36 protein-coding genes and 1 tRNA gene (1 of these 37 cut by a window edge) are annotated in these 50619 nt (G+C 61.2%); 15 read left to right on the top strand and 22 right to left on the bottom strand.

Features of this window, described 5'->3' with window-relative positions:
• A protein-coding gene (locus ADN01_RS08485) for an NAD-dependent epimerase/dehydratase family protein (protein WP_062418665.1) crosses the window boundary here: on the bottom strand, positions 1 to 990 show its 5' portion. 6 nt of this gene lie to the left of the window's left edge; only the first 990 of its 996 coding nucleotides appear in the window; the start codon lies at positions 988 to 990; its stop codon lies off the left edge, out of view.
• 252 nt (positions 991 to 1242) lie between these two features.
• Between ADN01_RS08485 and ADN01_RS08490 the strand changes: the two genes are divergently transcribed.
• The 5 genes from ADN01_RS08490 to ADN01_RS08510 all read left to right on the top strand — a co-directional run bounded on the left by ADN01_RS08490 (position 1243) and on the right by ADN01_RS08510 (position 13963).
• Positions 1243 to 2790, top strand: coding sequence for an acyl-CoA carboxylase subunit beta (locus tag ADN01_RS08490; protein WP_062418666.1), 1548 nt, complete (start codon positions 1243 to 1245; stop codon positions 2788 to 2790).
• 80 nt (positions 2791 to 2870) lie between these two features.
• On the top strand, positions 2871 to 4370 hold the full coding sequence (locus tag ADN01_RS08495; RefSeq protein ID WP_075071071.1) for an acetyl-CoA carboxylase biotin carboxylase subunit: 1500 nt from the start codon (positions 2871 to 2873) through the stop codon (positions 4368 to 4370).
• A 33-nt stretch (positions 4371 to 4403) separates the two neighbouring features.
• Complete coding sequence (locus ADN01_RS08500; protein ID WP_062418667.1) at positions 4404 to 4895, top strand: acetyl-CoA carboxylase biotin carboxyl carrier protein subunit; 492 nt, start codon at positions 4404 to 4406, stop codon at positions 4893 to 4895.
• An 87-nt stretch (positions 4896 to 4982) separates the two neighbouring features.
• Positions 4983 to 13214, top strand: a complete 8232-nt coding sequence (locus ADN01_RS08505) for a type I polyketide synthase (protein ID WP_075071072.1) — start codon at positions 4983 to 4985, stop codon at positions 13212 to 13214.
• The gene (locus ADN01_RS08510) at positions 13211 to 13963 is read left to right on the top strand and encodes a 4'-phosphopantetheinyl transferase family protein (protein ID WP_062418668.1); all 753 of its coding nucleotides are present in this window, start codon (positions 13211 to 13213) and stop codon (positions 13961 to 13963) included. Before ADN01_RS08505 ends, ADN01_RS08510 begins: the two co-directional genes overlap by 4 nt.
• On the opposite strand, the gene ADN01_RS08515 is transcribed toward ADN01_RS08510, so the two are convergent.
• Entirely contained in the window at positions 13960 to 15597 is a 1638-nt protein-coding gene (locus tag ADN01_RS08515) for a PfaD family polyunsaturated fatty acid/polyketide biosynthesis protein (protein ID WP_201778659.1), read from the bottom strand. The genes ADN01_RS08510 and ADN01_RS08515 overlap by 4 nt on opposite strands.
• Before the next feature lie 376 nt (positions 15598 to 15973).
• Here ADN01_RS08515 and ADN01_RS08520 point away from each other — a divergent pair, with 376 nt between their 5' ends.
• Positions 15974 to 17875, top strand: coding sequence for an aldehyde ferredoxin oxidoreductase family protein (locus ADN01_RS08520; RefSeq protein WP_062418670.1), 1902 nt, complete (start codon positions 15974 to 15976; stop codon positions 17873 to 17875).
• A gap of 71 nt (positions 17876 to 17946) precedes the next feature.
• Here the strand turns inward: ADN01_RS08520 and ADN01_RS08525 are convergent, their stop codons facing one another.
• On the bottom strand, positions 17947 to 18369 hold the full coding sequence (locus tag ADN01_RS08525) for a rhodanese-like domain-containing protein (protein ID WP_082142824.1): 423 nt from the start codon (positions 18367 to 18369) through the stop codon (positions 17947 to 17949).
• A 188-nt stretch (positions 18370 to 18557) separates the two neighbouring features.
• On the opposite strand from ADN01_RS08525, the gene ADN01_RS08530 reads away from it, so the two are divergent.
• Positions 18558 to 20687 (top strand): hypothetical protein, encoded by a 2130-nt coding sequence (locus ADN01_RS08530; RefSeq protein ID WP_075071073.1) that lies wholly within the window; start codon positions 18558 to 18560, stop codon positions 20685 to 20687.
• On the opposite strand, the gene ADN01_RS08535 is transcribed toward ADN01_RS08530, so the two are convergent.
• Positions 20688 to 21428: a DUF1638 domain-containing protein gene (locus ADN01_RS08535; protein WP_062418673.1), complete on the bottom strand. Its 741-nt coding sequence runs from the start codon at positions 21426 to 21428 to the stop codon at positions 20688 to 20690.
• A 110-nt stretch (positions 21429 to 21538) separates the two neighbouring features.
• Between ADN01_RS08535 and ADN01_RS08540 the strand changes: the two genes are divergently transcribed.
• Together ADN01_RS08540 and ADN01_RS08545 are read left to right on the top strand one after the other, a co-directional pair.
• Positions 21539 to 23629, top strand: coding sequence for an alpha-galactosidase (locus ADN01_RS08540; RefSeq protein ID WP_062418674.1), 2091 nt, complete (start codon positions 21539 to 21541; stop codon positions 23627 to 23629).
• A gap of 193 nt (positions 23630 to 23822) precedes the next feature.
• Positions 23823 to 25301 (top strand): B12-binding domain-containing radical SAM protein, encoded by a 1479-nt coding sequence (locus ADN01_RS08545; RefSeq protein WP_062418675.1) that lies wholly within the window; start codon positions 23823 to 23825, stop codon positions 25299 to 25301.
• A 75-nt stretch (positions 25302 to 25376) separates the two neighbouring features.
• On the opposite strand, the gene ADN01_RS08550 is transcribed toward ADN01_RS08545, so the two are convergent.
• From ADN01_RS08550 to ADN01_RS08560, 3 genes are read right to left on the bottom strand one after another with little or no spacing between them, the layout of a single operon-like run.
• Positions 25377 to 26150 (bottom strand): iron-sulfur cluster-binding protein, encoded by a 774-nt coding sequence (locus ADN01_RS08550; RefSeq protein WP_160318400.1) that lies wholly within the window; start codon positions 26148 to 26150, stop codon positions 25377 to 25379.
• 5 nt (positions 26151 to 26155) lie between these two features.
• Entirely contained in the window at positions 26156 to 27091 is a 936-nt protein-coding gene (locus tag ADN01_RS08555; RefSeq protein ID WP_062418677.1) for a dihydroorotate dehydrogenase, read from the bottom strand.
• 15 nt (positions 27092 to 27106) lie between these two features.
• On the bottom strand, positions 27107 to 28429 hold the full coding sequence (locus ADN01_RS08560; protein ID WP_147239067.1) for a beta propeller repeat protein: 1323 nt from the start codon (positions 28427 to 28429) through the stop codon (positions 27107 to 27109).
• Positions 28430 to 28619: 190 nt separating this feature from the next.
• Between ADN01_RS08560 and ADN01_RS08565 the strand changes: the two genes are divergently transcribed.
• Together ADN01_RS08565 and ADN01_RS08570 are read left to right on the top strand one after the other, a co-directional pair.
• Positions 28620 to 29627, top strand: a complete 1008-nt coding sequence (locus ADN01_RS08565) for a squalene/phytoene synthase family protein (protein WP_062418679.1) — start codon at positions 28620 to 28622, stop codon at positions 29625 to 29627.
• Between the two features lie 27 nt (positions 29628 to 29654).
• Entirely contained in the window at positions 29655 to 31667 is a 2013-nt protein-coding gene (locus ADN01_RS08570; RefSeq protein ID WP_062418680.1) for an alpha/beta fold hydrolase, read from the top strand.
• Between the two features lie 80 nt (positions 31668 to 31747).
• On the opposite strand, the gene ADN01_RS08575 is transcribed toward ADN01_RS08570, so the two are convergent.
• The 11 genes from ADN01_RS08575 to ADN01_RS08625 all read right to left on the bottom strand — a co-directional run bounded on the left by ADN01_RS08575 (position 31748) and on the right by ADN01_RS08625 (position 43269).
• Positions 31748 to 32110 (bottom strand): carboxymuconolactone decarboxylase family protein, encoded by a 363-nt coding sequence (locus tag ADN01_RS08575; protein ID WP_062418681.1) that lies wholly within the window; start codon positions 32108 to 32110, stop codon positions 31748 to 31750.
• 22 nt (positions 32111 to 32132) lie between these two features.
• On the bottom strand, positions 32133 to 33617 hold the full coding sequence (gene gltX, locus ADN01_RS08580; protein ID WP_062418682.1) for a glutamate--tRNA ligase: 1485 nt from the start codon (positions 33615 to 33617) through the stop codon (positions 32133 to 32135).
• Positions 33618 to 33630: 13 nt separating this feature from the next.
• On the bottom strand, positions 33631 to 34758 hold the full coding sequence (locus ADN01_RS08585; RefSeq protein WP_062418683.1) for an FtsW/RodA/SpoVE family cell cycle protein: 1128 nt from the start codon (positions 34756 to 34758) through the stop codon (positions 33631 to 33633).
• Between the two features lie 40 nt (positions 34759 to 34798).
• On the bottom strand, positions 34799 to 35065 hold the full coding sequence (gene minE / locus ADN01_RS08590) for a cell division topological specificity factor MinE (RefSeq protein WP_062418684.1): 267 nt from the start codon (positions 35063 to 35065) through the stop codon (positions 34799 to 34801).
• Positions 35066 to 35068: 3 nt separating this feature from the next.
• The gene (minD, locus tag ADN01_RS08595; protein WP_062418685.1) at positions 35069 to 35872 is read right to left on the bottom strand and encodes a septum site-determining protein MinD; all 804 of its coding nucleotides are present in this window, start codon (positions 35870 to 35872) and stop codon (positions 35069 to 35071) included.
• Between the two features lie 8 nt (positions 35873 to 35880).
• Complete coding sequence (gene minC / locus ADN01_RS08600; RefSeq protein WP_113918871.1) at positions 35881 to 36564, bottom strand: septum site-determining protein MinC; 684 nt, start codon at positions 36562 to 36564, stop codon at positions 35881 to 35883.
• Positions 36565 to 36590: 26 nt separating this feature from the next.
• Positions 36591 to 38672, bottom strand: coding sequence for a penicillin-binding protein 2 (mrdA, locus tag ADN01_RS08605; RefSeq protein ID WP_062418686.1), 2082 nt, complete (start codon positions 38670 to 38672; stop codon positions 36591 to 36593).
• Complete coding sequence (mreD, locus tag ADN01_RS08610; protein ID WP_062418687.1) at positions 38669 to 39169, bottom strand: rod shape-determining protein MreD; 501 nt, start codon at positions 39167 to 39169, stop codon at positions 38669 to 38671. The genes mrdA and mreD overlap by 4 nt, the downstream gene beginning before the upstream one ends.
• Before the next feature lie 2 nt (positions 39170 to 39171).
• A complete protein-coding gene (gene mreC, locus ADN01_RS08615; RefSeq protein WP_062418688.1) occupies positions 39172 to 40017 on the bottom strand; it encodes a rod shape-determining protein MreC in 846 nt (281 codons plus the stop codon).
• Between the two features lie 73 nt (positions 40018 to 40090).
• Positions 40091 to 41149 (bottom strand): rod shape-determining protein, encoded by a 1059-nt coding sequence (gene mreB / locus ADN01_RS08620; protein ID WP_062418689.1) that lies wholly within the window; start codon positions 41147 to 41149, stop codon positions 40091 to 40093.
• A 191-nt stretch (positions 41150 to 41340) separates the two neighbouring features.
• Entirely contained in the window at positions 41341 to 43269 is a 1929-nt protein-coding gene (locus ADN01_RS08625) for a formate--tetrahydrofolate ligase (RefSeq protein WP_075071074.1), read from the bottom strand.
• A 298-nt stretch (positions 43270 to 43567) separates the two neighbouring features.
• On the opposite strand from ADN01_RS08625, the gene ADN01_RS08630 reads away from it, so the two are divergent.
• The gene (locus ADN01_RS08630) at positions 43568 to 44428 is read left to right on the top strand and encodes a DMT family transporter (protein ID WP_062418691.1); all 861 of its coding nucleotides are present in this window, start codon (positions 43568 to 43570) and stop codon (positions 44426 to 44428) included.
• A 63-nt stretch (positions 44429 to 44491) separates the two neighbouring features.
• Here the strand turns inward: ADN01_RS08630 and ADN01_RS08635 are convergent.
• The 3 genes from ADN01_RS08635 to ADN01_RS08645 all read right to left on the bottom strand — a co-directional run bounded on the left by ADN01_RS08635 (position 44492) and on the right by ADN01_RS08645 (position 46205).
• Positions 44492 to 44575 (bottom strand) — tRNA-Leu (locus ADN01_RS08635).
• Between the two features lie 18 nt (positions 44576 to 44593).
• Entirely contained in the window at positions 44594 to 45271 is a 678-nt protein-coding gene (locus ADN01_RS08640; protein ID WP_062418692.1) for a PHP-associated domain-containing protein, read from the bottom strand.
• On the bottom strand, positions 45249 to 46205 hold the full coding sequence (locus tag ADN01_RS08645) for a lysylphosphatidylglycerol synthase transmembrane domain-containing protein (RefSeq protein WP_147239068.1): 957 nt from the start codon (positions 46203 to 46205) through the stop codon (positions 45249 to 45251). Before ADN01_RS08645 ends, ADN01_RS08640 begins: the two co-directional genes overlap by 23 nt.
• Positions 46206 to 46378: 173 nt before the next feature.
• On the opposite strand from ADN01_RS08645, the gene ADN01_RS08650 reads away from it, so the two are divergent.
• Complete coding sequence (locus tag ADN01_RS08650; protein WP_062418694.1) at positions 46379 to 47332, top strand: carbohydrate kinase family protein; 954 nt, start codon at positions 46379 to 46381, stop codon at positions 47330 to 47332.
• Complete coding sequence (locus tag ADN01_RS08655; RefSeq protein ID WP_113918872.1) at positions 47332 to 48270, top strand: pseudouridine-5'-phosphate glycosidase; 939 nt, start codon at positions 47332 to 47334, stop codon at positions 48268 to 48270. Before ADN01_RS08650 ends, ADN01_RS08655 begins: the two co-directional genes overlap by 1 nt.
• Positions 48271 to 48354: 84 nt before the next feature.
• Here the strand turns inward: ADN01_RS08655 and ADN01_RS08660 are convergent, their stop codons facing one another.
• Entirely contained in the window at positions 48355 to 49377 is a 1023-nt protein-coding gene (locus ADN01_RS08660; protein WP_062418695.1) for a hypothetical protein, read from the bottom strand.
• 161 nt (positions 49378 to 49538) lie between these two features.
• On the opposite strand from ADN01_RS08660, the gene ADN01_RS08665 reads away from it, so the two are divergent.
• The coding region (locus tag ADN01_RS08665; protein WP_236690997.1) for a serine/threonine protein kinase at positions 49539 to 50619 on the top strand (1081 nt) is incomplete at its 3' end.

Below are 50619 nucleotides of genomic sequence, written 5' to 3' on the forward strand. Positions count from 1 at the left end.
TCCGGCTGCCCAGCGTTCGCGGTACCACGTCACTGCCTCAGCCAACGCCTGACGAATGGGTGTGTAGCGCAGCCCCAATTCCCTTTCCGCGCGGCTGCCGTCAAAGGCAAAGCCGTTTTTCAGGGTCTTGGCCGCGTCAATGGATAATCCCCAATGCGGGGGCTGATGCGTCACCGCCGCCGCCCAGGTTTGTAAATAGGCTGCCGCCGTCACCACAAAATCGGGAAAAGGGATCAGCGGCAGACGCACATCCGCCGCCGCGCCGATCATGGCCGCATAATCTTTACCGTTCAAGATCGTCTTACCGATTAAATACTTGCGCCCCACGCTGGCTGGCGTCTCTGCCGCCCGTAAAACGGCTTCCACCACATCCCCCACATACACATAGGTTGCGTAGGAATGGTGGTAAATGGTGCTGGGAACCCGGCGGCGGATCACGTCCATAATATACTCCCCGCTGGCCTTGTCGTCCCCCGCTCCCAACACAATCCCCGGGTACAGCACCGTCAGCGGCAACCCGCGTTGGTGGTAATACTCCCAGGCGATCCGGTCACCTTCCGCTTTCGTCCGCGCGTAGGTGCTGAAAAACTTCGGCCCGGGGGTGCTGTCTTCATGGAACGGCTTTTCTTTCGGCTGCCCATAGACCGCCACCGTGCTGACGTACACCACCTTACTCACCCCGGCTTGTGCCGCGGCATCCATCAGGTTGCGCGTCCCCTCCACGTTCACTTTCCACATTTCTTCCGGTTTTGGCGTCCACATGGTATACACATTAGCCAAATGGATCACGCAGTCCATCCCCCGCAGGGCTTCGGTCAGGGTTTCCGGCTGGGTCACATCCCCCAGCGCCAGTTCCACCCCAAAGCCCGTCAGGCGCGCCCCCCGCTCTGGGCTGCGCACCAGGCAGCGCACGGTGTGGTCTGTGCGCGCCAGGCGTGCGACCAAATGTTTCCCAATAAAACCGCTCCCGCCCGTAACCAGAATCTTCATGCCCGCTCCTTATCCGTCTCATCAGCCCCCCTGCAAGAGGCAATCATAGCAAAACCCCCGCAAACCAACAAGATAACAATCTTCACCCGCACCGCCGTTATCCATCCCCCTTCTCAAAAATTCCCACAACCCGCGTAACTCTCCCGCACGGCTGGGGTTTCTTGCTTGTAGAACATTGCGCTGATCCCATCCCCGCCTACCTTCTGCCGCAGCGCCGTCTGTAAAAAATTCGCTCGAAACGGGAACCTGTGTATGAGCCATTCTGCGTTTGAACGCCTGCAGCAACTTCGCCGCGAAGCCGCCCAGGGCGGCGGCCCCCAACGCACCGCTGCCCAGCACGCTAAAGGAAAGCTGACCGCGCGGGAGCGGATCGAAACCTTGCTCGATCCGGGGACTTTTGTGGAAACCGGCATGTTCGTCACCCACCGCGCTGTGGGTCTGGGCATGGAGCAGTCTCACCCCCTGGGTGACGGTGTCGTCACCGGCAGCGGCAAGATCGACGGCCGCCCGGTGTATGTGTTCGCCCAGGATTTCACCGTCCTGGGAGGGTCGGTGGGCGAAGCCCACGCGCAAAAAATCGCCCGCCTGCAGGACCTGGCCTTCCAAAACGGCGCCCCCCTGATCGGCATCAACGATTCCGGCGGTGCCCGCATTCAGGAAGGCGTCGCCTCGCTGGCCGGGTACGGTGAAATTTTCTTCCGCAATGTACGCGCCTCCGGCGTCATCCCGCAAATCTCAGTGATCCTCGGCCCCTGCGCGGGCGGCGCGGTCTATTCACCTGCCATCACCGATTTTGTCTTTATGGTGGAAAACACCGCCAACATGTTCATCACAGGCCCGGAGGTCATCCGCGCAGTCACCCACCAAGACATCACCCCTGAAGATCTGGGCGGCGCCGCCGTCCACAGCACCCGCAGCGGCGTGGCGCACTTCACTGCCCCCGATGAAGACAGCCTCTTTCAGACCCTGCGCTGGCTGCTTTCTTACCTGCCTTCCAACAACCTCTCTTTGCCTGCCCCTATCCCCACCCAGGACCCGGCCGAGCGAGCCACGCCAGAACTGGCTGAAATCGTCCCCGCCGATCCCCAACGCCCCTACGATATTCACCGCGTCCTGGAAGTGCTGCTGGATGACGGCGTCTTTCTGGAAGTTCAGCCGGAATACGCCCGCAACATCGTCATCGGCCTGGGCCGCCTGAACGGCAGCGTGGTGGGCGTCATCGCCAACCAGCCCGACTTTTTGGCGGGCGTGCTGGATATTGATGCATCCGACAAGGCCGCCCGCTTCATTCGCTTCTGCGACGCCTTCCACATCCCCCTGCTCACGCTGGTGGACACCCCCGGCTTTCTCCCAGGGGCCGACCAGGAACACAACGGCATCATCCGCCACGGCGCAAAAATGATCTTTGCCTATGCTGAAGCCACCGTCCCCAAGCTGTCGGTCATTTTACGCAAAGCCTACGGCGGCGCCTACATCGTGATGAGCTCCAAACATCTCGGTGGGGACCTGAACCTGGCCTGGCCCAACGCGGAAATCGCCGTCATGGGGCCGGAGGGCGCGGTCAACATCGTCTTCCGCAAAGAGATTGAAGCCTCCTCCGACCCAGCCGCCCGCCGCTCTGAGCTGACCCAGCAGTACCGCCAGGAGTTGGCCAATCCCTTTGTGGCAGCCTCGCGCGGCTATCTGGATGACATCCTCCAGCCCGCCGAAACCCGCCAGCGTCTCATCACCGGGCTGGACTCCCTGCGCGAAAAAAGACAGCCCGCTCCCGCACGCAAACACGGCAATATCCCCTTGTAGAACGTTCCCATCCAGGTCTTTTGAGCGTGCTAGAGATTTTTATTATACTTTTTCTATCTTATTGATCAAGGATTGAACTCATGACCCATCTTCAGCCAAAAGTGTTGGTAGCCAACCGGGGAGAGATTGCCGTGCGCATCTTCCGCGCCTGCCGGGAGCTGGGCCTGCCGTCTGTTGCGGTCTACACGGATGTGGATCAAAACGCCCTGCATCTGCGCTACGCGGATGAAGTCGTGCCTCTGGGCGACCGCCAAAATTACCTCTCCATCCCCGCGGTGATGGCCGCAGCCCGCGCCGCCCATGCCGCGGCCGTACACCCAGGCTACGGTTTCCTGGCCGAGAACGCCGCCTTTGCCCAGGCCGTTGAAGATGCTGGCATGATCTTCATCGGCCCCCGCCCTCAGACCATCGCCCTCATGGGCGACAAGCTTGCCTCGCGCCAGGCTGCCCAGGCTGCAGGGCTGCCCATCCTCCCCGGCTCCGACCGCCCCCTGCCCCCCCAGGTTCCCCTGCACATGGCCGCTCAGGTGGCCTACCCCGTGCTGGTCAAAGCCGCCGCGGGCGGCGGTGGCCGCGGCATCCGCCTGGTGCGCTCCCCCGAAGAGCTGGAACCCATGATCGCTGCCGCCCGTCAGGAAGCCCTTTCGGCCTTTGGCGACGACACCGTTTATCTGGAATCGATGGTTCAGCAGGCCCGCCACATTGAAGTGCAGATTCTTGGCGAGGGCAGCGGCTGCGTCACTGTGCTGGGCGAACGCGAATGTTCCATCCAACGCCGCCGCCAAAAGCTGATCGAAGAAGCCCCCGCTCCCGGCCTGACCCCCGTCATGCTGGAACAAATCCACACCGCGGCCATGCGCCTCGGCTGTCACCTGCAATACCGCGGCCTGGGAACGGTGGAGTTCCTGCTGGATCCCCACGGTCACTTCCACTTCATCGAAGTTAACCCGCGTATCCAGGTCGAGCACCCCGTCACCGAGATGGTCACCGGCGTGGATCTGGTGCAGGCGCAGCTTCTCCTGGCCCTGAACCTGGGCCGCCCGCCAGCCCTGGATGCCTTCGAGCAGCGCGGCTGTGCCATCGAAGCCCGAATTCTGGCCGAAGACCCCGCCCTGGATTTCCTGCCCGCCGTGGGCGAAATCACCTATCTGAAAGAGCCGGGAGGTCCCGGCGTTCGCGTGGACAGCGCCCTCTTCCAGGGCATGCAGGTCACGGCAGATTACGACTCCCTCCTTGCCAAAGTCATTGCCTGGGGGCCAGACCGTCCTTCGGCCATCCGCCGCCTGCGCCGTGCCCTGGGTGAGCTGCAAATCGGCGGCTTGCCCACCTCCGCCGGGTGGATTCTGCAGATCTTAGACAGCCCCGCTTTTCAGGAAGGGCGCGTCACCACCACCTATCTGGACAGCTTCCAGCCCGCCCCCGCCGAACCCGAACCCACCCTGGAACGCGAACTGGCCCTGGCCGCCGCCCTCGTAGCCCACCGTGCCCGCGCCCCCCTCGCCGCAGGTGCGTCCACAGCCGCCGTAGGCCCTTCCCGCTGGCAGTTGGCCGCCTGGCAGGAACAAATGAGCCGCATCTGAGTTTTTTTGTTTTTTGGATCCCTGGAGGTAATTATGTCACTCTACAGCGTCACCATCAACGATCGCGAATACAACGTCCGCTTCAACGGCTCGCAAGCCTTTGTCAATGGGGAACCCGTGCAGCTCAACTGGACTCCGCTCAACACCAGCGGTCTGCACCTCTTACGCCGCGGCCGTCAGGCAGTGGAAGTGCACCTCTCTCAGCCCGAGCCGGAGACCCTCGAATTTCTCATCGGCAGCCGCCGCCTGCTGGCCCGCGTCGAAGCTCTCCACCAGCGTCTGCGCAAGCGCCCCGCCGCCTCCGCCCCGCAAATTGCCGCCCCCATGCCCGGTCTCATCGTCTCCATCCTGGTTCAGGAAGGCGATTCAGTCACAAAAGGCCAAACCGTGGCCGTGCTTGAATCCATGAAAATGCAGATGCAGCTGCGAGCCGCCCAAGACGCGCGGGTTGCCCGTGTCCTGGTTCAGCCCGGTCAGCAAGTGGACAAGAGCCAGGCCATCCTCAGCCTGTCGCCACTCACTTGATTTCAGTTCCCGTAATCCTCCATGCTCTCTTCCGCAGGCGCGTGATGTGCGCCGCCTGCCACCCTATTTTTTTGCGAGGCACTTTCCATGAACGAAATGAAACCCGTTGCCGTTGTCGGCCTGGGGGCAATTTTACCGGACGCTCACGACGTCCCCATCTTTTGGGAACGACTCAAGAGCGGCTATCACGCCGTCCGTCCCGTCCCTTTGGGGCGCTGGGACCCGGCCCTCTATTTTGACCCTGACCCATCCGTTCCCGATAAGACCTACACCAAAATCGGCGCATGGGTGCAGGGCTTCAGCTTCGAACCCCTCAAACTGGGCATTCCCATCCCGCTCAGCGTGCTCAATGCCATGGATGACGCCCAAAAATGGGCCATTGCCGCTGCCCGTCAGGCCCTGGATCATTACGGCTATCCCCAGCGCAGCCTGAACCCCGAACGGGTGGCCGTCATCCTGGGCAACGCCCTCGCCGGTGAATATCATTACCGCACCAGCCTGCGCATTCATCTGCCCGAATTCCTCTCCGCCCTCTCCGAAGTGGAGGATTTTCAAAATCTGCCGGCGTCCGTCCAGCAGGCCCTCCTCGGCGGCTTCAGCCGCAAGCTGCAAAGCGCCATCCCTGCCATCACCGAAGATACCATGCCGGGCGAGCTGTCCAACATCATCGCCGGCCGCGTCTCCAACGTTTTCAACTTCGCCGGCCCCAACTTCGTCACCGATGCCGCCTGCGCCTCCTCTCTGGCGGCCCTCCAATCCGCCGTGGAAGGCCTCAACGCCTACCATTTTGACGCCGTCCTCACCGGCGGTGTGGACCGCAACATGGGGGTTGAGTCGTTCGTCAAATTCAGCAAAATCGGCGCCCTCAGCCCCGACGGATCCCGTCCCTATGCGGCGGGGGCCAATGGTTTTGTCATGGGCGAAGGCGCAGCCCTCTTCCTGCTCAAACGCCTGGAGGACGCCGAAAAAGATGGCGATACCATCTACGCCGTGGTGCGCGGCATCGGCTCCAGTTCGGACGGCAAAGGCAAGGGCATCACCGCCCCCAACCCCGCCGGTCAGCAGCGTGCCATCCTGCGCGCCTGGCAGAACGCCGGCCTCGACCCCGCTACCATCGGCATGATCGAAGGTCACGGCACTTCCACCCGCGTCGGGGATGTGGTGGAAGTCGCCAGCCTTAACGATGCCCTGGGCGCCTCCAACCTGCCTGCTCAGTCCGTGGCCCTCGGCTCGGTGAAATCCAACATCGGCCATCTCAAAAGCGCCGCCGGGGCCGCCGGTCTGCTCAAGGTGGTGCTGTCCCTGCACCACCGTCAAATTCCGCCCTCGGTGAATTTTGAACAGCCCAACCCGCAAATCCCGTTCCATACCACGCCCTTCCGCGTGCCCACCCAGTTAACGGACTGGGAAAACCGCGGTGAGCACCCCCGCCGGGCTGCGCTCAGCTCCTTTGGCTTCGGCGGCACCAATTTCCACGTGGTCGTGGATGAATACGTGCCGGGTGTGGCCCTCTCAGCCTCTCGCCTGTACCCCGGTGCGGCCCTCAGCGCCGCCGAGGCCGCCCCCACCCCCGTCCTTACGCCGGCAGCCGCCGCCGCGCCCGCCGCGGAGGACGCTCAGGTGCTTCAATGGGTGACCGCCCTGGTCGCCGAAAAAACCGGCTATCCCCCCGAAATGCTCGATTCCAGCCTCGATCTGGAAGCTGACCTGGGGGTGGATACCGTCAAACAAGCCGAGCTGTTCGCCGCGGTTCGCAGCCATTACGACATCCCCCGCCGCGAAGACCTGCGCCTGTCGGATTACAATACCCTGGAAAAAGTGGCTGCTTTCGTCACCAGCAGCCGTCCTTCCCAGCCGGCTGCCGCGCCCATTCCCGCCCCAGCCGCACCCGTCCCAAGTGCGCAGTCCGCAGCCCAGCCTGCGCCCAGCGCCTCGCTGAGCCAGGACCTGCTCTTTTTGTCCGCGCCCACGGTTGAAGCCCTGAATGCGCAGGTCGAACACACCGCCGCGGCCTGGGCGGAAGGCCGTCCAGCCCAGCCTGCCCCCGCGGAACCTCCCCAGGCACACCGTCTGGCCCTCATCGGCGACCCTGCTAGCCCCGCCGAGACCGCCAAACGCCTGGAAAAGGCACAAAAAGCCCTGCAAACGTCCTCTGCTGCGGGTTGGGCCGCCCTGGCCACTCAGGGCATCTTCTACGCCGCCCACCAGCCGGGCAAGACCGCCTTCCTCTTCCCAGGGCAGGGGTCTCAGTACGCGGATATGCTCCGCGATCTGTGCCCCGTGGAGCCGGTCATCCAACGCACCTTCGAAGAGGCCGACGCGGTCATGACCCCCATTTTAGGGCGGCCCCTCACCGATTTCATCTTCACCCGCCCAGACGAGCCGGATACCAGCCGCGCCGAACAGGAACTGCGCAACACCGCCATCACCCAGCCCGCTGTCCTCACCGCCAATGTGGCCCTGCTGCGCCTCTTGCAGCAGTACGGCTTTTCCCCCGACTGGGTCATCGGCCACAGTCTGGGCGAATATGCCGCCCTGGTGGCCGCGGGTGTGCTCACCTTCGCCGAAGCCCTGGAAGTGGTCAGCGCGCGCGGGCGCGAGATGAGCAAAGTGGCCATGGCCGATAACGGCTGTATGGCTGCCGTTTCCGGCCCGATTGGCGAAGTGCAGCGTCTGCTCCAGCAGGTCCCCGGCTACGTGGTCATCGCCAACCTGAACAGCCCCGTCCAATCGGTCATCGCCGGGGAAACCGCCGCGGTGGAAGCCGCCATCGCCTTGTTCCAATCCGCCAACATCCAGGCGGTCAAAATCCCGGTTTCACACGCCTTCCATTCCAAAATCGTCGCCCCCGCCAGCGAACCCCTGCGCCAGGTGATCAGCCGCATGCAGATGCAATCCCCGCGCATCCCCGTCGTCGCTAACGTCACCGGCCAGGCCTACCCCGCCCAGCCCGCTGCCGTTCTGGATCTGCTGGCCCAGCAGGTAGCTGCACCGGTGCAGTTCATCCGCGGCGTCCAGACTCTGTGGAATGAGGGCGTGCGCACCTTCGTGGAGGTCGGCCCCAAGCGTGTCCTCACCGCTCTGCTCAGCGACATTCTCAAAGACCGGGGCGGTTGGCTGGCCCTTTCAACCAATCACCCCCGCAAGGGCGGGGTTCTCTCCTTCCAGGAAGCCCTCTGCGGTCTGTACGCCGCGGGTGCCCGCCCAGCCCAACCCTCCTCCCCGGCCTTGGTGCCGGCTCCCCAGCCGCAGGTCTCGGCGGCCCCATCCGCTCCCTCCTTCCCCCGCCCATCCGGTTCGGTGGTCATCTCCGGCGCGGGGCTGGGACTGCCCGGACGTCAGGTGGATATGTTCGCAGAAGATAATGTCGCCCGCATCCTCAGCGGAGACAGCCGCATTGAACCCCTGCCCGAAGAAACCCGTGCGGCCATGCTGCAAAGGCGCGTCACCCGTCTGGTGAAAAGTGAATCCGGCGCGGTCATGCAGACCATTGATGACCTGGAGCAAACGGTGAAACTGGCCGGACAGCGCGGCCATTTTGATTTGGAAGCCGATTTCGGCATTCCCGCCGACCGCACCGAAGCCACCGACATCAGCACTCAGCTGGCCATCGCCGCGGGCATCGAAGCCCTGCGCGACGCCGGCATTCCCCTGGTGATGGATTACCGTGAAACCAGCAAAGGCACCCTGCTGCCTCACCGCTGGATGCTGCCTGAGCCGCTGCGCGATGAAACCGGCGTGATCTTTGGCTCGGCCTTCCCTGGGCTCGACCGCATGGCCGAGGAAACCGAGCGTTTCTCCCAGCACCAGCAAATCCTCTCGCGCATGGCCGAGCTGCAGCAATTGGCCCAGGCCCTCAACGGTAGCGCATCCTCCCCGGTCGCAGCGGAAATTCAATCCCGACTGAAAGCCCTGCAAGCCCAACTGGACGCGCTGGATTATCATTTCGACCGGCGCTTCATCTTCCGCATCCTCTCCATGGGCCACGCTCAGTTTGCCGAAGCCATCGGCGCCCGCGGCCCCAATACCCACGTCAATGCTGCCTGCGCCACCACCACCCACGCCCTGGCCGTCGCCGAAGATTGGATCCGCGCCGGGCGTGCGCGGCGGGTGGTCATCATCTCCGGCGATGATGTCACCAGCGGCGCGCTTTCCCGCTGGGTGGGAACCGGCCTGCTGGCTTCCGGCGCCGCCACCACCGAAGGCGCCCTGCGCCTGGCCGCCCTGCCCTTTGACCGCCGCCGCAACGGCATGATCATGGGCGTGGCCGCTGCCGCCCTGGTGGTCGAAGCCCAGGATGCTCTGCTGGAACGCGGCATGACCGGCATTTGTGAACTGCTCGCCGCGCAGATTGGCAACTCCGCCTTCCACGGCACTCGCCTGGACGTGGATCACGTCAGCCGCGTGATGGAAACCCTCCTGCTGCAGGCTGAACAGCGCTTTGGCCTCTCGCGCAGCCAGATCGCCCCGCGCGCCCTGTTCATGTCGCACGAGACCTATACCCCTGCCCGCGGAGGCAGCGCCTCGGCCGAAATTCACGCCCTGCGCCGTACCTTCGGCGCCCAGGCCAACCAGATCCTCATCACCAATACAAAAGGCTTCACCGGCCACACCATGGGCGTCGGCGTCGAGGATGTCGTCGCTGCCAAAGCCCTGGAACTGGGACAGGTTCCTCCGATCGCCCATTACGACGAGGATTTTCAGCCGGACCCTGAGCTAGGCGACCTGAACCTCTCCAAAGGCGGCTCGGCTCCCGTGGAATATGCCCTGCGCCTGGGCGCTGGCTTTGGCTCGCAAATTGCTATGGCTCTCTTCCGCAAGATTCCCGCCCCCCACGGGCGAAAAGACCCCCGCCGCTATCAGGACTGGCTGAAAGCCGTTTCCGGCGCGGCCCAGCCGGAGACCGAGGTGGTGCAGCACACGCTGCGCATCCGCCATGCCGGTCCGCCCGCCCAAAAACCGCAGCCGTCCTCCTGGCGTCCCGGAGCCGTCCCCACGGCCTGGGCCGAAGCCCCCGCACCTGCTGCTGTCATGATAGAGGAACTCCCCGCACAACCAGAAATCAACGTGCAGCCCCTGCCCGTCCCCACAGCTCCAGCCCCAACCTCAACGCCGGATACAGCCGCCGTGCTTGCCTTCATCACCCAGCAGGTCAGCGAGAAAACCGGTTATCCGGCCGAAATGCTCGACCCCGATCTGGATCTGGAAGCTGATTTGGGCATTGACACCGTCAAGCAGGCTGAACTCTTCGCCGCCGTGCGCACCCATTACAATATCCCCCGCCGCGAGGATTTGCGCCTTTCGGATTACAACACCCTCGCGCGCGTGGCGGGTTTTGTCACCAGCGCCCTGGGGCAGCCCTCTCAGCCCTCCCAACCGGTATCTCCCCTGGAAACACCGCCCACGCAGGCAGAACCCCAGCCCTCCCCGGCCATATCCCCCCTGCAAACACCACCCACACAGGTAGAACCTCAGCCCTCCGCGCCGCAGGTGGATGCGGTCAAGGCTTTCATCACCCAACTGGTCAGCGAAAAGACCGGCTACCCGCCCGAAATGCTCGACCCCGATCTGGATCTGGAGACTGACCTGGGCATTGACACCGTCAAGCAGGCCGAGCTGTTCGCCGCCGTACGCACGCATTACAACATCCCCCGCCGTGAGGATCTGCGTCTCTCCGATTACAACACCCTGGAGAAAGTCCAGCGCTTTGTCCTCGACCAGCAGGCCGCCCCTGCCGCCGCGCAAGCTGAACCCGAGGCGGCGGCCGCGCCAATCGAGCCGGACAGCGCGCCCATTCTGCGCCGTGTGCCGCGGGCTGTGCTGCGCCCGCGCCTGGCCGTGTGCGCCCCCACCGGCGTCCCCTGGGGCGCGGGGGTGCGCGTGCTCATCTTGGGCGCGCCCAAAATCGCCGCAGCCCTCCAGCGCCGTCTGGAAGCCCAACAGCTCCAACCCATCCTTATCCCCAGCGGCCCCGCTGTCCAGGTACAGTCCGCCCTCACCCAGGCCCTCGAAAGCGGTCCCATTCAGGGCGTTTTCTGCCTCAGCGGGCTGGAGCCAGAGCCTGATGTGTTGGAATCGCCTTCCGGCGCATGGTACGTGGCGGTGGAAGAGCGCATCTTAGCCCTGGCCGCCGTCATGCGCACCCTGCCGCCCACAGCCTTCCTCCTCACCGCCACGCGCATGGGCAGCCTGGGCGGCTATGGGGCCTCCTCCCCTGCCGCTCCGGGCGGCGGCGCCTTGAGCGGCTTCACCAAGTCGCTGGCCTGGGAGCGGCCTACCGCCCTCATTAAGAATGTGGACTTCCCCAAAAACGCTCGCCCCGCCTGGATGGCCGAACGCCTCACCGGCGAATGTCTCTCCGACCCCGGCGCGGTGGAAATCGCCTGGCAGGACGGACAGCGCTTCACCTTCTCGTTGATCGAAGCCCCTGCCGCCAGCCCCACCCTCGATCTGGGGCCAGAACCCGTGTTCCTCATCAGCGGCGGAACCGCGGGCATCGTCCTGCCTATTCTGCGCGACCTGGCCAGCCGCGTCCGCGGGCGTTTCTATTTGGTGGGCAGCCGTCCTTTGCCCGCTGAAAACGACCCCGACCTGCTCCTGCTCCAGTCAGACCGCGGTCAGCTGCTGCGCCAATGGCACGCTCAGGCGGCCAGCCAGGGGCAGCGCTTGGCGCCCGCCGTCTTGGAGGCCCGCCTGGCCGCTCTGGAGCGCTCCGCGGCCGCCCTGCGGGAAATTCGCCAATGGCAGTCCCGCGGAGTGCAGGTCACCTACCTGTCCTGCGACCTCACCGATCCCGACCAAATCGCCGCGTTGGTTGAGCAGGTGCAGCAGCGCGAGGCGCAGGTAGATGTGTTCATCCACGCCGCCGGAACCGAGCGCAGCCGCAAGCTTGAATCCAAGCCCGACTCCGAAATTCAGCAGGTTCTGGCGGTCAAATTGGGCGGTTTCACCGGCCTGCTGCGCGCTCTGCAAGGCGCTAATCGCTGGCCCAAGGCGGTGGTCAGTTTCAGTTCCATCGCCGGGCGCTTTGGCAACGCCGGTCAAACCGACTATGCCGCCGCCAATGACGGCTTGGCCCGCCTCGGCGCCCACCTGCAAGGCCGCTTCCCCGCCGCCCGCTGGATCACCATGGATTGGGGGGCCTGGGCCGAGGTCGGCATGGCCAGCCGCGGCAATCTCCCCAAATTAATGGAAAAAGCCGGCATCGAAATGCTCCAGCCCGTTGCTGCCGCGCCCCTGGTCTATCGTGAGATCACCTCCGGAGGAGGCGAAGTCATCCTGGCGGGCGCCTTGGGCCACTTAGCCTCGCCGCGCGCCGCCCTGGAAAGCCTGGATTTGGAAAAAGCCAACCAGGCCCTCACGGCTGGGCAGCCCATCCACGTCATGCTCAGCCGTGCTGCTGGCATGGATCTGCACGAAGGGCTGCGCCTGGAAGCCGAGCTGGATCCCAATCAGGAACCCTTCCTGAAGGATCACGCCCTCAACGGTGTTCCCCTCCTCCCCGGCGTCATGGGCATCGAAGGGTTCGCCACCGCCGCCCGCCATGTGGCCACCTGCCTCGCCTCCGAGCAGGGAGAATTCCGCGTGACCGGCCTGGAGGACATCCAATTCCTCACCCCCCTCAAGTTCTACCGCGGTGAAAAACGGCGCATCACCTGGAAGGCCCAGGTCTTCCACGAGAAAGCCGGTCTAGAAGCCCGGGTCAGCCTGCATTCCACCTTAGCCCTTCGCAGTCGCCAACCGGAAGTCGTGCAGCATTTCAAAGCCCGCGTGCACTTGCAGCCGCTGGGGCAGTCCCTGGCCGCCCCCACCATCCAGCCGCCGCATTGGAACGGCGCGCCCAAGATTTGTGCGGATGATATCTACCGCCTGTATTTCCACGGCCCGGCCTTTCAGGTCCTGGATTGCGTGCAGTCCAGCGAGGGAGCCGTCCTGGGCCGCCTGCGCGCCGACCTGCCTGCCTTCACCTACGCGCAGCAGCCCCTGGAAACCGCCCCCATCTTGGTGGAGCTGTGTCTGCAAACCGCGGGCATCTACGAAGTGGGCCTCACCGGCAGCCTCAGCCTGCCCAGCGCCATCGGCCGGCTCAAGGTGTACCTTCAGCCCGAAGCGGCTGCAGAACCCCTGTTTGCGCGGGTGGTTCCCAGCCGCCTTCCCGACGGCGGCCTGTCGTTTCAGGCCTGGGTCACGGATTCGTCCGGGCGCGTCTTCCTGGAAATGGACGGCTACCGCACAGCAACCCTGCCCTATTCCGTATCCGCCGATCTGCTCGCCCCGCTGCAGGCCGTCATCCAGCCCCCCTCCGGGTCAGCCGCATGATCCCCTGGGTGTTTCTCAGAGCCGGAGAATACCCCTCCGGCTCTGAGCTTTTTTCGCTTGCCCCGTCTTTTCTCAGCCCAGCGGAGACGGCCTACCTGGGAACGCTGCGCTTTCCCCGCCGCCGGGACGATTGGCTGGCAGGGCGCTGGGCAGCAAAGCGCCTGCTGGCTGCCCTCCAGCCCGCTGGACAGCCTTTCATAGCCACCGAGTACGCTTTAATGCGCAGCCCTTCCGGCGCACCCATCCTACATCATCTAGGACGACCCCTACCTTACAGCCTTTCCCTCAGCCACCGCGCCGGGGCGGTGTTCTGCGCCTGCTGCCCTCTCCCAGGCGTTGCCTTGGGGGTGGATCTGGAATGGGTGGAAGAACGTCACCCCGCCTTTTACCAGGATTATTTCACCCTTGCTGAACAAGCCTTTGCCGCCAAGGCGGAACCGAACGCTCCGGCGGTCTGGTTCACCCTGCTGTGGAGTGCCAAAGAAGCGGTGCTCAAATCCCTGGGGCTGGGTCTGAGCGTGGATCCCCGCCGCATTGAAATCAGCGCTGATCCCCACGCCTGGCAGGCGCTGCACCGGCAGGCTTCGGCCTCTGTCTGGCAGATTGTTACCGTGCAAACCCGCGGCCTGCCCGTGGATGCACCGCTAAGTCTGTGGGCGCAGCGCCGCGGTGATTTCGTTCTCACCTGTGCCTTAAACGCAAAAGGGCCAGCAGAGCTGGCCCCAGATGAGCATCCAATCCAGCCCTAGGCGGGACTCAGCGGGAAATAGCGCCGCACCGCTTCCGGAAAGCGCACCCCCTGATTTTCCAGCGCCTGCAAGCGGCTCAAATAGGCCGCACCGATCAAGATGTGGCGGTTCACATCCACCACCCGCCGGTTTTCAGGCTGCTGCAAATAGCTGCCCTGCGTCCAGATGTTGAAAGCTCCCATCGCCGGACCGCACCAGATCTGGTAGTCCATCTCACGCCCCTTCTCGCCGCGGTTCGACCAGCGTGAAGATAATCCCAGATACCAGCGGAACACCAACGCCATCTTCTGATGAGGGTCAGCCTCGGCCCGCGCCAGCTCTTTGGGGTCGCGCTGCGCGAAGAATTGGCGCGTCTCCTCCCACACCGAATCCAGCGTGCGTTGAAAAATCTGCTTTTCCAGCTTTTCACGCTCCCCCGCGGGGATGCTCTCGATGGACGGATAGCGCGAGTACACCTCGTACAGCTTCGCCGCGCGCATGGGGAACAGCGTGCCGCGCTTCAGCACCTGCACCCGCACACCCATTTCAAACATGTCCGCCGCCGGGGCCATGGTCACATCCGCCAAACCCGCCTCAGCCAACAGCCGCCGCGTGTGCTCTGAAGCCCCCGATTCCACGCAGGCCTGGTTCACCGACCCCGTCACCAGATACTCCGCCCCCATCGCCAGGGCTGCCGCCGCCGCTTCGGGTGTGCTGATCCCTCCGGCCGCCCCCACCCGTACCCGCCAGGGTGATTTCCCTTCCGCGAGCATCTCATCCCGCAATTGGCGAATGGCGGGCAGCACGCACACCAACGGGCGGTTATCCGTGTGGCCGCCGGAATCCGCCTCCACGGTGATGTCGTCCGCCATCGGCGCCCGCCGCAGCAATTCTGCCTGCATGGGGGTGATTTTGCCCGCCGTCAGCAGGCTGTCCACCACGTCCGCCGGAGCCGGAGCCAAAAAGCGCTGTGCCACCTCTGGGCGCGACAACTTCACGATCAGTCGGTTGCTGGTTCGCACCTGTCCTTGTTCGTCCGCCTCCAGTCCGCTGGCGCGGTACAACACCAGCGGCGCGGTCACATCCACATAGGCCGAAGCCTCCACCACCCTCACCCCACGGGCTATGTAGAGTTCTGCTGTGCGCATCTCCATCGCTGGGTCGTGCAGGTTGAAAATCAAGTTGAAGGCGTAAGGTCCTTGCGGAAGCTGAGTTTGTAAGTTTTCCAAGGCAGCTTCCACCCGTTCCAGGCTTAAGCCCGCCGCCCCAAAGGAGCCCATCAAGCCCGCCTGCCCCAAAGCGGTCACCATCGCCTCCGAGGCAATCGCATTGGCCATCGCCCCGCCGTACAGCGCCGCGCGCGTGCCGTACGCCGCGCAAAATTCCTGGCTGCCCAGGCTGTCCAGCGGCCGCGGGGCTGCATACCCCACCCAAAGCCTCTCACTAGAACTGTGCCTCGCCCGGGGTTGTCCGTCCGAAACCAGGCGAATCTGCCCATCCTGCCAAACCGCTGCAGCGGGTTTCTCCAAATCCAACAGCACCTGCCGCACCCCTTCAGCGTCGTTAAGGCTCACCCCCTCTGGCCCCTCCCAGCCCAAATCTCCCCAACTTTGCGGGGTCATCGCATCGGTCATCATTCGGTTTTGAGGGTTCATCATCATCCTTCCTCACGTATAAATGGTGGTGCGCTTCCAGCCTGTGTGCTTAAACCCTCTCCCGACGTTCAGGTTGCGCCCCCATTCCCCCGTCTGGCGTACCAGAACTCCCACCCCAGATCGGCCCTTACGACTGTTCTACAGGAAAACGTGCCGCGTTCCTATTTTGCCGGATTTCCGCGAATCGTTTCGAAAAATTTCTATATAATCAAGGTAGGCAGTTATTCACGCAAAAACGCCTTCCTTTATCAAATCCACACCTTATCAATAGAATCGTCAGCCGACAGCGCTCGTCACAATAGATCGTTTGCAGACCATCACAACGATCTTCGTTTGTTACGAAAGAAATGCTCAAGAGGCCATTCAGGAGGAAACCATGCTCACCGGATACACAGGCAAGATTCTGCACGTTGATCTATCCCAGGGAAAAATTTGGGTGGAAACGCCCGACGAATCCTTCTACCGCACCTACATCGGCGGCTCTGCCATGGGCCTGGTCTATATTCTCAAGCATGTGCCCGCCGGCATTGACGGCCTGGATCCGGCCAATGTCCTCACCTGGATGCTCTCTGCCCCCACCGGTGCTCCCATCTCCGGGCAAAGCCGCATGTGCGTCAATGCTCGCTCCCCTCTGGTGGACGGCATCGGCGATTCCCAGTGCGGCGGCTTTTTCCCTGCGGAGCTGAAATTTGCCGGGTTTGACGGCATCGTCTTCACCGGCAAATCTCCCACCTACCAATACCTCTGGATTCACGATGGCGAAGCCGAGCTGCGCAACGCCTCGGCCCTGTGGGGCAAAACCACCTCCCAGGCAGAGGCGCTCATCAAGCAGGAGCTGGGGGATCCCAAAATTGAGATCGCCCAGTGCGGTCCCGCTGCCGAAAAAGGCACGCGCCTGGCGGCCATCATCAACATGAGCAACCGCGCCAACGGCCGCACCGGTATGGGGGCAGTCATGGCCTCCAAGAATTTGCGTGCGGTCGCAGTGCGCGGAAAAACCCACCGTTTGCCCCTTGCCAATGCACAAAGGCTCGGCCAGTTGGCCCGCTGGGGCGCGGGGGATATTGAAAATAACGGTGATGTCCTCGGCCTGCGTGAATACGGCACCCCCAGCGTGGTTGGCTTTCAAAACACCATCGGCAGTCTGCCCACCCTGAACTACACCCAGGGCCAATTCCCGCTGGCGGACCACATCAGCGGCGAGACCATGAAAGACACCATCCTCAAAGAAAACGACACCTGTTTCGCCTGCGCCGTCCGCTGCAAGCGCGTGGTGGAAACCGAATGGCAGGGGCGCCCCGTCGAAGGGCAGCACGGCGGGCCGGAATACGAAACCCTGGGCACCTTTGGCTCCTACTGCGGCGTGGATGACCTTCCGGCTGTCTGCCTGGCGAACAAAATCTGCAATGAAAACGGTCTGGACACCATCGGCACCGGCGCCACCATCGCCTGGGCGATGGAATGTTACCAGAACGGTCTGATCACCGCGGAGGATGTCGGCTACCCGCTGCCCTTCGGCGACGCTGCGGCCATGATCCGCCTGCTGGAACAAATGGTGGCTCGCGAAGGTTTTGGGGATGTGCTGGCCGACGGCTCTCGTCGAGCCGCCGATCGCCTGGGCAAGGGGCATGCCTATCTCATTACCGCCAAAGGCGCCGAAGCCCCCGCCCACATGCCTCAGGCCAAACGCAGCCTCGGCCTGATCTACGCCGTCAACCCCTTTGGGGCCGACCACCAATCTTCCGAACACGATCCCATGATCGAAGAGGGCGCCTCCGATTTTTATCTGAACCGCCTGGCCCTCCTTGGCCTTACTCAAGTTCTCGCCCCCGGTTCCCTCGACAGCGAAAAGGTGCGTTATGCCCTGAAGACGCAGTTGTTTTACTCCTTCCTGGATACTGCCTGTCTGTGTCAGTTCGTTTGGGGCCCCAGCTGGGAAATGTTTGGCCCGCAGGAAACCGTTCAGATGATGCAGGATGTCACTGGTTGGAGCGATTTCTCACTGGAAGAGCTGCTCAAGGTGGGCGAGCGCCGTCTGAACCTGATGCGCGCATTCAACGCTCGCGAAGGCCTCACCCGCGCTCAGGATCAGCTCCCTGCCAAATTCTTCCAGCCGCTTCAGGGTGAAGGCCCCACCGCGGGCGTGGCCCTCGACCCGGCCGTGATTGAGCGCGCCAAAGAAGAATATTACGCCATGCTCGGTTGGGATCCGACCACCGGACAGCCCATTCCTCAGGGTCTGGCCGCGTTGGGTTTGGCCTGGGTCAACAATCCATAATCTGTTTCGCCTGTACGAAAAAGCCCAGGGCGCGCGCCCTGGGCTTTTTTTGACATACGTGCAAACGTTTCCTACGGGCCGGTCACCATCGGCAGACCTTTGGCCGCCCACGAATTCATCCCCCCGCCCATGCTGGTCACGCTTTTAAAACCCGCCTCCAGCAAAATATCCCGTCCCGCCGCGCTGCGGTTGCCAGAGCGGCACACCACCACCACGGTTTGGTCCTTGGGCACTTCATTAACCCGGCTGGGCAATTGATCCAACGGGATCAAGGTGGCATCGGGAATGTGCCCCGCGTTCCACTCCTCCGGCTGGCGTACATCCAGGATAAACGCGCCCCCATCCCGCAGTTCGGCCGCCTTGGCCACGGTCACTTCCTTCGGCAGGGCGGCTGTCGCCGAAGTGTTGGGATTGGCCAAAAAGACCGCGCTCAACACAATCACCGCAATCACCGCTAATCCAACCCAGATTCCATTTTTTCGCAACCATTTCATGGTTCATTTTCTCCTTTGAGCATATTCCCAAGTTATACCTTATTCTATCGGATGGTTTTCAAAAGAGAAAGTGACATTGCCTCGCAAGGTTGCACAAAAGTAGGCCGTTTTCCTTCAGCGCCAACAGGTTGCGCCCCTGGCAGGGTTGTGATACCATGCAGCCATTCTGCAACTGACCCGAGGTCCTCATGCAGCCTCTTGCTGTGAAATCGTCTACCTGCCTGCTCGCCCTGCTCTCCATCCTGCTCCTCCTCACCGCTTGCCAGCCGCAGCCAGCCGCCGCCCCAACCCTCCCCGCTGTGGAACAACCCGACGCTCCCACCCTGCCCTCAGCCCCTTCCGCTGCGCCGGAGCAGCCCGCGGCAGAACCGAACGCAGATTCCGCCCCACCAGAGGCCACCCCCTCGCCAGTCAGCCCGGCTTCGGTGCCCAGCGCGCCCGCCAACCCCGGCGAAACCCTGCCCCCCGAAGATTGGAAGAACTGGCCGGTGGTACCCCAGGTATCTGACCGCGCCCGCGAGATCTACCAGCAAGGGCTGCAGCGCGGCACCAATCCGCAGGCATTTTCCGTCGTTGGCGACTGCCAATCCATCCCTGGGGTATTCATGGGCGTCTTTGGCCACCCTTTGGGATACAGCCTGAAACCCGAAGAACAATACTTGCAGGAGACCATTGATCATTTCTCCGGCTCCTTCGACCGCGACGGCATTGCCGTGCGCGGCGGATTCACGGCTGCCTCCCTTCTATCCCCCCTGCAGGCCGACCCCAGCGCCTGTAAACCCGGTGAATCGCCCCTGTCCTGCGAATTTCGCGTACATAACCCCAGTATCGTCATCATTTCGTTGGAAACCTGGCGCACCCCCGCCACCATTGACCGCTACGAGGTGTATTTACGCCAGATCATCGAGGCCAGCATCCAGCAGGGCGTCCTGCCCATCCTCGCCACCAAGGCCGACATGGCCGAAACCGGTAAAGAACATGTCATCAATCCGGCGGTCGCCCGCCTGGCCAGCGAATATCAACTCCCCATGATGAATTTCTGGCGCGCAGTGCAGGGCATTGAGCATAAAGGCATTGACCCCGAACGGGACACCTTCCACCTCACCCGCGAAGCCTGGTTGGTGAAAAGTTTTACCGGCCTGCGCGCTCTGGATGCCGTCTGGCGAGCGGTGAGCGCGCAGACCCCGCCCGCGGCCTCCGAAACCGCCCTGAACACCGCACCCACCCCCCAGCCCACCGCCTTGCCGCTGCAATTCACGCCGCCAGATTGCCCGGCGGGTGACAATTGCGTCCTGCTCGACCTGATCGAAAGCCGCGACGGTTCGCTGCACGACCGCGGAGTTTTCACCTTTAACCTCGACTCCCAGGCCCTTACCCCCCTGACCGCCGAAGATATTCGCCTGCAGGATGTTTCCCCAGACGGTCAAAGCGCCCTGCTCAGCCGCGGCACAGAGTTGTACCAGGTTCGGTTCGCTGACCCCGCGCCCACTCTTATCACGGATGCCTTTGTGGATCACGGCAGCCTCTCGGCCTTTTACCTCTCTGACGGCCAGTCCATCCTGCTGCTCTCAGATCGCGAAGGCTACCCCGCTGTGTGGAAAACCTCTTCCGCCGCCGCAGATTGGCAGAAAATCACCGCTGAAAGCGACAGCCCCATTGCGTTGGTGAAGTCCCCGCAGGCGGGCTGGGTCTACTGGCAGGCTGGCGCCTGTTCGTCTCGCATCGTCTGCCAGGCCAGCGGCTATCAGCGCACCAGCCTGGACGGACAAACCCAGCCTGTGGGCGATGTGCAGCAGTTGGTCCTCTCCAATGATGCCCAATCCCTGGCCTTTATGGATCCGCAGACCGCCGGGGATTACGGTTTCATTGACAAGCTCGTCATCGAAAACGCCGAAACCCGCCTGCCCAGCCGCCGCCTGATTGTATTCCCCCCTGCCAACGGTTACAAAGTCCGCAACCGCCTCAACCAGTACCTGTGGTCGCCCAGCGATTCCCACATGCTCATTCTGGTGGACGAGTTCAGCAAATATTACGAACAGTCCTCCGGCTATCACCTCTTTATCTTTTGGGTCAAACAGGGCTGGTATACCGAATTTCCCCGCCTGACGGGCATCATGCCCGGGGCGGTCTGGTCGCCAGACGGGCAGGAGCTTTTCCTATGGGTGTCGAAAGCCCAGGCTGAGGGCCAATACTCGCTCAGTTTTGAGCGTTTTAACCCCTTCAAGCAAGAACGCACCGTATTGGATCAAAACCCAGCGCTGACGGGACTGCCCTACACCTACGTGAACCGCGCCTTCTGGCTGCCCCCCACCCCTTGATCAGTCTGCGGGTTCGCTGCGCACCACACCCTCATCGCTGCTCATGCAAATGCGGTGCCCCGGCGGGATCACCAAGTAGTCCTCGTCCCACGTCCCGCTGAGCAGTCCGCGGATCAAGCGCAGATCCCCCTCCAGGCGCGTGAATTTCCATCCGCGCCGTTCGGCATCCGCCCGCGCCTGTTCCTCTGCTGCGCGCCCGTCTCCTAAGCCCACATCCACAAACGCCGCGCGGTCGTAATGTTTTTGCCACGCGCCCATCACTTCCATCAAGTAGTCGGCGTTGTCCTGTCCGTATTTCTCCACATAGGCCGCGTACACGCCCGGCAGGTCATCCGCCACCCCCGCGCCAATGGACAACGCCGTCCCAGCTTGATCGTTGCGCTGCACGTAATCCAGCGCGTACCAATACGTGCCAGGGTCGCGTGAGAATTCTTCGGTGTAGCGCGCCCGGCTGCCCAGAAACAGCGTGATGCAGTCGTGCGCCCTGGGCAGCACCAAGGGTACATCCCGCGCTGTTAGGCCTTCGGTAGCCTTCCCGCACAGGCCGTAAGCCAGCAGCAGCGCGTCGTACCCCTGCCCCTGGCAGGCGTCAATCCGCTCTTGCAGGTGCGTGCGCAGCTCCGGTGGCCGCGCATGTAGCCCCAGGCGGTAAATTTCCACATCCACCACGTGCGGCGACACCGCCGCCTGTGAATACACCATGCGCGCCAATGCCTCGCAGCCCAACACCTTTAATCGCATCTCCGCTCCTTTTGCATGCAGTCCCGTTTCGCCAACCCACGGCGGATTCTATTATAATCAGGGGGTCAATCCCATCCCTAATTCTACGCGATTTTTTTGAGAGCTTGCCCATGTCTATCCAACAGATCGGCTCCTCCTGGCTGCTGCACACCCAAAACACCACCTACGCCTTTGGCCTCAATTCTTTAGGGCTGCTGGTTCACCAATACTGGGGCCCGCGCATCGCTTCGCCTTCCGCCTTGCCGCCCGCGCCCGAATCTGAGGGCTGGGCATCTTTTAACCACCCCGAACACCTCCTTCCAGAAGAATACCCCGCCTGGGCGGGCATGAAATTTGTGGAGCCCTGCCTCAAAGTGACCGCCCACGACCAGGTGCGCGATACGGTGCTGGTTTTTCAAGACAGTCAGGCAGAAGTGGATGATCTACCCCATCTGGTCATCACCCTCCAGGACCCCGTCTATGCCCTGCGCGTGCGCCTGCATTACCGCGTCCATGCTGAGTCGGATATCATCGAACGCTGGGCAGAGCTGGTGAATGACTCCGCCGCGCCCATCCGCCTGGAACGCGCCTTCTCTGTCCAGTGGCACCCACCGGCGGGGACTGCCTACCGCTTTTCCCATCTGTACGGGCGCTGGAACGACGAATTCCACCTCGTTCGCGAAACCCTCACCCCCGGCGTCAAAGTCATCGAAAGCCGCCGCCTCACCACCAGCCACCACCACAACCCCTGGTTTGCCCTGGACGGCGGGGATGCCAGCGAAACCCAGGGCGAGGTCTGGTTTGGCGCCCTGGGCTGGAGCGGCAACTGGAAATTATGCGCGGAGGATACTGGCTTTGCCTCTACCCGCGTCAGCCTGGGCGTCAACGATTTTGATTTTGCCTGGGATCTTCAGCCCGGAGAGACCTTCACCACCCCGTCCGCGTATGCTGGCTATACGCAAGAAGGTTTCGGCGCGGCCAGCCGCTGCCTTCACCAGCTCATCCGCAGCCGCCTCATCCCCCATCCCCGCGCCCTGCACCCCGTCCTCTACAATTCCTGGGAGGCCACCCTGTTTGATGTGGACGCCCCATCTCAGATCCGCCTGGCGCAGCTCGCCGCCCAGATGGGGGTTGAACTCTTCGTGATGGACGACGGCTGGTTCAAAGGCCGCCGCGACGACCGCGCCGGGTTGGGTGATTGGTCTCCCGATCCGCTCAAGTTCCCCCACGGCCTGAACCCGCTCATCCAGCAGGTCACCGCCCTGGGGATGCGCTTTGGTCTGTGGGTGGAACCCGAAATGGTCAACCCCGACAGCGATCTCTACCGCGCTCACCCCGACTGGGTGCTTCATTTTCCCACCCGTCAGCGCCGCACCGGCCGCAACCAGCTCATCCTCAACCTCGCCCGCCCGGATGTACAGGCCCATTTGATTCAGATGCTGGATGAGCTGCTTTCGCAGCATGACATTTCATTCATCAAATGGGACATGAACCGCGCCGTTTCCGAACCCGGCTGGCCGGATGCCCCGCGTGATCCGCGTGAAATGTGGGTACGCTATACCCACGGTCTCTATCACATTCTCGAAACCCTGCGCAGCCGCCACCCCCAGGTCACTTTCCAATCCTGTTCGGGCGGCGGAGGCCGCGCCGATTTGGGGGTGCTGCGCTATGCCGACCAAATTTGGGTCAGCGACAACACCGAAGCCGCTGCTCGCCTGCGCATTCAGGAGGGCTTCTCGCAGCTTTTCCCCGCTCAGGTGATGGAAGCCTGGGTCACCGACGCCAACCGCGGCCAGATCCCTCTTTCCTTCCGTTTCCACGTCAGCATGTGCGGGTCTCTGGGCATCGGCGGCAACCTTACCCAATGGTCTCCCCAGGAACGCGCCGAGGCCGCCCATTGGATCGCGGTCTACAAAGACATCCGCCCCATCATCCAGTTTGGCAGTCAGTTCCGTCTGCGCTCCCCCTCCCAATCGCCCTTCTCCACTGTCCAATACCTCTCCGAAGACGGAGCCGCCGGGGTGTTATTTGCCTTCCGCACCTACCTGCCCGACCCGGCAGCCCTGCCGCCTTTGCGCTTGCAGGGACTGGATCCGCAGGCCCTGTACGCGGTCGAGGGGGTTCCTGAGCCTCACAGTGGGGCCTATTGGATGCACACCGGCCTGCCTCTGATGCTCGGCAATTTCGAAAGCGCTCTGCTGCGCATCACCCGCCTGCCGTGATGTGAAAAAGGTCACAGCTCTCAGGCACACTCTGGTCTGAGCGCACCCTGGTTTTTGCCCGCCTGGGTCATACCCCATCGCCAGCGCACACGGGACACAAACCCGTAAGCGGATATGACCTTTGCTACATCCCCCGCACCCCCAGGGTCTTTATACTGAGGTTATCTTTGCTCCAATTTGGAGGTAACCCGATATGAAGATCCTTTTGGTATATCCTGAATTTCCCGATACGTTCTGGAGCTTTAAACACGCTCTGCGTTTCGTTGTCAAGAAATCCTCCTCGCCCCCCTTGGGTCTGCTCACCATCGCATCCATGCTGCCCACAGACTGGGAAACCCGCCTGGTAGATCTCAACGTGCAGCCGCTGAAAGATCGCGATATCGCCTGGGCGGATATGGTCTTCGTCAGCGCCATGGTCGTGCAGCGCGAATCCACGCATGAGGTTATTCATCGCTGCAAGCAGCTGCAAAAAATGGTGGTCGCCGGTGGGCCGCTCTTCCTGGGCGAATGGGAGTCATTCCCGGAAGTGGATCACTTCATCCTCAACGAGGGTGAAATAACCCTGCCGCTGTTTCTACGCGAACTGACTAACGGCAGCCCGCAGCGCGTGTACCGCACGGATGCCTTCGCCGACATCGCCACCAGCCCCATCCCCCGCTGGGATCTGATCAAAATGAGCGCCTACGATTCGCTCAGCATTCAGTATTCCCGCGGCTGCCCCTACAACTGCGACTTCTGCAACGTCACCGCCATGCTCGGCCACCGCCCCCGCACCAAATCCGCTGATCAGATCATCGCCGAGCTGGACGCCATGTACAGCCTCGGCTGGCGCCGCAATATCTTCTTTGTGGATGACAATTTCATTTGCAACAAGCGCCAGCTCAAAGAAGAAATCCTCCCTGCCCTCATCGCCTGGCGCAAAGGCAAAGCCGGCGTCAATTTCATCACCGAGGCGTCTATCAATCTGGCCGACGACCCGGAGCTCATGCGCATGATGTCCGCGGCAGGCTTTATCTCGGTCTTTGTGGGCATCGAGACCCCCGATGAAGCCAGCCTGATCGAATGTAAAAAGAGCCAGAACACCCACCGCGATCTGGTGGAGACGGTGCGCCGCATTCAAGAATACGGCCTGCAGGTAATGGGCGGTTTCATCGTCGGCTTCGACAACGATACCACCTCCATCTTTGAACGACAGATTGATTTCATCCAGCGCAGCGGCATCGTCACCGCCATGGTAGGCATGCTCCAGGCCCCCTACGGGACCCAGCTGTACCAGCGCATGCGCGAAGAAGGCCGCTTGGTCTGCGAGCTTTCGGGGGATAACGCCGACGGCTCCACCAACATCGTCCCGCGCATGGGCATCGAGGTCTTAACCGAGGGCTACAAAAAGATCATGCGCGAGTTGTATTCTCCCCACACCTTCTATCAGCGTGTCAAGACTTTTTTGACCCATTACAACCCGCCCAAATCCCCCGTCCATCTCGAATGGCAGGAGATTTACGCCTTCCTGCGCTCCATCTGGAAGCTGGGTATTCTGGGCAAAGAGCGCGGCGAATATTGGCGCCTGTTCTTCTGGGCCTTGTGGAAGTACCCGCAAAAATTCTCCCTGGCCATCACCATGACCATTTACGGCTACCACTTCCGTCAGGTCAATGCCCTGCACGGCATCTAGTCCGCACATCCAACCCAAACACAAAAGCGCCTGGCGAAAATGACCGCCAGGCGCTCTCGATTCAGTGAAAAGATCTCATTCCTTCCAGGAAACCGGCCCATCCAAACAGGCCAGCCAGCCAGGCTGCTGGCACGAATGGCGGTGCAGGCTGCCGTCTTCCCCCTGGGGCGCAGGCAGTTCACAGCTGCCGCACAGCCCCATCCCGCAGCGCATGTGCGCCTCCCACGAAAGCTGGCGGGCCACGCCCAGCTGCTCACACTGACGGTCCAGGGCTTCCAACATGCCCAGCGGGCCGCAGGCGCACAGGCTGTCTGGCCTCGCCGCGGCGATCGCCGCTTCGGTGGCCTTCGTCACCAGCCCACGCTCGCCCATTGAGCCGTCCTCCGTCATCACCCGCACAGGCACGCCCAGGGCCTGAAAACGCTCCGCCCACAGCACATCCTCCGCGCTGCGCGCCCCCATGCACACTTCCGCGCTCATCCCCGCCGCCAGGGCCTTGCGCGCCAGGTAATACAGCGGGGCCACGCCGTAGCCTCCCGCTGCCAACAGCACACGCTGCCCTACCAGGCGGTAGCCTTGCCCCAGCGGGCCGCGGATCCAAACCCGTTGGCCTTCCGCCACCGAGTGCAGGCTGTGGCTCACCGGGCCGACATCCACCACCATCAGCTGCAGTGGGTCATCCCCCGCAATACTGAAGGGCTTTTCGCCTACCCCCGGCAGCCAGGCCATCACATACTGCCCGGGCTGGCAGTCCAGCTTTTCCGCAAAGGTCAGGCTGCGCGTGCGGTAATTATCCATTTTCGAAGACACCAGGGTAAACGGCCGGTGCAAATAAGTGGGTTGCATCATCGTACTCATCGGATCGCCTGCCCTCGCATTTCATCCAAAGACCGGATCCCCTCGGCCTGCATAAACGCGCCCAACTCCTGCGCAATCGTCCCCAGGGCCTCCACTCCGCGGTACCACACCGCTGTGCCCACCCCCACCGCCGTGGCGCCCGCCAGGATCATCTCCGCGGCGTCTTCGCCAGTGTTCACGCCGCCGGTACCGATGATGGGAACCTTCACGGCATGCGCAATCTCGGCCACACACCGCAGCGCGATGGGCTTAATCGCCATCCCCGAAAGCCCCCCCGTGCGGTTGTGCAGCACCGGCCGCCGGGCGTGCGCATCAATCACCATTCCCGGCATGGTGTTAATCGCTGTGATGGCGTCCGCGCCCGCCTCCACCACCGCGGCCGCGATCCGCCCGATGTTGTACACATTGGGGGCCAGCTTGACGGCGATGGGCAAATCTTTGCCCACTGCGCGGCGCACCGATTCGGTCACCGCCGCGGCGCTCTCGCACACCGCCGCGAAAGGCGTGCCAAATTCATCTGCCACGTTGGGGCAGGAGATATTCACTTCCAAAAGATGGGGCCGCGCCTGCGCGATCAGCGCCGCCACCTGCCCAAATTCCTCTACCGTGCCGGCAAAGATGCTCGCGATCAGCGGAACACCGTAAGGCTCCAAAATCCTACGCCCCTCAGCCAGCAAGTGCACCTCTTCCTCAGCGCCGGGGTTGGTCAGCCCAATGGCGTTAATCACCCCCGCGCCCCAGTCCAGGGCCACAGGGTTGGGGTGCCCGGCGCGCGGCTGCAGGCTGCAGCTCTTGGCGGTCACTGCCCCCACGCCCACTTGTGCCGCACGCAGGAACAAGCTGGAGCTGGTTCCAATGATCCCCGAAGCCAGGACAATGGGATTTTTCATCTCCAGGCCCAACAAACGACAGGTTAAGTCTGCACTTCCCATCTTTTCTCCCATCCGTTATGGAATCACAACTGGTTTCAGATCCATCCAGCTTTGTCCGCCGTTGGTGGTTTTCACCAGGGTGCTGGCCTGGTCAATTTTGGCGATCACCCAGCCCACCTGCGGGTTGACAAATTGAATCGGCCCGCTCCAGATCAAGGTCGAAAGCGGCCACCAGTTCTGCCCGCCGTCTTCCGTCCGGTACATCTTTGTGCCGTCGATGAAATCTCGATCTGCCCCACCCACAAACCAGCCGTTCAGCTCATCCAGGAAAAATACCTCCCCATACGCCGCCGGCAGGTTGCGCGGCGACCAGTTGGCACCGCTGTCTTGGGTGGTGTACAGGTACTGCGCCGCCTGATTGGCATCCACATACAGACACTGCACCACCTGATAGCCGGACTTCCCGTTGATAAACACGGGTTCATGCGGCAGCCCGCACATGGTTTGATCTTTCAGCAAGATCGGGTCATTGGTGGGAACCGGCAGATCCACCCCAGACCAGCTTTTTCCGCCGTCCTGGGTGGCGTAAAAATACACCCCCGGCATCAGCCCAGGGCAGTTGCCTGTCACCCATCCGCTTTCCCATTGCAGGAACTGAATCCCCGATTTCGAACAGGACATGGGCAAATTGCCGCGCTGCGGGTCAATCATCCGTTCCCAGGTGACGCCCCCGTCGCGAGTGGCATAGATTGCCACGTAATCGTGGCTCATGCCCGCCCCCAGGTGAACCATTACCCAGCCGGAAAGCTCCTGGGTGAACACCACTTCCCCCGGCATGAAGAACTCAGACTGCAGCCCGTCGATGTTCAGGGGTTGGCTGGCCTCCCAATTTTGCCCGCCGTCTGTCGTGCGCCACACCACCACCTCATTCGTGGCCAGCGGTTCCGGGGCTTGGCTGCCAAATACCGCCCAGGCGCGGTTTGCATCCATAAAAAACGCCGCGGTCGCCAGATCCGTCTGCACGCTCAGCGATTTCACCGGCGCCGGGGTCACATCCCGCCAGGTCGCTCCGCCGTCAGCTGTGCGCAGTACAAATTCCAGACTGAACCCCGGAATCTGACCCACCGCCCAGCCGGTGGCCGCGTCCGTCATATGCAGCTCCAATAATTTCACTCCCACCGGCCGCGTGATAGGTGTAGGGACGGCAGGCGCCGTGGGGGTGTCGCCCGCGGGCGGCGCCGCGGGAACATCCACCGCAGGCGCGCTCGTCGGCGTAGGCGGCGCAGCCGGTTCCAGCGGTTGGCTGGTCGCAGGGGCTGGGGTCGGCGTAGAAATCCCACAGCCCAGGGCTGCCCAACAGGCAGCCAAAACGCATAACCATCGCAGGGACTTTTTCATCTCTCCTCGTTTTCTCAGGGGCGAGAACCACTGATTTGCACCGATTATCACATGTTCACCCCAAATTGCAAAGCCCCCATCCCAGGTCTTGGCCGATCACCCGCAGAAATTTGCCAATCGCGTCAAGTTTTGGCATAATAGAGACATTGTGCGCTTCATCGTTCGTTCCGTTTCATAGGAGGCCGTCAGCATGCATCATCAGGAATGGGATTTGCTCCGCGGCACCAGCCGGACATTTTACATCTCCATCCGCCAGCTTCCCGGCCGCCTGGGTGAGGCCTTTTGTCTGGCCTATCTGCTTCTGCGCATCTCCGATTACCTCGAAGACAATACCCTGATGACCCCCGAACAAAAAAACGCCGAGCTGCTGCGCTGGCATCAGGTTCTGCTCGGCCGCCTGCCCGCTGCACCCTGGGTGCACCAGATGGCCGCGCAAAATTTCCTCGACGGCTCTCCCGATTCTCAAGCCCTGGAACAGGCAGAGGCAATCCTCGCCCTGGCCCACCGGCTGCCCGAAGGCATGCAGGCCGCCATCTTTCACCACGTCCCCGATTCCACCCTGGGGATGGCCCGTTGGGTGCTGCGCGGCCCCGATATCCTCACCGAAGAAGACCTGGATGATTACATGCACGAAGTCGCCGGGCGGGTGGGCTATCTTTCCACCGAGCTGTTCGCCTGTCATGTCCCCCTGCTCAAACGTCACCTCGACCGCCTCATGCCCCTGGCGCGCGAAACCGGTCTGGCGCTGCAAACGGTGAATATCATCCGCGGCCTGCGAAAAGACCTGGAACGCGGCTGGGTGTACGTGCCGGAGAGCTTCTGCAAATCCTACGGCATCCGCCGCGCCGATTTATTCGAGCCTACCCACCGTGATCAGGCCGTTCAGGTGGTCGGCCTGATGGCGCAAAAAGCAGAGCGCCACCTCAAATTCGCCCTGTCCTACATCGTCGCCATCCCCCAGTACTTCCATTCCGTCCGTCTGGCCTGCATCTGGCCGCTGGCCTTTGCCATCCGCACCCTGGCGCTCAGCCGCGGTAATTTGCACCAGGTGCTGTCCAGCGAGGTTAAAATATCGCGCGAAGAAGTCAAGCGCATCGTCCGTGACTCATCCCTGTTTGGATGGTCCAACCGCTGGCTCAGCTGGTACTGCCAGCGCCTCAGCCAAACCACCCTGCAATCCCCCACGGCTGGCCAATAGCCGTCATCTCGGAAAGGCTCCCCCCTCATGCGAAAATTCTTGGTCGCTGTTCTTTTTCTGGCCTTTTGGCTTCTCCTCACCGGATTCACAAGCGCTCAGCCCGTCTCGGCCCAAAGCGGCCCCACTTTTACCCCCGCGGACTGCGCCGATTTTGATTTGAACATCGGTTTCGATGAAACCAACCCGGCCCAATGCGGCTATGTCACCGTGCCCGAAGTTCACCAGCAGCCGGACGGTCCCCAAATTGAATTGGCCGTCCTTATTCTGCCCAACCCCAGCGGCAGCCCCACGGCGGCCTCCCCCTTTGTCATCACTCAGGGCGGCCCCGGCGGTGCCACCATTGAAACTTACGCCTTCCAGCTGACCGTTGATTCTCCGCTGCGCCAGGGTCGGGATGTGATCCTTTTCGACCAACGCGGCACCGGCCTTTCTAAACCCTCGCTGGCCTGCCCCGAACTGCTCACCCTCACCAAAGAGACGCTTAATCTGGATCTGACCCTGGAAGAGGGCAACCAGCGCTACAATCAATCAGCCCTGGCCTGCCGTGACCGCCTGCTCTCCGAAGGGATCAACCTGGCGGCCTTCAACAGCTTTGAAAACGCCGCGGACGTGGACGCCCTGCGCCAAGCCCTCGGCTATGAGAAAATTGACCTGTACGGCGTCTCCTACGGCACGCTCCTGGCCCTGCACACCCTGCGGGATTACTCGGCTGGGCTGCGCTCCGTGGTTCTCGACGCGGTGGTTCCCCCCCAAATCAATTTCATCACCATGAGCCCCAGTTCCATCAACCGCGCCTTCAATGAGCTGTTCCAATCCTGCGCTGCGGACGCGGAATGCAATGCTGCCTATCCAAATTTGGAAGCTGTGTTTGACGAGACCATGGCCGCCCTCAACCAGACCCCAGCCAACATCATCCTGCAGGATTTGGAAACCAATGAAACCTACCCCACCCTGTTTGACGGGGACGCCTTTCAATCCAGCCTCTTCCAAATCCTCTACGGCTCGCAGTTTGTCCCCTGGCTGCCCAAAGTGATCTACGATGCCCGCGAAGGCAATTTCGATTTCCTCTCCAGCCTCCTCGGCCAGCTCTATTTTGACCGCAGTATGAGCTACGGAATGTACTATTCCGTGGTCTGCGCCGAAGACGCCGATTTCACCCTGCAGGACGTTTCTCTAGAGGGGGTGCGTCCTTCCATCGCCGATAACGAAATCCTCAACGACCAGGCCATGCTCGACCTGTGCGCCCGCTGGGATGTGCCCGCCTTGGGAGCGCGCGCCGATGAGCCTGTGGTCAGCAGCGTGCCCACCCTGGTGCTCTCCGGCCAGTTCGACCCCATCACCCCACCCGCCTTTGGTGCCGCTGCCGCAGAGACGCTCACGAACCATTATGTGGTGGTCTTCCCCACCGGCAGCCACGGGGCCGCCACCACCGGCGACTGCGAAGACGGTATCATCGCCGAATTCCTGAATAACCCCCAACGCGCCCCCAACACCGCCTGCGCCCAGGAACAAAAGATGGACTTCTTCACCCCGGGTGAATTTGTCCCCTTGCCCATTCTGGGCCGCCTGCTGAATTTTGACAGCCGCGCTGTAATACAGGTGATCATCCTCACCCTGGGACTGTTGGGCATGTCCACCGCCCTGCTGGTGTGGCCGCTGCTTTGGCTGGTGCGCAAGCTCCGCCGCCGTCCTCAGGCTCCTGTGCCTGTGTTCGCCATCGTGGGCCGTCTGGTGGGTCTTTTCACCCCCCTGCCGTTGATCCTCTTCCTTGTCCTCGTCCTGGTAGGCGGCTTCCAACTGGCCCTGGAGAACAATTTCATGGTGCTCTTCGGCTTGCCCAACAGCTACCGCATTGCCATGCTCCTGCCCTGGCTGGCTTTGGTCGCAGGCAGCCTCACCGCCGCGGCCACGGTCTACACCTGGGGCAAGTCCATCCGCACCCTGGGCGACCGCATCTACGACACCCTGGTGGTACTCAGCAGCCTGGGCGCCTTTGTCATCCTGGCCGTCTGGCAGACTTTCTTCGCCTTTTTCCGCTGAACGCTCTGATACTGGCAAAATAAAACCGGTCTGGCTGTGTGAATTCGGCCAGACCGGTTATTTGTCATTTCAGGTGGGCCCTAACCCGCCCCTTCCGCCTTCATCTGGTGCACCAGATCCACGGTTTCCACCGCGTGGCGCAAATGCGGGATCACAATGCTGCCGCCCACGATCAGCGCAACGTTAAACGCCTCATTCAGCTCCGCATCGCTCCAGCCGGCGTCCATACACTGCAAAATATGGTAATCAATGCAGTCGTTGCAGCGCAGCACCATCGAGGCCACCAGCCCTAGCAGCTCTTTTTCCTTGGCGCTCAGCGCACCGTCTTTATAGGCGACCGTGTCCAGGTTGAAAAAGCGTTTAATCCCCAAATGGTCCATCTGCGCGATGCGGTCGTTCATGCGCGTTCGGTACTGCTGAAATTCGCTCAAGCGGTTGCTCATGCTGCCCTCCTCTATGCCGTCCCTAGCCTTCCAACATGCGCACGGCCTGTTCCACCTGCTTCAGCACCCGCTCGCGGCCCATGATCATCATGCTTTCAAATAAGGGTGGGCTGACCTTTTGGCCGGTCACCGCCACGCGCAGCAGGCCAAACACCTGCCCCGCTTTCAGCCCCAGTTTTTCCACCAGTTCGCGCATGGGCGCTTCCGCCGCCTCCGGGGTCAGCTCCGGCGCCGCCGCCAGCACCGCCAGCGACTGCCGCGCCACATCCAGCGCCTGCTCGCGCGTCATCCCCGCCGGAACCAGCTCCTCCGCCGCGGGCAAAATTTCGGTCTTGAAGAAGAATCCCGCCAGGTCCGGGGCTTCGTCCAGGGTCACCAGCCGCTCCTGCACAATCGGAGCGATCTTCACCAGCGTGTCCAGATCCGCCGCGTATCCCGCTTTCTCAAAGAAAGGTTTCATACGCTGTGCCAGGTCCTCCACCTGCAAGTTGCGCACATGCAGCCCGGCAAAATGGTCAAATTTCGTAAAATTAATCGCCGCCGGAGAGGGGTTAAGGTGTTCCAAAGAGAATTTTTCCACCAGATCCTTCAGGCTGAAAAATTCGGTGTGGTCGTCATAGCTCCAGCCCATCAGCGCGATCCAATTCACCACCGCTTCGGGCAGATACCCCAGCTCCTTCAAATCCATGACGTAGATCGAGTAGCCGTCTTTGAGCAAATCGGCGCTTTCACGTTTGCTCATCTTACCCTTACCGCTCGGCTTCAGGAACACCGACAAATGGCAGTATTCCGGCTCCACCCAGCCAAACGCGCGGTGAATGAGAACGTGCAGCGGCAGCGAGGGCAGCCATTCGCTCCCACGGATTACGTGGCTGATGTCCATCAAATGATCATCCACCGTCGCCGCCAGGTGATACAGGGCAAACCCATCGGTTTTCACCAGAATATAATCATCAATCGTTCGGTTTTCCACGGTGATCTCGCCCCGCAGCACATCCCGCACGGTGGTCGTTCCTTCCATCGGTGACTTAAAGCGGATCACGTGCGGTTCGCCCGCCTCTACCCGCCGTTTGGCCTCTTCCGGGCTTAAATTCCGGCAGGTGCGGTCGTAATGCGGCGGTTCCTTACGCTTCTGCTGCTCCTGACGCATGCGTTCCAGCCGGTCGGGCGTGCAGAAACAGGGGTAGGCGTGCCCGGCTTCTACAAGCTTGTCCGCATATTCCTGATAAATCGCTTTGCGTTCCGACTGCCGGTACGGCCCATACGGCCCGCCGATTCCCGGCCCCTCGTCAAAATTAATCCCCAGCCACTTCATCCCCTCGATCAGCTCTTCTTCAGCCCCTGGAACCAGGCGCTTGCGGTCGGTATCTTCAATACGCAGCACAAAGGTCCCGCCCGTTTTGCGCGCCAGAAGGTAGTTGTACAGCGCGGTGCGCCCTGAACCCAAATGCATACGCCCCGTGGGGGATGGGGCAAACCGCACCCGAACAGGTCTGTTGTTCTCCATAAATTGGCTCCAATCAAAAATTCAAGGATTTATGCCGTGCCGCGACGCTTTCCACCAAACCCAGACCCAAAACCAAAGACAGCAGCGAGCTGCCCCCATAACTGATGAAAGGTAGCGTCAGTCCGGTCACCGGAATGACTTTTAAATTCACCCCAATATTAACCGCAGTTTGGAAGAATAACAAGGTGGCAAAACCATATGCGATCAGCGCCCCAAACATATCGCTGGCCCGGCGCGCCACACGGATGCAGCGTAAGATCACAAACAGCAGCAGCAGCATCACCAGCGCCGTGCCCACAAAGCCAAATTCAGAGGCCATCGCGCTGAAGATAAAGTCGGTATGACGCACTTTCAAATAACGCAGCTGCACCTGCGTGCTGTGCCCGTAGCCCTGGCCAAACAGTCCCCCCGATCCAATCGTAATCAAGGCCTGTTCCACGTTGTAGGTGTCGCCGTGCCGCGCGTTGGGGTCTGGGAACAAAAAGTTCACCACCCGCCGGATCTGATATTCTTCAATCACCGGAATTTTCACCCCCAACGAGATCAGCAGCAGGAACAACGCCACCCCTGCCACGCCGATTCCCACCATAAGCGCCAGATATTTGGGCGGAACCCCGCTGATCCATGTCATTGAGAGCCACAGCACAAACATCACAATGGTCATCGAAAGGTTCGGCTGCATCACAATCGGGATGACCATCACCACCGTCAGCGCCAAACTCTTGGCTAGCCAGCGCAAATCTTTGGGCTTGTCCGCCGCGTTGGCATAGTAACGCGCCAGCACGATCACCATTACAATTTTGGCCAGCTCCGAAGGCTGAATGTTCACCGGCCCCACATTGATCCAGCGCCGCGAACCAAAGGCTACATCCCCCACCAGATAAATAAAGATCAGCAGCAGGATGACAAAAATGTACATCCACCGCCACAACGAAAACCAATAGTGATAGTCAATCGCCGCCACCACCAGGGTGATGATCAGTCCAGTCACCACGAAGATCACCTGGCTGTTGGCCGCCCCCTGCAATTCCGCGTTTCCTGCCACAGCGGAGCGGATCATCACAATCCCAAAAATGCACAGAATGACCACACTGCCAAACAACACATAATCAAAGTACTGCCAAAACTCTCGCTTAAGCATACTAACCGTTAATCATCCAGCTGTCTCCCAGCCGTCCCGCTCATCGCCTGCGCGGCGTGTTCGGGCGAATGGGAATATCCGCAACCAGGCGCTGCTCGCGCCCATCTTGCGCCACATTGATCCGCACAGCCTGCGGATCAATATCAATATACCGAGAAATGACCGCCAGCAGCTCATTCTTCATACTGTTGAGCGCCTGTTCCGAAAGGTCGGTGCGGTCGTGAATCAACACCAGTTTCAGGCGCTCCTTGGCCTGATTTGCGCTTGCAGGTTTACGACCCGTGAGTTTATCAAGCCAGCTCGTCATGTTCTAGTCCCCTCCGGGCCGCAGCATCCGCGACAGCTTGCTAAAAAGGTCCGATTTCTCGTCCAGGTCTAAGAACGGCACCTGCTCACCGCGCAGCCGCCGCGCAATATTCGTAAAGGCTTTGCCCGCCCGCGATTTTGGATCCAGCGCCACCGGCTGACCGCGGTTGGTGCTCACAACCACATTTTCATCCTCCGGCACTACCCCAATCAGCTCAATCGCCAGCAGCTCTAATACGTCCTCGGCGTCCATCATGTCCCCGCGTTTCACCATACCGGGGTTCATGCGGTTGATCACCAGGCGCGCCGGGCCTTTCTCCTCGGCTTCCACCAGCCCAATGATGCGGTCCGCATCGCGCACCGCCGACACCTCGGGGTTGGTCACCACCACCACCACATCCGCGGGGGCAATGGCGTTGCGGAAACCGCGTTCAATCCCCGCTGGAGAGTCAATCAGAATAAAATCAAACTCGCCGCGCAGTTCGTCCACCAACCGCACCATGTCGCTGGGCGTCACCGCGGATTTATCACGGGTTTGCGCCGCGGGGATCAAGTACAGCTCCGGCAGGCGCTTGTCGCGGATCATGGCTTGCCGCAGCCGGCAGCGCCCTTCCACCACATCCACCAGGTCATATACAATGCGGTTCTCCAGGCCCAAAACCACATCCAGGTTTCGCAGGCCGATGTCCCCGTCAATACACACTACCTTCAGCCCGCCGTTGGCCAGGGCCACAGCAAGATTTGCGGTGGTGGTTGTTTTTCCTACCCCGCCTTTACCGGATGAGATCGTAACAACAGTGGCCGCCATGAGTCTCCCTATTTTTGATTCCAGGTTTCTGCAACAATTTGACCATTAACCACCCGGACAATTTCCGGGTTTGATTTCCCTTTGCGCTGCGGCGTCACGGCGATGTGCCCGGCAATCCGCAGTTGGGTGGGGACCAGTTCCAAAGCGCACACCACTGCCTTTTCGTCCCCCTCTGCTCCCGCGTGCACCACCCCGCGCAGCTTACCCCACACCACCACACTGCCCCCCGCCACGATCTCCGCCCCTGGGTTCACGTCCCCAATCACGGTCACATGCCCGGCATAAGCAATCCGAAAGCCAGAGCGCAGCGTCCGCGCCACCAAAACCGTGGGCTCGCCCGGCAGGTTGGTGTCCACCGGCTTCACCCGCTCTGGGCGCGGGATGGAAAGGCGCGTGGCCAATCCTAAAACCTGAGCGGTGTTTTCCGTCTTTGGCGAATTGCTCAGCACCGCCCACAAAATCACCCCGCGGTCCGAAAGTTTATCCCGCAGCCCCCCCAAATCCGCCGCGTTCAAAATGCGGTTGCCCACTTCGAGTGCCACCCGCGCCCCCTGGAAGAACGATGCGCGTTCAGCGATATGGGCCAGCAAAGCCTCCTGCACCTCTCCCCAGTCCCCCTCACCCAGAGTGATCAGCAGGCCGTCCTTGATCCCTTTAATTTGAACGCTCAGCGTCATTCCCGCATTGGTCATAGTTTGTATTATATCGCACCCCTCAATTACGATCCACTCTTGGCCGCGTCAATCGCCTTCAATTCAAAATAGGTTTCCATCACCTTGCGCACCACCGGCGCCGCCACCGTTGAGCCTTCGGTGCCGTTGTACACAAACGTCAGCACCACAATTTCAGGGTCATCATAGGGTGCATAGCCCACATACCAGGCGTGCGCAGGCCACAGCCCCGGCTTGCACAGATCTTTTTCCTGGGCCACATCATCGCAGTACTCCGCCGTACCGGTCTTCCCGCCAGATTGCAGCTCGCTGTCGGCAAAGATCGCGTCCGCCGTACCGCCTTCCAGGGTCACCATATGCATGCCCTGCATGGCCAGGTCAATGATCCACGGCTCCACCGTCTTGCGCTGCTCGGTGGGGAACTGGTTTTCGTCATACACCGTGATCAGCGGGTCCTTGGTAATGTCCCATTTCAGCTCAGGCTCGAAGGGTTTCACCACATGCCCTTCCACATCCAGCACTTCCCGCACCAGGGTGGGACGCATATATTGCCCTTTGTTCACCAGGATATTGAACGACATCAGCACCTGAATGGGCGTCGCCAACACATACCCCTGACCCATCGCCGCGATGTAGGTGTCACCCGTGGACCAGTTTTCGCCCACGTTGATGCGCTTCCAGTTGGGGTCTGGGATCAAGCCGTCTTCTTCGCCCGGCAGCTCAATCCCCGTGCGCGTGCCGTAGCCCAGCGCGCGCATATATTCACCCATGCGCCAGATGTTTAACCCCTCCGGCACTTCATCCTGATAGCCGCCGGAGACCTTATAAAAGTACATATCGCACGACCAGGCGATCGCGTGCAGCCAGTCCACCTCTCCGTGACCAGCCCGTTCCCAACACACATACTCCCGCGACTGGCCTGGGTCGTTGGGCGAATAGCGGTTTTCCAGGGTGATCTTACCGGGATCAAAAATACGGAATTCTGGCGTCACCACCTTTTCGTTCAAAACGCCGATCGAGGTCGGCAGCTTAAACACCGAGCCAGGGGGGTGTTCCGCCGAAACCGCGTGATTAAACAAAGGCCGGTTCGGATCGCGGCTGAGCTGTTCATAGTAATACGCAGGGATCAAGCGCGCCATGCGGTTATTTTCAAAGGTCGGGTAAGACACCAGCGCCAATATTTCCCCAGTTTTGGGGTTCGCGGCAATCACCACCCCGTTTTCTGAGATGATCTTGTTGGCTTTGGTGTTCCAATAATCCAGCTCGTTCACCAGCGCCGTCTTTGCTGCTTGCTGCAGGCGCGTGTCAATCGTCAGGCGCACATTGCGGCCCGGCTCCGGCAGCAGCGGCTCTTCCACATCACGCAGTTCCTGCCCGGCGCTGTCCACCTCCACCAACCGCCGCCCGTTCTTGCCGATCAGCAAATCGTCCAGTGACGCTTCTACCCCCGCGTAGCCCACCTTGTCGCGCCCCGGCACAAAACCCTGGGCTTTATAATCCTCTTCCAGGCTTGCCGGAATAGGGCCCAAAAAGCCGATGATCTCTGAAGTCAGCGCGCCGGTCGGATACTCACGGATGGGTTCAATCTCCACCTTTACCCCGGTCCAATCGCTGCCCCGCTCCTGAATCTTCATTGCCGTGGTCTGATCCACGTTGCATTTCACCCGCACCGGGTCGTAAGGCGCCAGAGTGTCAGCAATATACACCACCTGGGCGATCCCCAGGTCGTTGTCACACGGCTTAAAGGTGCGTACCACCTGCTCATCGGTGATATCCCCGCGGTTGACGGGCACATCAATCAGCACCGACAGACGGCGGTAAATTTCCTGAATAGCGCCCTCATCCGCTGGCAGCAGCGCCGGGGTGATGGTCACATTGTACGCCGCCACGTTGCGCGCCAGCACATACCCGTTGCGGTCATAAATGATCCCTCGTTGGGTAGGCGTCAGCACTTCCGTCAGGCGGTTTTCATCCGCCTGAGCCAGATATTCAGGGCCGTCAATCACTTGCAGGGTAAACAGCCGCATTAAGAAAAACCCAAATACCGCGGCAATCGCCAGATAAAAGACCAGCATCCGCCAAAACTCAAAATACGAATGCTGTTTTTTCGCTTCCTCAGCACCGCTCATTCATCCACCTCACTCGCATGCACCGAATGAGCTAAATCGCTCACCAGCGCATAGACCGGCAGCGCAAACAATAAGTTGAGCAGCGCGCTGGGCATGATCACATTCGTGACCGACTCCAACCAGCCCAGCGGCACGCCCGTGGCCTTCAATGCCACCAGCGACAGAAACTGGTAACCCATTGTACCGAAAAATGCGACAATAAACATCGTCAAAATCGGCACTTTCCAAACCCGCCGCTGCAAAATACGCGCCAAAACCGTTACCAATAAATACCCCGCCAGGGGGATAAACAACGGCAGCGCCGTCACCGCCGTCACCAAAACGCCTGCCACCACCGCCCAAATCCACCCCGAACGCACCCGCTCCTGCAAAGCCCAGGCCGCCACCACCAGCAAGATGATATCCGCCGCCCCATGCAGCAGCTGAAGGCGGCTGATGACCGCGGTTTGCAGCATCAGCAGAAAGGCAAAAACAGGCAGCGCCAGCAAATAGTCCATACTCAGGGGTTTTGAGCCGGCATCAACGGGCCGATATCCACGGGACGGAAATTGGTGATCACCAAAACCGCCCGCAAGTTGCGAAAATCCACCACCGGCTGCACCGATGCACTTTGGAACAGATCGTTTTCCCGCTTGCGAACGCTCACCACCTGCCCCACCACCACATCCTGCGGGTAAGAGCCGCCCAGCCCAGAGGTCAAAATAAGCTCTCCAGGTTTCATCTCCATATCCTGCGGGATCATCTCCAGGTTCACATCCCCCGTGATCGAACCGGTCAACATCACGTCCACATCCTGCGATTGCAGGCGCACATTCACAACCGTCGCCGGGTCGGTGATCAGCTGCACCCGCGCCGCCCGCGCCGTCACCGCATCCACGCGCCCCACCAGGCCCTGCTCAGTAACCACGGGCATCCCGTGGCGCAGGCCGTCATCCGAACCGTGATCAATGAAAATGTAATGGAGAAATGGGCTGGGGTCGCGGCCAATCACCGCCGCAGCCACATATTGATTTTCAGGCCGCGAGCGAGCAAAATCCAAAAGCGCGTACAGCACCTGGGCCTCGCGCAGCTGCTGTTCAAGATCTACCACTCGCGCCTGAAGGTTAAATACCTGGCTTTCCAGCTCCGCGTTGCGCGCACGCAGCGAAGCCACATCCCGCGGAACGGTGATGAACTCCACCACAGCCAGATAACGACTTGAAATCCAGCTCTGGATCCCAACTACCGGGGACAGAGCCGAGCTGGTCACCGTATTCAGGTAACCGCTAAAGCCCAGGAAGATGATCCCCGCAACCAAAAGCGCAACGGCTATCGTTTGCAGATTTCGCGGTAGAAATTTTTGCATCGTAAGGTTCAGAACCTGCTTCGTACAACCCGTTCGCACCCTTTACCCATGCAGGTGCGCAGTGATTTTCAGATTAACGGTATCCGCCGCGATCCAGCGGAACCAAAAAGTCGCGGTACAGCTCCAGATTCTCCAGGATCATCCCTGCGCCGCGCGCCACACAGGTCAGCGGGTCTTCCGCCACCCACACACGCACATTCAGCTCATCGGACAATCGCTCAGCCAAACCTTGCAGCAGCGCCCCGCCCCCCGCCAGGCAAATGCCCGTTTCCAAAAGGTCCGCCACCGTCTCTGGCGGAGCTTCATCCAGGGCGTCTTTGATCGTATCCACAATCACCTGTACCGAACCAGAAATGGCCTCGCGGATCTCCACCGAAGAGATTTCCATCGCCTCCGGCAGGCCGTTCACCAAATTCCGCCCGCGCACGGTCATCGTTTTTTCGGTCGGCAGTGGGTAAGCGCTGCCAATCGTCACCTTCACTTGTTCTGCCATGCGTTCGCCGATGAACAGGTTGTATTTATTGCGGATGTAAGTGACGATATCCTGATCCATCTCGTCGCCCGCCACGCGCAGCGAGCGTGAAACCACCACGCCCCCCATCGCCAGCAAAGCCACTTCCGTCGTACCCCCACCGATGTCCACAACCATCGTCCCGCGAATGTCCATCACCGGCAGCCCCGCCCCCAAAGCCGCCGCACGGGGTTCCTCCACCAAATAGGTCTCTCGCGCCGATTTCATCGCCGCGTCTAAGACTGCCTTCTTTTCCACTTCCGTAGCCCCTGAAGGGATGCCAATCACCACCCGCGGCTGCGGCAGCGGAACCACGGTCTGCTGATGCACACGACCAATAAAATAATCCAGCATGGCCTGGGTGATGTCAAATTCCGAGATGACCCCATCCCGCAGGGGGCGAATCGCAATCACATCCGCCGGGGTGCGCCCCACCATTTCCTTGGCCTGTGCGCCAATCCAGCGCGGCTTGCGGCTGCGCTTTTCAATCGCCACCCAGGACGGCTCATTAATCACGATCCCTTTACCACGAACATAAACCAATGTGTTGGCAGTCCCCAGATCAATACCAATATCCAGGGAAAATAAGGCTAGCAGCCAACTAAATGGGTTAAATGCCAAATTGTTCTCCTACGTGCCCGAAGGCGCTTGAATGCTCGGCGTTGATGGCTAACTCGCGAAAATTATACCATATTCAAATTTTTACAGCCCTCAAGCAGTTTTCACATTGTACGGCAACCCCCAAAAAACGATCAACAAGCAAGCCCTCCCCACATTTTTGTATGCGGGGAGGGCTCATACACACTTTTGGTTTAAAACAGGCCGGTGACCCGCCCCGTCTCCAGATCCAAATCTACATCATAGAAAGCCGGCCGCGTCGGCAGCCCAGGCATAGTGCTCATCTCACCCAGCAGAGGGTAGATAAAGCCCGCCCCCACCGAGGCGCGCACGTCCCGGATCGGAATGCGGAAACCTTTCGGCACACCCTTCAGGGTCGCGTCGTGGCTCAGGCTCAAGTGAGTCTTGGCCATGCACATGGGCAGCTTGTCGAAGCCCAGACGGGTGTACTCCTCAATGCGCTGCTCCGCCAATTCCGAATAATCCACCCCGTCTGCCCCATAGATCTCGCGGGCGATGGTCTCAATTTTCTGCTTAATCGGCCATTCCAGCGGGTAGAGGAACTGGAACTGAGACGGCAGCTCAGACGCCTTCACCACCGCCTTGGCCAAATCCACCGCACCCTGGCCGCCGAATTCCCAATGGCGGCTCACCACCGCGTCCACCGCTCCGCCTTCTTCAATGGACATCTTGCGGATCAGCTCAAGCTCAGCTTCGGTATCGGTAGCAAAGCTGTTCACCGCCACCACCACCGGAATGCCAAATTTGCGCGCCGATTGGATGTGGTGCAGCAGGTTGGGCATGCCCGCGCGCAGCAGTTCCAGGTTTTCCTGGATATACGCCGTGTCCAGCGGTTTGCCCGCCACCACCTTGGGGCCGCCGCCGTGCATCTTCAGCGCGCGCACCGTCGCCACCAACACCACCACATTCGGGACCAGTCCCGAATAGCGGCATTTGATGTCGAAGAACTTTTCCATGCCCATATCAGCCCCAAAGCCGGATTCCGTCACCACAAAATCCGCCAGTTTCAGGCCGATCTTGTCCGCCAAAATCGAGCTGTTGCCGTGGGCGATGTTGGCAAACGGCCCGGCGTGCACAAACACTGGCGTGCCTTCCAGGGTCTGCATCAAATTGGGCTTAATCGCGTCGCGCATCAACACCGTCATCGCGCCCGCCACACCAAGGTCGTCGCAGCTCACCGCGTTGCCGGCCTTGTCCAGACCGATCACGATCTTCCCAAAGCGCTCGCGCATATCCGCCAGGCCCGTGGTCAGCGCCAGCACAGCCATGATTTCCGACGCTACGGTGATATCAAAGCCCGTCTCTCGTTCGTGACCGGTTTCGTTCGGTCCGCGCCCCACCGTCACCCCGCGTAAGAAGCGGTCGCTGGTGTCCAGCACCCGCCGCCAGGTGATCGTGGCCGGGTCAATATCCAACCGGCACAGTTTGCGCCGTTCTTCGGGGGTCAAATCATCCGGATCGGTCTTGTCAATCCCCAATCGTTTCAAACGGCCCACCAGCCCGCGCCCAAAGGATCGCTTGCCGTGTTTGTTTTTGGGCATCAGGCGCTCGAACATCTGCTCATCCGTCGCCTGTGATTCGTGCAGCATACGCACATCAATCGCCGCCGCCACCAGGTTATGCGCTGCGGTGATAGCGTGAATGTCGCCGGTCAGGTGCAGATTGAAATCTTCCATCGGGATCACCTGGCTGTACCCGCCGCCGGCGGCCCCACCCTTAATCCCAAAGGTCGGCCCCTGGCTGGGCTGGCGAATGGCGGTGATCACCTTATACCCCAGATGAGCGCCCAAAGCCTGGCTCAAGCCCACGGTTGTGGTCGTCTTCCCCTCCCCCAACGGGGTCGGCGTGATGGCCGTGACGTCAATATACTTTCCGTCGGGCACGTCCGCCAGGCGGTTCAACACTTCCAATTTCACTTTGGCTTTGTACGGCCCAAAAAACTCGATCTCTTCAGGGAGAAGGCCCAATTCTGCCGCCACATCGCTGATCGGCTTAATGTCCGATTCCTGGGCAATTTCAATGTCCGAGGGCACCGGTGTTCTGCGTTTTAGCTGAATAGGGGTAAATGGGCGCGCTGCGGAAGGTCGTTTTTCTGCACTCATCCTGGCTTTCCTTTCTGCTCATCTGGGATAGGGAGAGGGTTTCGGACAGTAAGTATCGCTTTAGGGAAACCCTGTCTTGTGTTCGATTGCGCGGGTGAATTGTCTGACAATACTTCACCCCAACGCCGATATGCTAATTATCGTTCAACTCGAAAAGAAACGCAAGTCCGCTGTTTGCAGAAATTTTTACCGATTTCCTCCGATATTGCCCAGACATCTGGACAATCTTAGGACTATACGCAGTTTCCCCCCCTTTTGAAGTATAATCAGGCCACTCTCCTTGGAAAGGATCGCCCCCATGTCCACCTCGCCCCCCTGGCGCAGCATCGCTCTGGTTGCCCTCGGCGCCCTGTGCTACAGCACCCTGATCATCTTCACCCGCCTCACTCACGACATGGGCGCCATGAGCATCGCCTTCTTTCGGGCCTTTTTCGCCTTTCTCTTCTTCTGCTTGCTGCTCATCCGCTTTCGCGAGCCGCTTGAATTTTCCCGCTACCGCTCCGGGGTCTGGGCGTTGGTCGCCTCCGGCCTGGCTATGGGCCTCACTGCCGCCCTGTATATCTTCGCCATCCAGCACACCACCGCCGCCAACTCCGCCCTGCTGGTCAATTCCGCCCCCATTTACATCGCTTTCCTGGCCCCCTGGTTCCTGAAAGAGGTCCGTCCGCGTTTCACCTGGCTTTCCCTGGCCCTCATCCTGGTGGGCATCCTGCTCATCACCGGCGTGCTGGAAAAAGGCCTGACTCTCGATTCCCTCTCCGGCATCCTGGCCGGGGTGCTTTCTGGCTTCACTTACGCCCTCACCATGCTCTTCAGCCGCTTTCTGCGCGGCAAAGCCTCGGGCTTTACCCAAACCTTTTGGAACACCGGCGTGGCCTCCCTGCTGCTGCTGCCTTGCGCCCTGCAAGGCTCCTGGGACACGGTGCGCTCCAACCTGCCCGTGCTCATCCCCCTGGGGATCATCTCCCTCGGAATCGCCAGCTTTCTGTATTTCGTCTCCCTGCAAAAACTCAAAGCCCAGGTGGTCAGCGTGGTCGCCATCCTCGAACCGGTCAGCGGCGTGCTCATAGGAACTCTGCTTTATCAGGAACCCCTGACTCTGGCCTCCATCTTCGGCAGCCTGTTGATCCTGCTCAGCATCTACCTCATCTCGCGCTGAATTTGCCCCTTTAAAGCGCTTATCCGGCCTCGCGGTCGGATAATTTGCCTTCGATATAATCAGTGGGGCGAGTGGGGGTCGAACCCACACAGCCTTACGGCCGGCAGATTTTAAGTCTGCTGCGTCTGCCTATTCCGCCATCGCCCCGTACCTTCTTATTGTATTCTACCTTCGCCGGGCGTCAAGAGCTTTGACCAGGCGCTTTTGGCTTTTCGCAAAAAGTGAGCCGAAGCGCACCCACAGCGGCGAGGCTCCGCCTTCCATCTGACCTTCTCGCACAGCCTCGGCAAATTCATCCCGCGTGGTAAACGGCCGCACCCGTAGGGTGGCTCGCCCCACCTCCCACAGCAAGTGTGCGTCCGAACCCACCGTGCCCGCCAACTTATGCGTCTGAGCAAATTCCTGCGCGCTGCGGTTGATCTGCGGCAGCACACAGCGCGCGTTAAACACCTCCACCGCGTCCACCAGCGGCGCAATCGCCTCCAAATCCGCCAGCGCCCACCCGTGCCGCTGCCGGTCAAAGGGATGCGATACACTGATGTAGGCCCCCTGTTCCCGCAGCCGTTCAATCGCCACTTTGGGCTTTAACCCCCGCGGCACTTTTTCCTTCACAAAAAACGCCAGCAGCTCGCCCCCCGTGGTCAAAATCTCTTCCCCCACAATTACCCGTTCGGGGTCCATCTGCTGCGCTTCCAGGGCTGCCCAAATCTCGTTGTGATCGGTGATCGCCAACCGGTCCACGCCCTTGCGCCGCGCCTCATCCAGCAAATCGCGCGGGTTCACCAGGCTGTCGCCGGAGGCGTAGGTGTGGCAGTGCAGTTCAATCTTGAGCAGAGGGGTCATACGCCGACCTCAAACCGATAAGCTGCGGTGAAACCGCCCACATCCCCAATCCCAGGAGAATCCCAAACCACAGCGTCGCCAGCCGGATCAAGACCGTGGCGGTCGTGGCCTGCGCCGGTTCCAGCCCGCCCAGCAAGGTCAGCATGCCCGCGATGGAGACCTCCGCCGCACCCATACCCCCCGGCAGCGCCGAAACCGCCCCCACCACGGTGGAAAAGGCCAAAATAAACACTGCCAGCGAAAGAAGCTGCCAGCTCGGTTCTAGACCCAGGCCGAGAAGAATGAAGTAAAACCCCACCCCTTCGCCCAGCCATGAGATCGTCCCCAGCCCCACGGCCACCGCCGTGGGCGCAGGCTGAAACAGCATGTAGCTGCCTTCATAAAACTCCCGCACCGTGCCGATGAAACGCTTAATCACCGGCAGTCTTTCCCCCACCCCCAAAGCCCACATGGCCGCCGGCCGCACCTGCGCCAAAACCAACACCGCCAGTAAGCCGACCAAAATCACCACAAACGCCGGCCAATACTGCGGGTAAGCCACCACCCCCAAAACCGACAGGGCCATCACCGCCAGCCCGTCGCTGATGCGCTCCGCCACCACCACCGACACCCCCCGCGCCACCGGCAGCCCGCTGCGCTGATTAATCCATACCCCCTTGAGCACCTCGCCCACCTTCCCAGGGGTAATCGCCAGCGGGAACCCACCCACAAACATGCGCAGGGATTCCACCCAGGTGATATGGTGAATGCCGATCACGTGCAGGTAGTAATGCCATTTGACAAAGCGCAGGGTGTAATTGAACAGAGTCAGCCCCAATGCCGCCGGGTACACCCGCCAATCAAAGGTGCGCATCGCCTGTCCCACCTGACGCAAATCCCCCATCAGCGCCAGACCCAGCAGCACCAAAAACCCCAGAATCAACCCTGGGGTCATTCGCTTTAAAATCGGTTGGGAATTATTCTTCTCGTTCACCAAAGACGGCCTCTTTAAAAAAATTATACCTGAGTTTTTCGCATACGCCCAACCACCTCTTTTTGCCTTCCCCTCCAGAATCGTTTACAATACACGTATCAATCCAACGCGCCACGATTTTGAAGGAGTGCAGCATGAGCCTGGATGATTTTAACCCCTCACAACAAACCGTCTTGGTCATTGGTGCTGCCGGTCTGGATATTGTCGGCCGTCCCTCGCAAATGCCGGAGTTCGGCGCATCCGTCCCCGCCGAGGTACGCCCTTCTTTTGGCGGCGTCGCGCGCAATATTGCCGAAAATCTGGCCCGCTTGGGGCAGCCCGTTTCCCTCATCACCGTGGTGGGCAAAGACACCTTTGGCCAGCAATTGTTGGAATATACCGCCCAGGCCGGCGTGGATACTTCCGCCTGCCTCCGCTCCAGCCGCCTCACCACTGCCGCCTATCTGGCCGTCCTCACCGAGCAGTCCCGCCTGCATTTCGCCCTGGACGATATGCGCGTCCTCTCAGAGCTGACCTCTGCCTATTTGCGCAAACAGGAACACCGCTTTGCCAGCGCGGGGTTGATCTTTGTGGATGCCAATCTCTCCCCCGCCGCCCTGCGCACCGTCTTCAGTCTGGCGCGCAAATACCGCGTACCGGTATGCGCCGATGCCACCTCTTCCGTCCTGGCGGCCAAACTGAAGCCCTACCTCGCTCAGCTCTTCATGGTCACCGCCAACCCCCACGAAGCCGCCATCCTTTCCGGCACAACGTCAGCCCCCGAAGGCCCCGAGGCCGCCCAAAAAGTGGCCCGTGATCTGATTACCCTGGGCGCCGAAATTGCCGTTCTGCCCATCGCTGCCTTTGGCGTGTGCTACGCCAGCTCCGAAACCAGCGGCCACATCCCCGCCATCCGCACCGCCATTCTTGACCCCACCGGCGCAGGCGACGCCCTCACCGCCTCCGTCATCTTCGGCCTGCTCAACCACATCAGCCTGGATGAAGCCACCCGCCTGGGTGTCTCCGCCGCTTCCCTGACCCTTCGCCATCCTGGGACGGTCTACCCCGACCTCTCCCTGGAAATCTTATACGATCAACTGGTGATCTAATGACGACAAAAATCCCCTCCGATTACGTATTTTCGCCTGAAGTTGCCGAGGCACGCCGGTCAAACCAACCCATCGTAGCCCTGGAAACCGCGGTGGTCACCCACGGCCTGCCCTACCCCATGAACCTCGAGCTGGCGCGCGATCTTGAATCCGCCGTGCGCGCCCAGGGGGCCGTCCCCGCCACCATCGGGCTGCTCGACGGTAAAATTCACGTGGGCCTCACCGCCGACGAGCTGGAACAGCTGGGCACCCCCGGCGGCCCCTCGCGCAAGGTCAGCCGCCGTGATTTTGGCCTGGTGCTGGCCCGCAAAGAAAAGGGCGGCACCACTGTGGCCGCCACCCTCATCGCCGCCCACGCCGTGGGGCTGAAAGTCTTCGCTACCGGCGGCATCGGCGGCGTTCACCGCGGGGAGATCTTCGATGTCTCCGCCGACCTGCCCGAACTGGGCCGCACGCCGTTGGTGGTGGTCTGCGCCGGCGCAAAATCCATTTTAGACCTGCCCGCCACGCTGGAAGTCCTCGAAACCCAGGGGGTCACCGTCTTAGGCTATCAAACCGACGAATTCCCCGGCTTCTATTCGCGCGAATCCGGCCTGCCCGTGGGTGCGCGTGTGGATACCCCGGCTGAGGTAGCCGAAATTGCCCGCCGCCATTGGGCGTTGGGCATCGAGGCCGCCCTGCTGGTCACTGCCCCACCCCCGGCTGAGGTAGCCGTACCCCGCGAACAAATCGAAGGCATCATCCAGCAGGCGCAGGCCGAGGCCGTCCAGCAAGGCATCCACGGCGCCAAAGTGACTCCCTTCCTGCTCTCGCGCGTCAGCGAATTGAGCGGCGGCTCCAGCCTGCGCGCTAACCTGGCCCTGCTGCGTAACAACGCCGCCATCGCCGGTCAAATTGCCTGCGCAATGGTGGTGGGCCCCAAAACTGAACACGCCTAAACCTTACTTTCCCTAAGAACAGAAGCGGGCTGCCTTTTCAATGAGGCAGCCCGTTTGATTCAAGATCAGCAGTCCATCCAAGCTCTACGGCGTCGGTGAAGGCCAGCGGGTGTCCGTGATGCGCGGCGTCCGCGTCGGCCACAACGTGGAAGTTGGCGGGCGAGTGCGCGTCACCGTGGGGGTCAAGGTCACCGTAAAGGTCAGCGTGGGCGTCCGAGTCCAGGTGATGGTCAGCGTCGGCGAAGGACCAAAGGTCGGCGTCACCGTGCGCGTGGGAGAAGGCGTGGGCGTGCCCGTGGGGGTGCGCGTTGCCGTCGGTGTGCGCGTGGCGGTGCGGGTGGCTGTCGGCGCAGGTGGGTTGCCTGTCACCATAAAGCGGCCCGAATTATTCCACTGCATCCCGACATAGATCTGCACTTCATATTCCCCCGCCGTCCATTGATCCGACGACGGTTCGCAGTCCGTATACCCATACCCACCCGTCGAGCCGTCCCATGGTTTGGTTTCCACACACAGGATCTTTGCGTCGCTCAGCCGCACCCACAAAGCCGTCCACTGCACGCCGTCCACCATCTTATCGTAGGTGAAAGCTCCGTACAGCTTTGTAATCGGGTTAGCAAATTCATTCACAGGCTCCACGGCCTGATTGTTCTCGTCAATTTCACGAGAGAAGCGCGGCGGGCTGAACACCGATTCAGGGTTGGGGGTTACTTCCGCATCAAACTGCGCGGCAATCTCCGGCGGAATGGCTGGCGTGTTGGTCACCGAAGGGGTGTCGGTGATGGTGGGGGTCAGGCTGATCGTCGGAGTCAGGGTAATGGTCGGCGTCAGGGTAATGGTGGGGGTCAAGGTTGGAGTCGGCGACGGCGGGAAAACCAGGTATGCAGCCGGTTCGGCGAACTGGTTCAAGAACACGGCCACCACCCCCATCGCCAATCCCACGCCCACCATGCGCCAACCGCGCATGATCTGCTCGCGCCGCAGACGAAAATACATCAGCTTCCGCCCGCTCACAATCGTGCGAATCCCTAAGAACAGGCCCAGCAACACTCCCACCAGAGCCAGATAAAATGCCGTTTGCACACCCGTGTGAATATCAACGTTCATAAGCATCAGTCAACTTTTGTCAACCCTGGCAGAATTATAGCATGTTCCCTCCGCCTTTTTCAGCCCGCAGCGTCCAAAAACCCAATTGTCGCCCGAATTTGAAAAGCAAAATTACAACATCCTAACCTTGCTGCCAGAACTCGTTGCAGTTTTTACTACTCTTGAGTAAAATCAATACCGGAACCAATCTGCACATGACTCTCAACCCAGGGACCCTCCTCAACAACCGCTATCGAATTGTCTCCATCCTGGGGCAAGGCGGAATGGGCGCTGTGTATCAGGCCGTAGATGAGAATATCAAAATCTACGTGGCCGTGAAAGAGAACCTCTTCCTCAGTGAAGAATACACCCGCCAATTCCAGCGCGAAGCGAGCATCCTCGCCAGTATGCGCCATCCCACATTGCCCAGGGTCGGTGACTATTTTGCGATCTCGGGTCAGGGCCAATACCTCATCATGGATTACATCGAGGGTGAGGACCTGCGCCAGCGAATTGAGCGCATGAACGTCCTCCCGGCGCGGGATGTCATTCTCATCGGTGCACAGATTTGCGACGCCCTCTCGTACCTGCATTCCCGCACCCCCCCCATCGTCCACCGCGATATCAAACCCGGCAACGTTAAAATTACCCCGGAGGGTGAAGTCTGTCTGGTAGATTTTGGCCTGGCCAAGATCATGATGGACTCACAGGCCACCACCACCGGTGCGCGCGCCATGACCCCCGGCTATTCGCCGCCGGAGCAGTACGGAACCGCCCGTACCGATCCGCGTTCAGATATCTATTCTCTCGGCGCCACCCTATACGCCACCCTCACCGGGGTTATTCCGGAAGATGGTCTGGCCCGCGCCACCAACAAAGCTACCCTCACGCCCATCCGCCAGTTCACCCCCACGGTAGACCGGCGCCTGGCCGAGGCCATCGAAATTGCCCTGGAAATTGAGCCGGAACACCGCTACCAAAGCGCCGAGGAATTTAAAACGGCCCTGCTTGAAGCCGGCAGCATCAACCCCGCCACCCAGCGCCGCCTGCTGGTCACGCCGCCCCCCGAAGGCAGCTCATCTCAGCCGCCAAAGCCCCCGTCACGCCCCCTCAACCCCACCCCGGCGCGCCGCAAACGCAAAGTGCGCATCAAGCCTTTCCCCATCGTTCTGGCCGCCCTGGTACTCCTGCTCACCGCTTTTTCCATTCTGCGGCCAGATGTGTCGGCTGCCATCGCGGCCCGCTTCATGCCCGCCCCCCTCG

It is taken from the genome of Levilinea saccharolytica (assembly GCF_001306035.1).
Taxonomy (GTDB): Bacteria; Chloroflexota; Anaerolineae; order Anaerolineales; family Anaerolineaceae; genus Levilinea; species Levilinea saccharolytica.

Coding starts and splice junctions, on each gene's coding strand:
- minE (WP_062418684.1), bottom strand. CDS start 35,065: ATGACGAGCTGGCTTGATAAACTCACGGGTCGTAAACCTGCAAGCGCA.
- ADN01_RS08500 (WP_062418667.1), top strand. CDS start 4,404: ATGTCACTCTACAGCGTCACCATCAACGATCGCGAATACAACGTCCGC.
- ADN01_RS08625 (WP_075071074.1), bottom strand. CDS start 43,269: ATGAGTGCAGAAAAACGACCTTCCGCAGCGCGCCCATTTACCCCTATT.
- ADN01_RS08660 (WP_062418695.1), bottom strand. CDS start 49,377: ATGAACGTTGATATTCACACGGGTGTGCAAACGGCATTTTATCTGGCT.
- ADN01_RS08555 (WP_062418677.1), bottom strand. CDS start 27,091: ATGGGAAGTGCAGACTTAACCTGTCGTTTGTTGGGCCTGGAGATGAAA.
- ADN01_RS08495 (WP_075071071.1), top strand. CDS start 2,871: ATGACCCATCTTCAGCCAAAAGTGTTGGTAGCCAACCGGGGAGAGATT.
- ADN01_RS08525 (WP_082142824.1), bottom strand. CDS start 18,369: ATGAAATGGTTGCGAAAAAATGGAATCTGGGTTGGATTAGCGGTGATT.
- ADN01_RS08505 (WP_075071072.1), top strand. CDS start 4,983: ATGAACGAAATGAAACCCGTTGCCGTTGTCGGCCTGGGGGCAATTTTA.
- ADN01_RS08585 (WP_062418683.1), bottom strand. CDS start 34,758: ATGCTTAAGCGAGAGTTTTGGCAGTACTTTGATTATGTGTTGTTTGGC.
- minD (WP_062418685.1), bottom strand. CDS start 35,872: ATGGCGGCCACTGTTGTTACGATCTCATCCGGTAAAGGCGGGGTAGGA.
- ADN01_RS08515 (WP_201778659.1), bottom strand. CDS start 15,597: ATGAACCCTCAAAACCGAATGATGACCGATGCGATGACCCCGCAAAGT.
- ADN01_RS08545 (WP_062418675.1), top strand. CDS start 23,823: ATGAAGATCCTTTTGGTATATCCTGAATTTCCCGATACGTTCTGGAGC.
- mreD (WP_062418687.1), bottom strand. CDS start 39,169: ATGGACTATTTGCTGGCGCTGCCTGTTTTTGCCTTTCTGCTGATGCTG.
- ADN01_RS08645 (WP_147239068.1), bottom strand. CDS start 46,205: ATGACCCCAGGGTTGATTCTGGGGTTTTTGGTGCTGCTGGGTCTGGCG.
- ADN01_RS08655 (WP_113918872.1), top strand. CDS start 47,332: ATGACGACAAAAATCCCCTCCGATTACGTATTTTCGCCTGAAGTTGCC.
- ADN01_RS08575 (WP_062418681.1), bottom strand. CDS start 32,110: ATGAGCAACCGCTTGAGCGAATTTCAGCAGTACCGAACGCGCATGAAC.
- ADN01_RS08490 (WP_062418666.1), top strand. CDS start 1,243: ATGAGCCATTCTGCGTTTGAACGCCTGCAGCAACTTCGCCGCGAAGCC.
- mrdA (WP_062418686.1), bottom strand. CDS start 38,672: ATGAGCGGTGCTGAGGAAGCGAAAAAACAGCATTCGTATTTTGAGTTT.
- gltX (WP_062418682.1), bottom strand. CDS start 33,617: ATGGAGAACAACAGACCTGTTCGGGTGCGGTTTGCCCCATCCCCCACG.
- ADN01_RS08520 (WP_062418670.1), top strand. CDS start 15,974: ATGCTCACCGGATACACAGGCAAGATTCTGCACGTTGATCTATCCCAG.
- ADN01_RS08570 (WP_062418680.1), top strand. CDS start 29,655: ATGCGAAAATTCTTGGTCGCTGTTCTTTTTCTGGCCTTTTGGCTTCTC.
- ADN01_RS08550 (WP_160318400.1), bottom strand. CDS start 26,150: ATGATGCAACCCACTTATTTGCACCGGCCGTTTACCCTGGTGTCTTCG.
- ADN01_RS08565 (WP_062418679.1), top strand. CDS start 28,620: ATGCATCATCAGGAATGGGATTTGCTCCGCGGCACCAGCCGGACATTT.
- minC (WP_113918871.1), bottom strand. CDS start 36,564: ATGACCAATGCGGGAATGACGCTGAGCGTTCAAATTAAAGGGATCAAG.
- ADN01_RS08650 (WP_062418694.1), top strand. CDS start 46,379: ATGAGCCTGGATGATTTTAACCCCTCACAACAAACCGTCTTGGTCATT.
- ADN01_RS08540 (WP_062418674.1), top strand. CDS start 21,539: ATGTCTATCCAACAGATCGGCTCCTCCTGGCTGCTGCACACCCAAAAC.
- ADN01_RS08630 (WP_062418691.1), top strand. CDS start 43,568: ATGTCCACCTCGCCCCCCTGGCGCAGCATCGCTCTGGTTGCCCTCGGC.
- mreC (WP_062418688.1), bottom strand. CDS start 40,017: ATGCAAAAATTTCTACCGCGAAATCTGCAAACGATAGCCGTTGCGCTT.
- ADN01_RS08510 (WP_062418668.1), top strand. CDS start 13,211: ATGATCCCCTGGGTGTTTCTCAGAGCCGGAGAATACCCCTCCGGCTCT.
- ADN01_RS08535 (WP_062418673.1), bottom strand. CDS start 21,428: ATGCGATTAAAGGTGTTGGGCTGCGAGGCATTGGCGCGCATGGTGTAT.
- ADN01_RS08560 (WP_147239067.1), bottom strand. CDS start 28,429: ATGAAAAAGTCCCTGCGATGGTTATGCGTTTTGGCTGCCTGTTGGGCA.
- ADN01_RS08640 (WP_062418692.1), bottom strand. CDS start 45,271: ATGACCCCTCTGCTCAAGATTGAACTGCACTGCCACACCTACGCCTCC.
- ADN01_RS08530 (WP_075071073.1), top strand. CDS start 18,558: ATGCAGCCTCTTGCTGTGAAATCGTCTACCTGCCTGCTCGCCCTGCTC.